Source organism: Hymenobacter puniceus (genome assembly GCF_014333525.1).
Lineage (GTDB): Bacteria > Bacteroidota > Bacteroidia > Cytophagales > Hymenobacteraceae > Hymenobacter.
The window spans coordinates 114586-172256 of record NZ_JACSCX010000001.1; the positions used below are offsets into that span (position 1 = coordinate 114586).

The 57671-nt window shown below is 60.0% G+C and carries 44 protein-coding genes and 1 tRNA gene (1 of these 45 running past the window's edge); 24 read left to right on the forward strand and 21 right to left on the reverse strand.

Features of this window, described 5'->3' with window-relative positions; genetic code table 11:
* Positions 1-166: 166 nt before the first annotated feature.
* Positions 167-832 carry a uracil-DNA glycosylase gene (locus H8B14_RS00490; protein WP_187313682.1) on the reverse strand — a complete coding sequence of 222 codons (666 nt, stop codon included), beginning with the start codon at positions 830-832 and terminating at the stop codon, positions 167-169.
* Between the two features lie 111 nt (positions 833-943).
* On the opposite strand from H8B14_RS00490, the gene apaG reads away from it, so the two are divergent.
* Together apaG and H8B14_RS00500 are read left to right on the forward strand one after the other, a co-directional pair.
* Entirely contained in the window at positions 944-1330 is a 387-nt protein-coding gene (apaG, locus tag H8B14_RS00495; RefSeq protein ID WP_187313683.1) for a Co2+/Mg2+ efflux protein ApaG, read from the forward strand.
* A gap of 211 nt (positions 1331-1541) precedes the next feature.
* Positions 1542-2297, forward strand: coding sequence for an O-methyltransferase (locus tag H8B14_RS00500; protein ID WP_315984787.1), 756 nt, complete (start codon positions 1542-1544; stop codon positions 2295-2297).
* A gap of 134 nt (positions 2298-2431) precedes the next feature.
* Here the strand turns inward: H8B14_RS00500 and kdsA are convergent, their stop codons facing one another.
* Both kdsA and H8B14_RS00510 read right to left on the reverse strand, forming a co-directional pair.
* On the reverse strand, positions 2432-3256 hold the full coding sequence (gene kdsA, locus H8B14_RS00505; protein WP_187313685.1) for a 3-deoxy-8-phosphooctulonate synthase: 825 nt from the start codon (positions 3254-3256) through the stop codon (positions 2432-2434).
* 137 nt (positions 3257-3393) lie between these two features.
* Positions 3394-4002: a methyltransferase domain-containing protein gene (locus tag H8B14_RS00510; protein WP_187313686.1), complete on the reverse strand. Its 609-nt coding sequence runs from the start codon at positions 4000-4002 to the stop codon at positions 3394-3396.
* Positions 4003-4131: 129 nt separating this feature from the next.
* Between H8B14_RS00510 and H8B14_RS00515 the strand changes: the two genes are divergently transcribed.
* On the forward strand, positions 4132-5079 hold the full coding sequence (locus tag H8B14_RS00515) for a hypothetical protein (RefSeq protein ID WP_187313687.1): 948 nt from the start codon (positions 4132-4134) through the stop codon (positions 5077-5079).
* Positions 5080-5243: 164 nt separating this feature from the next.
* Here the strand turns inward: H8B14_RS00515 and cphA are convergent, their stop codons facing one another.
* The 8 genes from cphA to H8B14_RS00555 form a co-directional block, all read right to left on the reverse strand.
* Positions 5244-7874 carry a cyanophycin synthetase gene (cphA, locus tag H8B14_RS00520; protein ID WP_187313688.1) on the reverse strand — a complete coding sequence of 877 codons (2631 nt, stop codon included), beginning with the start codon at positions 7872-7874 and terminating at the stop codon, positions 5244-5246.
* A gap of 248 nt (positions 7875-8122) precedes the next feature.
* Positions 8123-8563: an EamA family transporter gene (locus tag H8B14_RS00525; RefSeq protein ID WP_261989830.1), complete on the reverse strand. Its 441-nt coding sequence runs from the start codon at positions 8561-8563 to the stop codon at positions 8123-8125.
* A gap of 62 nt (positions 8564-8625) precedes the next feature.
* Positions 8626-9444, reverse strand: a complete 819-nt coding sequence (locus tag H8B14_RS20845) for a phosphatase PAP2 family protein (protein WP_222840521.1) — start codon at positions 9442-9444, stop codon at positions 8626-8628.
* 196 nt (positions 9445-9640) lie between these two features.
* Positions 9641-9711 (reverse strand) — tRNA-Cys (locus H8B14_RS00535).
* Between the two features lie 250 nt (positions 9712-9961).
* Positions 9962-12067 (reverse strand): 30S ribosomal protein S1, encoded by a 2106-nt coding sequence (gene rpsA / locus H8B14_RS00540; RefSeq protein WP_261989831.1) that lies wholly within the window; start codon positions 12065-12067, stop codon positions 9962-9964.
* Positions 12068-12222: 155 nt separating this feature from the next.
* Entirely contained in the window at positions 12223-12762 is a 540-nt protein-coding gene (locus H8B14_RS00545) for a fibroblast growth factor (protein WP_187313689.1), read from the reverse strand.
* A gap of 83 nt (positions 12763-12845) precedes the next feature.
* Complete coding sequence (locus H8B14_RS00550) at positions 12846-13910, reverse strand: fatty acid desaturase family protein (RefSeq protein WP_187313690.1); 1065 nt, start codon at positions 13908-13910, stop codon at positions 12846-12848.
* Between the two features lie 128 nt (positions 13911-14038).
* Complete coding sequence (locus H8B14_RS00555; protein WP_187313691.1) at positions 14039-15283, reverse strand: DUF3298 and DUF4163 domain-containing protein; 1245 nt, start codon at positions 15281-15283, stop codon at positions 14039-14041.
* Between the two features lie 123 nt (positions 15284-15406).
* On the opposite strand from H8B14_RS00555, the gene H8B14_RS00560 reads away from it, so the two are divergent.
* A complete protein-coding gene (locus H8B14_RS00560) occupies positions 15407-16270 on the forward strand; it encodes an alpha/beta fold hydrolase (RefSeq protein ID WP_187313692.1) in 864 nt (287 codons plus the stop codon).
* A gap of 75 nt (positions 16271-16345) precedes the next feature.
* On the opposite strand, the gene H8B14_RS00565 is transcribed toward H8B14_RS00560, so the two are convergent.
* The 5 genes from H8B14_RS00565 to tsaD form a co-directional block, all read right to left on the reverse strand.
* Positions 16346-16723, reverse strand: a complete 378-nt coding sequence (locus H8B14_RS00565) for a hypothetical protein (RefSeq protein ID WP_187313693.1) — start codon at positions 16721-16723, stop codon at positions 16346-16348.
* 127 nt (positions 16724-16850) lie between these two features.
* Entirely contained in the window at positions 16851-17348 is a 498-nt protein-coding gene (locus tag H8B14_RS00570) for an HNH endonuclease (protein WP_187313694.1), read from the reverse strand.
* Between the two features lie 577 nt (positions 17349-17925).
* On the reverse strand, positions 17926-18729 hold the full coding sequence (locus H8B14_RS00575; RefSeq protein WP_261989832.1) for a C40 family peptidase: 804 nt from the start codon (positions 18727-18729) through the stop codon (positions 17926-17928).
* A 170-nt stretch (positions 18730-18899) separates the two neighbouring features.
* Complete coding sequence (gene smpB / locus H8B14_RS00580) at positions 18900-19373, reverse strand: SsrA-binding protein SmpB (protein ID WP_187313695.1); 474 nt, start codon at positions 19371-19373, stop codon at positions 18900-18902.
* Between the two features lie 109 nt (positions 19374-19482).
* Positions 19483-20493 (reverse strand): tRNA (adenosine(37)-N6)-threonylcarbamoyltransferase complex transferase subunit TsaD, encoded by a 1011-nt coding sequence (gene tsaD / locus H8B14_RS00585; RefSeq protein WP_187313696.1) that lies wholly within the window; start codon positions 20491-20493, stop codon positions 19483-19485.
* Between the two features lie 283 nt (positions 20494-20776).
* On the opposite strand from tsaD, the gene H8B14_RS21255 reads away from it, so the two are divergent.
* The 8 genes from H8B14_RS21255 to H8B14_RS00625 all read left to right on the forward strand — a co-directional run bounded on the left by H8B14_RS21255 (position 20777) and on the right by H8B14_RS00625 (position 31193).
* The gene (locus tag H8B14_RS21255; RefSeq protein WP_187313697.1) at positions 20777-25354 is read left to right on the forward strand and encodes a translocation/assembly module TamB domain-containing protein; all 4578 of its coding nucleotides are present in this window, start codon (positions 20777-20779) and stop codon (positions 25352-25354) included.
* 224 nt (positions 25355-25578) lie between these two features.
* Positions 25579-26472, forward strand: a complete 894-nt coding sequence (locus H8B14_RS00595) for a cell division protein FtsX (RefSeq protein WP_187313698.1) — start codon at positions 25579-25581, stop codon at positions 26470-26472.
* 97 nt (positions 26473-26569) lie between these two features.
* Complete coding sequence (locus H8B14_RS00600) at positions 26570-26869, forward strand: DUF3098 domain-containing protein (RefSeq protein ID WP_261989833.1); 300 nt, start codon at positions 26570-26572, stop codon at positions 26867-26869.
* Positions 26870-26980: 111 nt separating this feature from the next.
* Entirely contained in the window at positions 26981-27769 is a 789-nt protein-coding gene (locus H8B14_RS00605) for an undecaprenyl-diphosphate phosphatase (protein ID WP_187313700.1), read from the forward strand.
* 5 nt (positions 27770-27774) lie between these two features.
* Positions 27775-28587 (forward strand): tRNA pseudouridine(55) synthase TruB, encoded by an 813-nt coding sequence (gene truB, locus H8B14_RS00610; RefSeq protein WP_187313701.1) that lies wholly within the window; start codon positions 27775-27777, stop codon positions 28585-28587.
* Positions 28588-28681: 94 nt separating this feature from the next.
* A complete protein-coding gene (locus tag H8B14_RS00615; RefSeq protein ID WP_187313702.1) occupies positions 28682-29635 on the forward strand; it encodes a bifunctional riboflavin kinase/FAD synthetase in 954 nt (317 codons plus the stop codon).
* 97 nt (positions 29636-29732) lie between these two features.
* Positions 29733-30431 carry a CoA transferase subunit A gene (locus tag H8B14_RS00620; protein WP_187313703.1) on the forward strand — a complete coding sequence of 233 codons (699 nt, stop codon included), beginning with the start codon at positions 29733-29735 and terminating at the stop codon, positions 30429-30431.
* Positions 30432-30536: 105 nt separating this feature from the next.
* Complete coding sequence (locus H8B14_RS00625) at positions 30537-31193, forward strand: 3-oxoacid CoA-transferase subunit B (protein ID WP_187313704.1); 657 nt, start codon at positions 30537-30539, stop codon at positions 31191-31193.
* Between the two features lie 167 nt (positions 31194-31360).
* Here H8B14_RS00625 and H8B14_RS00630 read toward each other — a convergent pair whose 3' ends face one another.
* Positions 31361-31837, reverse strand: a complete 477-nt coding sequence (locus H8B14_RS00630) for a hypothetical protein (protein WP_187313705.1) — start codon at positions 31835-31837, stop codon at positions 31361-31363.
* A gap of 85 nt (positions 31838-31922) precedes the next feature.
* On the opposite strand from H8B14_RS00630, the gene H8B14_RS00635 reads away from it, so the two are divergent.
* The 4 genes from H8B14_RS00635 (at position 31923) to H8B14_RS00650 (ending at position 38017) form a co-directional block, all read left to right on the forward strand.
* Positions 31923-33044, forward strand: a complete 1122-nt coding sequence (locus H8B14_RS00635; protein WP_187313706.1) for a hypothetical protein — start codon at positions 31923-31925, stop codon at positions 33042-33044.
* A gap of 333 nt (positions 33045-33377) precedes the next feature.
* Complete coding sequence (locus H8B14_RS00640; RefSeq protein ID WP_261989869.1) at positions 33378-34919, forward strand: bifunctional GNAT family N-acetyltransferase/carbon-nitrogen hydrolase family protein; 1542 nt, start codon at positions 33378-33380, stop codon at positions 34917-34919.
* A gap of 156 nt (positions 34920-35075) precedes the next feature.
* Entirely contained in the window at positions 35076-35798 is a 723-nt protein-coding gene (locus H8B14_RS00645) for an SDR family oxidoreductase (RefSeq protein ID WP_187313708.1), read from the forward strand.
* A gap of 239 nt (positions 35799-36037) precedes the next feature.
* The gene (locus tag H8B14_RS00650) at positions 36038-38017 is read left to right on the forward strand and encodes a DUF4394 domain-containing protein (protein ID WP_187313709.1); all 1980 of its coding nucleotides are present in this window, start codon (positions 36038-36040) and stop codon (positions 38015-38017) included.
* 106 nt (positions 38018-38123) lie between these two features.
* Here H8B14_RS00650 and H8B14_RS00655 read toward each other — a convergent pair whose 3' ends face one another.
* Entirely contained in the window at positions 38124-38846 is a 723-nt protein-coding gene (locus tag H8B14_RS00655; protein ID WP_187313710.1) for an RDD family protein, read from the reverse strand.
* Between the two features lie 191 nt (positions 38847-39037).
* On the opposite strand from H8B14_RS00655, the gene H8B14_RS00660 reads away from it, so the two are divergent.
* From H8B14_RS00660 to H8B14_RS00690, 7 genes are all read left to right on the forward strand, one after another.
* The gene (locus H8B14_RS00660) at positions 39038-39991 is read left to right on the forward strand and encodes a stage II sporulation protein M (protein WP_187313711.1); all 954 of its coding nucleotides are present in this window, start codon (positions 39038-39040) and stop codon (positions 39989-39991) included.
* A 31-nt stretch (positions 39992-40022) separates the two neighbouring features.
* The gene (locus H8B14_RS00665; RefSeq protein ID WP_187313712.1) at positions 40023-41012 is read left to right on the forward strand and encodes a hypothetical protein; all 990 of its coding nucleotides are present in this window, start codon (positions 40023-40025) and stop codon (positions 41010-41012) included.
* A gap of 44 nt (positions 41013-41056) precedes the next feature.
* Complete coding sequence (locus H8B14_RS00670; RefSeq protein ID WP_187313713.1) at positions 41057-41851, forward strand: DUF4129 domain-containing protein; 795 nt, start codon at positions 41057-41059, stop codon at positions 41849-41851.
* A 14-nt stretch (positions 41852-41865) separates the two neighbouring features.
* Positions 41866-43326 (forward strand): DUF4350 domain-containing protein, encoded by a 1461-nt coding sequence (locus tag H8B14_RS00675; protein WP_187313714.1) that lies wholly within the window; start codon positions 41866-41868, stop codon positions 43324-43326.
* A 165-nt stretch (positions 43327-43491) separates the two neighbouring features.
* A complete protein-coding gene (locus H8B14_RS00680; protein ID WP_261989834.1) occupies positions 43492-44568 on the forward strand; it encodes an AAA family ATPase in 1077 nt (358 codons plus the stop codon).
* 137 nt (positions 44569-44705) lie between these two features.
* Positions 44706-44996 (forward strand): GIY-YIG nuclease family protein, encoded by a 291-nt coding sequence (locus tag H8B14_RS00685; protein ID WP_187313715.1) that lies wholly within the window; start codon positions 44706-44708, stop codon positions 44994-44996.
* 93 nt (positions 44997-45089) lie between these two features.
* Complete coding sequence (locus H8B14_RS00690; RefSeq protein ID WP_261989835.1) at positions 45090-46445, forward strand: DUF58 domain-containing protein; 1356 nt, start codon at positions 45090-45092, stop codon at positions 46443-46445.
* Between the two features lie 442 nt (positions 46446-46887).
* Here the strand turns inward: H8B14_RS00690 and H8B14_RS00695 are convergent, their stop codons facing one another.
* Positions 46888-48690 carry a hypothetical protein gene (locus H8B14_RS00695; RefSeq protein ID WP_187313717.1) on the reverse strand — a complete coding sequence of 601 codons (1803 nt, stop codon included), beginning with the start codon at positions 48688-48690 and terminating at the stop codon, positions 46888-46890.
* Positions 48691-48910: 220 nt separating this feature from the next.
* On the opposite strand from H8B14_RS00695, the gene H8B14_RS00700 reads away from it, so the two are divergent.
* Positions 48911-50983 carry a beta-N-acetylhexosaminidase gene (locus H8B14_RS00700; RefSeq protein WP_187313718.1) on the forward strand — a complete coding sequence of 691 codons (2073 nt, stop codon included), beginning with the start codon at positions 48911-48913 and terminating at the stop codon, positions 50981-50983.
* Between the two features lie 81 nt (positions 50984-51064).
* Here H8B14_RS00700 and H8B14_RS00705 read toward each other — a convergent pair whose 3' ends face one another.
* Positions 51065-54844 carry a hypothetical protein gene (locus tag H8B14_RS00705; RefSeq protein WP_187313719.1) on the reverse strand — a complete coding sequence of 1260 codons (3780 nt, stop codon included), beginning with the start codon at positions 54842-54844 and terminating at the stop codon, positions 51065-51067.
* Positions 54845-54943: 99 nt separating this feature from the next.
* Positions 54944-57671 carry the 3' portion of a sensor histidine kinase gene (locus H8B14_RS00710; protein WP_187313720.1) on the reverse strand. The gene runs 995 nt beyond the window's last position, so the window shows 2728 of its 3723 coding nt (coding positions 996-3723); its start codon lies off the right edge, out of view; it ends in the stop codon at positions 54944-54946.

Sequence of the window (57671 nt, forward strand, 5' to 3'; positions counted from 1 at the left end):
CAATCCTTCCTCTCTTTTGAGCTAAGCAGCCCTAAGTAGAAAGCCCTCCGGCAATAGTGTAGCACACTAACGCCGGAGGGCTTTGTTGTAAGGCAAGTATCTGCCACGAGAGGAAGGATTGCTTCGACACTGGTTTGATGCGCCACATGCTCGCAATGACAGCAGCTTACCAGACTATCGGTTCCAAGCCATGTTGCTTGAGGTAGGCGTTAGTTTTGCTGAATGGGCGGGAGCCGAAGAAGCCCCGGTCGGCAGCGTAGGGCGACGGGTGCGCCGACTTGAGGATGAGGTGCTTGCGGGCGTCAATCAGCTCGGCCTTTTTCTGGGCATAGGCACCCCACAAAATGAACACGACGTGCTCCTTTTCTTCGGATACCTTCTGAATGACGGCATCGGTGAACTGCTCCCAGCCGCGCTTTTGGTGGCTGGCGGGTTCGGCGGCACGCACCGTGAGCGTGGCGTTGAGCAGCAGCACACCCTGCTCGGCCCACCGGTCGAGGTTGCCGTTGGGGGCCGGGGGCGTTTCCGGAATATCGGTTTGTAACTCCTTGAAGATATTCTGCAACGAGGGCGGCGTGCGGATGCCATCGGCTACCGAAAAGCTGAGGCCGTGGGCCTGGCCTTTGCCGTGGTAGGGGTCCTGCCCCAGAATCACCACCTTCACCTGCGGCAGCGGGCAGGCATCGAAAGCGTGGAAGATTTGCGGGCCGGGCGGGTACACGGTGGCCGTGGCGTACTCGCCTCGCACAAAGGCAATGAGATGCGGAAAATACGGTTTCTCAAATTCCGGCTGTAATACTTTGCGCCAGCTCTCTTCTATCTTTACATTCATCCTCTGGAAAAATTATTTTACGGGGTAAGTACGTCGTCTTGGCGGCCGGCTGCGTAAATAAACCAAATTCTGCCCTCGTCTGTTAGTCTCACCCACACCCGCACAGCAGCCATGAATACGACCACTACGCAGGGCGTCACCGTGAGCGTCACGACCAACTACCTGCCGGACTACTCCAGTCCCAGCCAGGAGCACTACGTATTTGCCTACAAGATTGATATCCGCAACAACAGCGAATACACAGTAAAGCTGTTGCGCCGCCACTGGTACATCTACGATGCCAACGGCGTAGTGCGCGAAGTGGAAGGCGAAGGCGTGGTAGGCCAGCAGCCCGTGCTGGAACCCGGCGAGTCGCACCAATATGTGTCAGGCTGCAACCTGAAGTCGGGACTGGGCAAGATGCGTGGCACCTACGACATGGAGCGGGTGGTGGATGGCAGCAACTTCGAGGTGGAAATACCGGAGTTCACGCTGGTTGTACCGTACCGGTTGAACTAAGCTTTCCGGCAAAAAACAAGAACGTCATGCAGAGCGGAGCGAAACATCTCGCTGGAGTAGTAAAATTACTATTCCGGCGAGATGCTTCGCTCCGCTCTGCATGACGTTCTTTGTGCATTCATTTAACCATTGTCCATTGGTCTTTCAGGCGCTCAGCTATCTTCGGTTTCTGGCTCGTTCGGGCAACACGCACGGTCTACATTCGCCTTTCGTGTTCGGGCTCTACGCCTATGTTATCAACCACGATGGGCAGTTTGCCGCGTTTGAGGCTATTGAGCAGCGGCGGCAGCGGCTGCAGCGCAGCACCCAAACCATTCAGGTGCGCGACTTTGGGGCCGGCTCGCACACGGGTGCGGGCCGGCAGCGCCGCCTGCAGGACATTGCCCGCACGGCCGCCAAGCCGCGCCCACTGGCACAGCTACTATTTCGGCTCGTCAATCATTTTCAGCCGCGTACTATTCTGGAGCTGGGTACTTCGCTGGGCCTCACTACCGCCTACCTGGCTGCGGCTGACTCGCGCAGCCGCGTCCTCACATTCGAAGGCTGCCCGGCTACCGCAGCTGTGGCCCGCGAAACTTTCGCGCAGCTGGATATAAGCAACATTGAGCTGGTGGAAGGCAACCTAGACGACACCCTCGCTCCTGCCCTGGCCGCGCTGCCCACACCGCTGGACTTCGCCTTTTTCGACGGCAACCACCGCTACGAGCCCACCCTGCGCTACTTTGAGCTGTGCCTGCCGCACCGCACCGAGCGAAGCGTATTCGTGCTCGACGACATCCATTGGTCGCGGGATATGGAGCGCGCCTGGAACGTCATTCGCCAACACCCCGAAGTGCGCCTGACCGTTGACCTGTTCTTTATCGGCCTCGTGTTCTTCCGCCGCAACCAGCCGCGCCAGCATTTCCGCCTACGCTTCAACAACGCGCTGGACAAGCTACTGGAGCGCACGCGCCGGCTGGGAGCATAATAAGTAGAACGGAATGGCAGAACGGAATGGCAGAATGGAATGGCACTCCGTTCGGCCGCGCGACGGCCAGTTGCGCCTCAGAATAAACCGGACGCCAATTGGCGCGTTGCGCCGGAACGGAGTACCACTCCGTTCTACCGAATGGCTTCCCGGACGCGGGTTAGCTTGATGAGCAGGTCCTCCAACTTATCGAGGGCCAGCATGTTGGCGCCGTCGGATTTGGCGGTGGCGGGTGTGGGGTGGGTTTCGATGAATAGACCGTCGGCGCCGACGGCAATGGCGGCTTTGGCAATGGTTTCGATGAGGGCCGGCTGGCCGCCCGTCACGCCGCTGCTTTGGTTGGGGCGCTGCAGCGAGTGGGTTACGTCCATCACCACGGGCACGCCAAATTCGCGCATGGCGGGCAGGTTGCGGAAGTCTACCACCAGATCGGAGTAGCCGAACGAGTTGCCGCGGTCCGTTAAGATTACGTGCTCATTGCCGGACTGACGCACTTTGTCCACGGCAAACTGCATGGCCTCGCCGTTCAGGAACTGCCCTTTTTTCACGTTCACCACCTTGCCGGTTTTGGCGGCCGCAATCAGCAGATCGGTCTGGCGGCACAGAAAAGCCGGAATCTGCAGCACATCCACGTACTCGGCCGCCAGCGCCGCCTCATCCGACTCGTGGATGTCCGTCACGGTCGGCACCCCGATTTCGCGACCCACTTTCTGCAAAATGCGCAGCGCTGTCTCGTCGCCGATACCGGTGAACGAGTCGAGGCGGCTGCGGTTGGCCTTGCGGTAGGAGCCTTTGAAGATGTAGGGAATGCCGAGCTTGTCGGTCATGTACTTCACCTTTTCGGCGATGCGCAGGGCCATATCCTCGCCTTCAATCACGCAGGGACCCGCCATCAGGAAAAACTGGCCGGAGTTGGTGTTGCGGAAATGCGGCAGGACGTTGGCGAGTTGGTCGATCATGAAGCAGGAATTATGGCCCAGGCCAGATGGCACCCAGGCAGGTGAAAGAGACACAAAGGTAGCGGAAGCCTCGTTTGCAGGCCGATTGTCAGCAAACTGCACGACTTTCGCCAGCGCACCTGTGGCAACAACATGCTCTACAGTTTGCGCCGCAAGCAAATAAATAGCTCCCGGCCCTGGCGGGGGGGCAGCGAGTTGGTAGCCGTATCGAAATGCACGAAGTCGAAATACGGCTCGAAATACGTCTGGTACTCTTTGCGCGTACCGCCAAAAGGTGGTTCGGTTGCCGGGCCAAAGTCGGTGTCAAAGAGCAGGCCGGCCAACGTGCCGCCGGGCCGGAGCAGCTGGGCACACTGATGGGCGTAAGCAGGCCGCAATTGAGGGTCGAGGGCGCAGAAAAAAGTTTGTTCTACTATCAGATCATAGGGCGGGGTGGCTGACAACCGGAAAAAATCCTGCTGCAGCAGATGCACCGCCGGGAAGCTGGGCACGCGCTGCTGCAGCGCTGCCAGCGGCTCCGGCGCCAGGTCGGCCACCCACACCTGCGAAAAGCCCAATTGGTGAAGGTACTCGGCCTCGTAGGCGTTGCCAGCGCCCGGAATAAGGATACGGCGCGCATCGGGCGGCCCCAGCTGGTTGAAATATTCCCGCAGTGGCGGCGTTACGGAGCCAGTATCCCAGCCAGTACGGCCGTTCATATAGCGGCCGCGCCAGTAGTTTTCGTCGAAGGAAACAGCAGATTCCATAGGCATTACTGGAAATTTCAGGCCTGGCTGGCTGGCTGAAAAACCGGTTTTGTTTTAAATTTTCGTTTGTTTGTGCGTAAAGGTAACGCACATACCGGCCCGCCCGGTCTTCATTTAACCCCGCTCGCAATGGAACCAACCCAAAGCCCCGAACCCCGCAACAACAGTCGCATCCTGCTCATTGCCGCCCTGTTTCTGGTATTGCTCGGTATCAACGGCGTATTGTACTGGATGAACCGGCAGAAAAGCGCGGAGAACGAGCAGCTCACCACGCAGGTAGCTGAGAAAGATGATCGGCTGAAAACTCAAATTGCCGAGTATGAAAAACTGAAGGCAGATTTCGAGCGCCAAAGCCAGGAAGTACAGAGCATGGGCCTCTCAAATGACTCGCTGGAAGCCAAGATTGCCTCTATTAATGCCGACCTGCTGAAGCTGCGCTCCTTTAAGTCGAGCAGCTTCTCGGTGGCCGAGCAGCGCCGCTTTAAGGTGCGCGCCCAGAACCTGGAGTCGCAGCTGCGCAAAAAGGACGACGAAATTGCCCAGCTAAAAGCCGACAACGAGGCGCTCTACACCGAAGCCACGACCCTGAAAGAGCGCCAGAACAAGCTTACGGACACCATCACGACCATTGCCCGCACCAACCAGGAGTTGACCGAGAAAGTGGCCGTGGCGTCGCGGCTGCAGGCCGAGAATATCCGGGTGGGCGTGGTCAACTCCCGCAACAAGGAAAAAGATGACGACGACAACGAGTTCAAGGCCAGACGCGTCGAGAAAATCAAAATCAGCTTCAACCTGGGCCGCAACGACGTTTCGCCGAAGGAAACCAAGCAGATTATGTTGCGCCTGATTGAGCCCGATGGCGCGGCGCTCTATAACCTGAGCACCGGCGGGGGCACCTTCATGATTGACGGCTCGGAGGCTTTCTACACCGCCAAACAGGACATTGTGTATGACAACACTCGCCAGCCCGTGCAGTTTCTGTACGCCAAAGGTGCAGCCTACAAAACCGGCCTGCATACCATCGAGCTGTACGAAGGCGGCGTGATGATCGGCAAGACGACCTTCACACTCAAGTAAATCACGGATTAACGCGAATTTTTCGCGGATTCCACGGATTTTGTAGTCGATTACAAACAGAAAGAGGCTTGCCAACCGGCAAGCCTCTTTCTGTTTGCGATAAGCTGGATTTCTACCCGGTTCGTACTGGCTACAAAATCCGTGGAATCCGCGGAAAATCCGTGTTAATCCGTGATCCGGCTTTCGAATTCATCGAGTTTCTTTAGCGTGGCTTTGATGTTTTCGGTGAACATGACAACGACGGAGCCCGGCTTGGCAGTAGCAAGTACGTGGTCGATGGCGTCCATTTCGTTTTCGATGTAGGTGATAGGCACCTCGGGAGCGTCAAGGCGCAGGCCGCGCTCCATGATTTCGCGGAGCTGCTCGGCCGTTTTACCACGCAGGTCGCGGTCCTGGCGCAGCACAATCTCATCGAAGATGCGGCCGGCAATGCGAGAAAAGCCTAATGTGTCTTCGTCGCGCCGGTCGCCGAGGCCTGAGATGACGCCCACTTTGTGCGTAGCTTCGGTGGCCTCCAGAAACTGAGCGAATTTTTCGATGCCGTGGGTGTTGTGCGCATAATCCACAATCACCTCGAACTGTGGAAACTTATACACGTTCATGCGGCCCGGCGTTTTGGTGGCCGACGGCACAAACGTGCGCAGCGCCTGCTTGATATCGTCCTTATCGAAGCCATAGCAGTAGCAAGCCAGCGCCGCTGCCAGCGAGTTTTCGATGTTGAATGTGGCGCGGCCACCCAGCGTAATTGGGAATTCCGCAGCCCGGTCGATACGCAGCTTATAGCTGTTTTTGTAGATGGTGATGTAGCCTTCCTCGTACACGGCCGCCAGCCCGCCGTTTTCGGCGTGCTCCCGGATGCGGGGGCTGTGCTCGTTCATGCTGAACAGCGCCACGCGGCACTCCAGCTTTTCGCGCATGGCATATACAAGGTCGTCGTCGGCGTTCAGCACGGCCCAACCATTTTTGCGCACGGTGCGGGGCAGCACGCCTTTCACGGCGGCCATTTCCTCTACCGTATAAATGTCGCGCATGCCCAGGTGGTCGGCGGCCACGTTGGTTACCACGGCCACGTCGCAGGTGTGGAAGCCCAAGCCCGAGCGGAGCATGCCGCCACGGGCCGTTTCCAGCACCGCGAAGTTCACGGTCGGGTCTTTCAACACAAACTCGGCGCTTTGGCCGCCGGTGCAGTCGCCGCTTTGCAGCTGCACGCCCTGGATGTAGATGCCGTTGGTGGTGGTGTGACCCACTTTATAGCCTTTGGAGGCCACAATGTGCGCCAGCAGCTGCGTGGTGGTCGTTTTACCGTTGGTACCCGTCACGGCAAAAATCGGAATGCGCGCCGTGCTGCCCTGCGGAAACAGCATGTCCACCACCGGGGCGGCCACGTTGCGGGGCAGGCCTTCAGTAGGCGAAATGTGCATCCGGAAGCCGGGTGCGGCATTCACCTCAATTACGGCGCCACGCGTTTCGTTGAGCGGAATAGCAATGTCAGAAGTCAGCAGGTCGATACCACAGATGTCGAGGCCTACGATGCCGGCTACGCGCTCGGCCAGCAGCAGATTATAGGGGTGTACCAAGTCCGTCACGTCGGTGGCCGTACCGCCGGTGCTGATGTTGGCGGTGCTTTTCAGATAGATTTCCTGGCCGGCCGGCAGCACGCTTTCCAGCGTCAGATCCTGGTTTTTCAGCAGGTCGACGGTGTGCTGGTCGGCCTTGATGCTGGTGAGCACCTTTTCGTGGCCGAAGCCGCGGCGCGGGTCTTCGTTTACTTTATCGATCAGCTGCTGAATGGTACTGCTGCCGTCGCCCTTCACGGCCGCTGGCGTGCGCTTGGCCACTGCAATCAGCTTGCCGGCTACCACTAGCATGCGGTAGTCGTCGCCCTGAATAAACTGCTCCACGATAACGGCGCGGGAATACTTCTGAGCAGCTTTAAAGCCTTCCACCGCGTCGTCCCAGTTCATGATGCGAATGGTGGCGCCCTTGCCGTGGTTGCCGTCGAGCGGCTTGGTCACGATGGGGAACCCTAGCTCTTCTATAGCGTCGCGCAGGCCATCTTCGGAGTAGACGGTGGTGCCGTTGGGTACCGGCACGCCCGAATCCTTGAGCATGGCCTTGGTACGGTTCTTATTGCCGGCCACCTCCACCCCGGCGTGTGAGGTGTAGCTGGTAGTAGTGGCCCAGATGCGCTTCTGATTAACACCGTAGCCGAGCTGAATAATGCTGCTGTTCTTAAGCTGGATGTACGGAATGTTGCGCGAGGCGGCCTCCGACACAATGCTCCAGGTGCTGGGCCCAAAAAATTCTTCCTCCCGGATTTCGTGCAATTCGTCTACAATAGCCTTCACATTTACGCTACGGCCTTCGCACAGATCTTCTACCAGCTGCACAGCTGCTTCGGCCGCCATGCGGCCGGCGCGCTCTTCCTGGTAGCTGAACACGACAAACTCCACTCCTTCCTGATGCGCCGGATACGACTTGCCCCAGTACACCGGCATACCCGCCATGCGCTGCAATGCCAAGGCTACATGCTGAATTACGTGGCCCAATGGCTCGCCATCCTGTAGCTGCTCAGCCGTGAGGGGCGGATGCTTGAGAACTGACTTGCCTGCCTCATTCGGTTGGGGCTGCCCCAACTCGGGCAGCAATAACGGCAGGTGTTCTGCCAGAGCCGGAAAATTGTTCGACCAGGAATCAGCCAGATCCTGCATATCTACTTTCAGTACAATCAGCTTGTAGTGCTTGACGGACCAAAAGCTGGGCCCGCGCATGGTGCGGAGGTCAATAATCTTCATAGAAAGAAAGAGAGTGGAAACGTAGTCAAGCGGAGTGTACGCCGGAGTTAAATGTAGGGATTTGAGCCTGCAATGCCAGCACCTGCCCATTTTTACTCATCGGAAGCCGCCGCGGGCAGTACATGCAGACTATCAATTATTTGGCGAACCGTAATAGGGTTTACGTCAGATGAAAAAATACCGTAATTGGCCTGATTGCGCCTAGCCGACGAAAACACAAATCAAGCCAGCCAACAGCCTTCTCGGGGTCAGCGCATAATCAGTACCAGCGTACCAGCCACAATCAGCCCCGCTCCCAGCCCGGTCTGCCACGTCAGCTTTTCGCCCAGAAACAGCACCGACAGCCCAATGGCCAGCGCCACACTCAGCTTATCTACAGGGGCCACCTGCGACACGGTACCGAGTTGTAGCGCCCGGAAATAAAAGATCCACGACAGCCCGGTAGCCAGCCCCGACAGCACCAGAAACACCAGATTGGTGCGCGTGAGCGAGTGCACCTCAGCCAAGCCGCCACGAAAATATACGATGCCCCAGGCCAGCACCAGCACCACAGCCGTGCGCACCGCCGTAGCCAGGTTGGAGTCGACGCCCCGAATGCCAATTTTGGCCAGCACAGCCGTCAGGGCCGCGAAGAAGGCGGAAAGCAACGCGTATATCCACCACATGGCATCAAAAGAAAGAGTAATCATTATACCCAGATAGCCGCCAACCGCTGGTTTCTACACAATGAAACGGAAGCGCCAGCCTCGCGCTACTGCAGCTTCCAGATCATGCCCATCCCCATGCCACCACCGGGCTGCCAGGTGGGCGTGAAGCTCATGCCTTTGGGCAGGCCAGGCTTGCGGCCCCAGCGGTTGCGGTGCGTGAGGTAGCCAACGTGCGCAGCCAGGATGCCGAAGCCCGCGCCCGCCACCACGTCGCTTTGCCAGTGCTTGTTGTTGATCATGCGTAGGGCTGCTACGCTGGTAGCAATAGTGTAGGCGCCTACACCGTACCACTGGCTTTTGTCGCGGAACTCGGTGTGCACAATGCTGGCGGCCAGAAACGCCTGCGCCGTGTGCCCCGACGGAAACGACTGGTTGTCGGAGCCATCAGGACGAGGATTGCGGGTGATGTTTTTCACGGCGAAGACCGTACTGAGCATGAACAGCTCACTTTTGAGCACCACCAACCCCACATTCAGCCGGTCGTTTCTGGACTCCACGCCAGCCAGCGCCACCACACCCAGTTCCACATACGGCATCAGAATAAGGATATCGTCAAGACGCGTGCGGTAGGTCGGGAACAGGCGATGAATGTCGCGGTTGGCCTGCTGGTTGGTGTAGAACCCGCCGCCATTGGCCGTATACGCACCGTAGCCAATCAGCACTGCCGGCACAATCGTGGCTTTTACCAGCTTGCCTTTGTACCAGGGCTGTTTCACGGTAGCCGACACACCTTCGGGGTTCTCAAACTTGCGGATGGTATCGGCCGCAAGTGCTGGCGCTGGCGTTACCTGGGCTACCGTTTGGGTGAGTGGCGCCGTGGCCAGAGTTAGCAGTAGCGTGATGCGTGAAAAGCTGGATTTCATAGAGCGAGGACCGGTATAAACAGACGATTTCGGGGTACGTGCTTCGGGGCCGATAGGATCTACGAAAATTCCCGTTTGCAGCAGAACGCCGCCGCAGTTACCCAGCGTATCCAACCTAGCTTCATCCTGAAACTCAGTAAACAAAACAACCCCCGCTACCAGCCGGAAAAGGCAATAGCGGGGGTTGCTGAACTAGAGGTGACGAGCGGATTCGAACCGCTGTACGAGGTTTTGCAGACCTCTACCTAGCCGCTCGGTCACGTCACCAGGGCTTTGAGGATGCAAACATACGGCATATTCCGGCTTTTGCCAACGCAAACAGCCAGGTTTTCGCGTCAAGGCTGGTAAGTGGCTGGCATCGTGCGGCAAATTTTCTGCAGCCGCCCGTGCCGCTACGCTGCTTGATCCTGCAACTATCCGCTCTGGCTCCCTGCCAGCAAAAAAGCGTGTAGGCCAACCGCACAAAAAAGGGCCCCGACTTACGCCGGGGCCCCTCTTGTACTAACGAACAGGAAGATTAGGCTTTCTCTTCGTCTTTCTTGTCAGCAGCGTCGTCGTTCGACAGGGCGTTTTTCACCGAGTCAACTACGTCACCAGCTACACCTTTGGCTTTCTCGAAAGCTTCGGAGTGCGAGGCAGCCTCTACGGCGTCGCCTACCACTTCCTTGGCTTTGTCGAAGGCGGCCGAAGCAGCACCCGTTACAGCAGCCAGAATACCGCCTTCGGCCGGAGCCTCAGTAGCATCGGCAGCCGGAGCAGCTTCAGCCTTTGCAGCAGACTTGCCCGAAAGCTTCTGCTCACCAGCGGTACGCTCGTTGCCCATCATCTTGTCACGCAGTGCGCTCAGAGCGTCCAGGTCACCGAGGGTAGACTTCTCAGCCGTGGCAGGCTTCTTCAGGTCGCTCAGTTTGCCTTCGCCCTGGGCGGCAGCACCGGCAGCACCGGCTGGCTTCTTCTTCGTGAACTTCGAAGCGCGGCCTTCTTCCTCAGCCTGCTGGTTGTACACAGCGTTGTGCGACAGCACGATGCGGCGATCCTCTTTCGAGAATTCCACTACGCGGAAGTCCAGCGATTCGCCGTTTTCAGCCTGCGAGCCATCTTCTTTCTGCAGCGACTTCGGATACGCGAAGCCTTCGATGCCGTACGGCAGCTCGAGCACGGCACCACGGTCGGTTTTCTCGGTGATGGTGGCTTTGTGAACCGAGCCGGGAGTGAACACCGTCTGGAACGTATCCCATGGGTTTTCTTCCAGCTGCTTGTGGCCCAGGGCCAGACGACGGTTGTTCACGTCGAGCTCCAGTACCACTACGTCCAGACGGTCGCCCACTTTCACGACTTCCGAAGGATGCTTCACTTTCTTGGTCCACGACAGGTCCGACACGTGCACCAGGCCGTCTACACCCTCTTCCAGTTCTACGAACAGGCCGAAGTTGGTCAGGTTGCGCACCAAGCCGTTGTGCTTGCTGCCGATGGCATACTTCTCGGAGAAGTCGCCACGAGTCCATGGGTCTTCGCTGAGCTGCTTGATGCCGAGGCTCATCTTGCGGTCTTCGCGGTCGAGGGTCAGGATCTGAGCCTCTACTACGTCGCCCTGCTTGATGAAGTCCTGCGGGTTGCGCAGGTGCTGGCTCCAGGACATTTCCGAAACGTGGATCAGGCCTTCTACGCCAGGAATGATTTCCATGAACGCGCCATAGTCAGCTACGTTCACGATACGGCCCTTCACTTTCGAGCCTACGCCCATGTCGGCGCCGAGCGAATCCCACGGATGCGGGGTTAGCTGCTTCAGGCCGAGGCTGATACGCTTCTTGGCTTCGTCGAAGTCGAGAACTACGATGTTCAGCTTCTGATCGAGCTGCAGTACTTCGCTCGGGTGAGCGATACGGCCCCACGAAATGTCGGTGATGTGCAGCAGGCCGTCTACGCCGCCGAGGTCGATGAACACACCGAAGTTGGTCATGTTCTTGATAACGCCCTCCAGGATCTGGCCTTTCTCCAGGTTGTTGAGGATGGCTTCACGCTGCTTCTCGAGGTCTTTCTCGATCAGGACTTTGTGCGAAACTACCACGTTGTCGAAAGCGGCGTTGATTTTCACCACTTTCACTTCCATGCGACGACCAACGTAGATGTCGAAGTCACGGATAGGCTTCACGTCGATCTGCGAGCCGGGCAGGAAGGCTTCTACGCCGTCCAGGTCCATAATCAGGCCGCCTTTCGTGCGACGCTTTACTACGCCTTCCAGAACGGTGTCGTTCTCCAGGGCGTCGTAGATGGACTTCCAGGCCTGCTTGATTTTGGCTTTCTTACGGCTCAGGATCAGCTGGCCGTTGGCATCCTCCTGGTCTTCGATGAATACCTCCACCTCGTCACCGATTTTGAGGTCGGTCAGGTCGCGGAATTCCGACAGGGGCACCAAACCATCGGATTTGAAGCCGATGTTCAGGATTACGTCGCGGTCGGTGATGCCTACCACGGTGCCTTTGATTACTTCTTCCTCCTGGACAGTGGTCAGCGTGTCGCTGTACATCTGCTCCATTTCGGCGCGCTGCTCAGCGGTATAGTTACCACCGAAGCCGCTGGCTCCAACGTTGTCCCAGTCGAAATTGTCTACTACTTCTGCCATAGTGTTGTGCAGTTACCCTCATATACACGTCCGGCGCAGGGCTGGCCTCCGGAGCGCGTTTTTGTTTGATACACAGCGCAAACGCGCCGGCCCACCACCCTGGCGGGGCGGCAAAGATACGGAGTTTGGGGCAGGAATGCGAGAGGATTGATCAGCTACAATTTTGCTGTATTCAAAAACGCCGGATTGATGTGCACTGACTTCTGAATTTCTGCTACCGTTTCCCGAAAGTCGTTTGTGTCTTTTCCACCGAAATGAGCCACCACTGTTCTGTAACGCCCCGACCACTTAGTTAACACGTGATATTGGTTCGTTGAATTGCTACCTTGCCTGTAAGATATGCTGGTGTACTTGTAAACCTGTTTATTTTCAGAAATAGTATCCCTTACAATGCAACCAGGGTTCTTTTCTTTTACCCCCAAAACCTCATCCTTACTGGAAGGAACTCTTCCTATTCCTTCTGGGAAGATCATCACCGTAAGCTTAATGCTGGCATTATTATAATTGAAAGACTCTTGGTATTCGCTTCCGGAGCACGACTCACAATCAGGTGGAAAGACAGACCACACTTTGTGAGTTGACCAGCTTTGAGGTACCTGCAGCTTGACTTGACCAGAAGCTATTTCGACTATAATTGTTGGCTTCTCATTGTGACGACAACTTGCTAAACCAATTAAGCTACTCCATAAAGGCATATACAAGACTGAAAATCTCTTTCGCATAAAAAGAGCCGCGACTAATGCCGCGGCTCTTCAAATATATAAGGCTGTTTGATACTCTACGCCCGGCCCATCTCGCGCAAGTGTGCGACGTGGGAGGCTACGGCGTAGCGCATCTTGGGGTACTCGTTGTACTCCACGCCGAACTCCAGGCAGGCCTGGCGGATGATTTTGTTGAGGGCGGGATAGTGCACGTGCGAGATGGTGGGGAACAGGTGGTGCTCTACCTGGAAGTTGAGGCCGCCGACCAGCCAACTGATGACTTTGCTATCGGTAGCGAAGTTAGCGGTGGTTTTGATCTGGTGGATGGCCCACTCGTCTTCCAGCTTGTTGGTGATTTCGTGGGGCATGGGGAAGGCCGTGTGCTCTACGGTGTGCGCCAATTGGAACACGATGCTCATGGTGAAACCGACTACCGTAGCAAACACCAGGAAACCCAGAATCCAGGCCACGAAACCAACGGTATAGATGGGCAGGGCCACGAACAGGAAAAGGTGCAGCGCCTTAAAGCCCCAGAATACGCCCTGGTCGGTGGCCGTCATTTTTTTGATGGGCATCTCCCCGATTTTGCCTTTGAAGTACTTCTGGTAGTCCATGAAGAAAATCCAGGCAATGAAGAGCAAGGCGTAGAAAAACCAGAAGTACAGGTGCTGGAAACGGTGGAAGCGGTGGCGCGTCTGGGTGCTGCTCAGGCGAAGCCAGGGCTGGGCGTCGAGGTCGTCATCCACGCCGTCCACGTTGGTGTACATGTGGTGAATAAGGTTGTGCTTTACGTTCCACATGAAGCTGTTGCCGCCCAGCACGTTCAGGGTGAAGGACGCAAACTGGTTGATCCACCGGGATTTGCTGAACGAGCCGTGGGCGCCATCGTGCATGACGTTGAAGCCGATGGCCGAGCCGATGAGGCCCAGCAGGGCGCATTCCGCCAGCGCCAGCCACGTGGGCGGCGTCAGGAAAACTAGGTGCAGGTACACGGCCACGAAGGCCACCGTGAGGATAATGGCTTTGGCGAACAGACGCGAGTCGCCGGTGGTGTCTTTGCCGGCTTCGGCGAAGTAGGCATTGGTGCGGAGCTTTAGCTCCTTATGGAAGGAGCGCGAGGCCGCGAATTTGGGTGCTTGCATGAAGGGCATGTAAAGAGGAACTCGGCAAAGATACCGCTTCATAACCCGGCGTTGCTCAGGAACGGTCCATAACCCGGTATTTTGCACACCGCAGCCCGCTGGATTGGTACGTGCGATACGGAAGTATATCAGGGCTTGGCCACTTCGCCCCCTCCCGCTACTGGCAAGCCTGGCCGAAGCAATGGCCGCAACTCAGAAAAAGGCACAAACACCCAGATTTCACCTTGAGCGTAGGATGCCACCTCGTAGGGCGAGTAAATGAATACAGCTCCACCACTGGTCAGGAATACATTACGCGTAGCCGGCAAGTGCTTCTCAAACAACACCTTATCTAATGGTTCATTGGGTGCCAGCTTAAACAGGCGGCGCGCAGCCTGATCCAGTAGGACTTCTATCTGCGAGCTAACGCCAGCCCGAAAAATGTCGTCGTAGCGGAGGCGGCGGCCGGTGCGGGTATCGAAGGTGGCAGCGCTGGTGCCGTACATGCCGCGCGCACCGCCGGTGTAGCTGTAGCTGAAATAGCCGACACTCAGCAATGGAGCCTGGTTCCAGAACACGTGCATGGACTGCTGCTCGTCGTAGCGAAGCCCGATGCCGAAGGCCGGCAAGGAAGTGTCGCCGGGCTCGGGGCGGCTGCCGGCAGCATCTTGGCGGTAGTCCTGGGTGTACTGCTTAAGGCGCTGCTGCCAAAGCTTCTGCAGCGTTGGGGCAGGCTGCGTGTCCACGGTATCGTCGCGCAGACCGCGTAGCAGGTTGTCCTGAAGGATACGGTTTGGTGATCTGGAAACAGCGGGCAGCAGTGCCAGCAGCTGCTGCCGGGCGTAAGGTGTGCCGGGCGTTTGAGGAAAGGCAGCCACGGAATCCCGGAAAAAGCGTGACACCAATTGGAGGCTACCTGCGGGCTGCGTTTGCCGAAACTGCACGGCGCGGCCGCCTACAGTACCGGTGAGGAGGTTGCTCTGCCGGCGTAGCCGCCACGCTATCGGCTGGCTGCCACTGCAGCCGTGCCCGGGCGTGTAGTCCTGGAGGGTGAGGCTGTCGGCGGGGCCGGCCGAACCACCCAGGCCGAATGGGTGGCCGTCGGGGCCGGCATAGCTGGCAGTCAGACCACCGAATTCGGTATTGGCGGCACGGGGCCACACTTGCAGGTGCAGCGTAATGGTGTCAGTGGAACCAGGCAGCACACCGCGGTATTGCCGGTACCAGGCGCCCGGCGAGTCGGATGGCCCTTCAGAGGTAGCGGAGCTAGTGGCAGTGGGTTGGGTGACCGTGGCCGCCTTATCGGAGTTGGACTGACAGGCAGCCAGGCTGGCGCCGAGTAACAGGCCCGCCAAACGAGCGGCAGGCTGGACAGAGGAAGGAAAGTAGCGCATCGAGCCAAAGAAAACGTATTCGGCTGCAGCGTACAAAATATTGGCTGCTCACTATCGAACCGTTGAGTTTGGCGTATGTACAGACATTAATGTCTTATCCTCTGACACCTTTTCCTCCTTCCTATGAGCTACATCAAAGCCGGCCAGGACGCCAATGGCAACGACATCAAACTGCACTACACTGACCAAGGCACCGGCCAGCCGGTAGTACTGATTCATGGCTGGCCCCAAAACCACGAGGCCTGGAACTACCAGTTGGGTGAGCTGCCCAAACATGGCTTACGCGTGGTAGCCTACACGCGCCGGGGCTTCGGAAATTCCACCAAACCCTTCGAAGGCTACGACTATGATACACTGGCTGACGATTTGAAAGCCGTGCTCGACGAGTTGGATCTGCAAAACGTAATGCTGGTTGGCTTCTCGATGGGTGGTGGCGAAGTAGCCCGCTACATGAGCCGCCACGGTGGGGCCCGCGTAGCCAAGGTGGTATTCGTGTCGGCCGTAACGCCTTATCTGCTCAAAACCGACGATAACCCCGATGGCGTTGATAAATCGGTGTTTGAGGACATGACCAAGCAGATTAAAGACGACCGTTTTGGTTTCCTACAGGGCTTCGGCAAGGATTTTTATGGCGTGAGTGCCCTCAGCCACCCGGTAAGCCAAGCCGTGCTCGACTGGTCGTTTGGTATGGCCGTGCTGGGCTCGCAGCAGGCTACACTGGGCTGTGCTAAAGCTTTTGCCGAAACCGACTTCCGCCGCGACCTGGAAACCATTACGGTGCCCGCGCTGGTAATTCATGGTGACGACGACAAGACGGTGCCCATCAAAAACAGTGGCGACCGGATGAACCAGCATCTCAAGCATGCCACGTATGTAACCTACAACGGTGCGCCCCATGGCCTATTCATCACCGAGAAAGACAAGCTGAATCGTGACCTGGTAGACTTTGCCACTGGCGGCACAGTGCGCAACGGCGAGAACAGCTAGCGTTTGTTCGATACACGCATTGGCAACAGAAAGGCCCGGTTTCCAAAGAAACCGGGCCTTTCTGTTGCCAATGCGCTACTCTTTCTCAAGCCGGAAGCTGATGCGCTGGTTTGCCAGGTCTTCAATGCCCAGCACGTAGGTGTACTTGCCGTCTTCCAGCTTTTTCTCCCCTACATAGTCAATTGGTTGCCAAACCACCGCCTGTCCGTTGATCATCACTTTCACATAGGCGTAGCTGTAGGCGCTGGCAAAGGGCTTGTATTGGGTGCTCTGCCCGATGGCTAGTGCGCCGTAAGAATTTTCGCCGTCGGAAGTATTGACAAGCACACTTTCGAAAGCATAAGGGCTGGCATTGCGCACCCGAATGGCTACGCCGTCGGGACTGGCATCGTCGTCTTTCTTACAGGCCACGCAGCCCAGCATCAGGCATAGAAACAGCAACAGGTTTTTCATATCAGCTAGTAATGCAGGTACTCTCAGAAGAGCCTACACGCTGAAAAACGGTTGCAAGTGCCCGGGCCATTGGTGGCCGGGTGGCTGGCACTGGCGCACAAAAAAGCCGGTAGCAACTGCTACCGGCTTAGTGAGTGAGATAGGCGTGCCAGTTCTGGTCGATGGTACCGGCACTGAGCCTAAGGAACCCGGATAAGGTAGGTTTCTTGGGCTGCTGCCTGATGGTGAGTCCGGCTTCCTGCGGCGTGCGGTGTCCTTTGGCGTGGTTGCAGCGCGAGCAGGCCGTAAGCAGGTTGCCCCAGCTGCTGTCGCCGCCACGCGAACGGGGCAGTACATGGTCGAGGGTGAGGTTTTTGGTGGCGCCGCAATATTGGCATTCGAAATGGTCGCGCTTCATAATGTTGTGCCGGCTCAAGGCAATGCCTTTGTAGGGCACCCGCACGTAGCGTTGCAACCGAATGATACTGGGCTTGGGATAAGCTGTGTTGACGGTGCGCAAAACCCCATTTTCCGAACGGGCTATCATCTCGGCTTTATCGAGGAATAGCAGAACGAAGGCTTTTTGCACGCTGCACAGCGTTATGGCAGTGTAGTCGCCATTCAGGACTAAGACTTTTTGATCCATACGCGCTTGGGGTGGAATCATCGGGTACAGCGAAAGCTAGATGATTCTTAGCGTATTAACAACACCTCGGAAGTTTAGTTTCCAACACCCAAAGCTGGTTTCCGAAGCAAACTACCTGTGGAACATACACGGCAGATGAGCTTGCCGCCGGACAGCTCAGCACAGTAATCCTCTCGTAGTTGAATCGTGCGTTTACTTTACGGAAAGCCCCTCTCTGAAAGCAGTAAAAGCCAAGATAATCACAGTACACTTATACTTGCTATCTGCAAGCCGTGATTCCAACGCCTTCCTGTCTGCTGCTGTATGCTTGCGGCTGCTTGTGCTGCGCTTTCGGCTTTGACGGCTTCAGTTCAACTGATTCACCACATAAGGTATCTGCAGCCGGCTGTCGATGCTCAACACGACTATCTGTACGCCTGCTGCCTTGACGAAATCAGCCACAACGAGCTGTGCACAACAGTGAGCCTCATTGCGCAAGCAGTGCAGCCATCGAGCACACCGCCTGGCCCCTAACGCTCACCTTCAAGGAATACGATATAGTTCTGGACTGGCTCCAGAACGTCGGGTAGCCCTGCGGCTACTCTGCCAGCAAGCGTTTGATGAGGCGCAGCTTGTGTGTGTACTTCTGCCGGTCGCGGTGGAAGATACCGTTGTGGTCGAGCGGGTCGATGCGGACCTCGCCGCTGGCGTGCAGGATCTGCTGATCCTCCAGCAGCAGCCCCACGTGCACGATGTTGCCGTCGGCGTTATCGAAAAAGGCCAGGTCGCCGGGCTGGGTCTGGGCCACGAAGTGCACGGGTTGCCCCAGGTCGATTTGCTGGCGGGCGTCGCGCGGGAGCTGCACCCCAATCAGGCCATAGAGCTGCTGCATCAGCCCCGAGCAGTCGATGCCAAACAGGCTCTTTCCGCCCCACAGGTAAGGCGCTTTCAGATACGTGAGGGCCATTTTCTGGAGCAGGCGCAGGCGCTGATCCACGGGGCCGTGCGGGCCGTGGCCGTTCTGGGGGTTGGTGGCCGCACCATTGTAAAACATCTGCTGCTCGCCCACACGCAGCGTCATGCCATCGAAAAACGGCAGGCGTGAGCCCAGCTGCACCGGTATTCGGGTGTTGGGGCAGCTCACCATCTGCACCACATCCAGCGTGCGCGGGTGGTCCTGTGCCTGCCACGCCGCCAGATACTCACTGCTTACGGGTGTGTGCTGCTTGAAATCCATCCAGCCCACGTACTGGTCGGCAGCGGTCCGGATCTGAATCCACATGCCCTGGGTGAGCAAAATGGAATAGCACTCCCCGAAAATAAGCTGGGTGACGATTTCGGCTTTATCGGTGGGCTCCGTGCGCACCGGCACAACGCTCAGAGCGCAGATTCCGTGTTCCAAGACAGTGAGTTATTGGATTGTGGAGTGGTGAGTTAATAGTACAAAGAACGTCATGCCTAATCTGATGTCCGCGAAGTCAAAGCATCTCTCCCGCCAAAGTAATCTGAATACTACTCGGTAGAGATGCTTCGGCAAGCTCAGCATGACGTTCTGTATAAAACCGTTCAATGCTAATAGTCCCGGGCGCGGTCCATTTCGCGCTTCTGGTCTTTGGCTTTGAGGTCGTCGCGCTTATCGTAAAGCTTCTTGCCTTTGGCCAACGCAATTTCCACCTTGGCAAAGCCCCGGTCGCTGACGTACATGCGCAACGGAATGATGGTGAGGCCCTGCTCCTGGTTTTTGTTGGCCAGCTGCTTCAGTTCGCGCTTGTTAAGCAGCAGCTTGCGGGCGCGCATGGGCTCGTGGTTGTTGTAGGTGCCCTCGGTGTATTTGGCAATCGTGACTTGGTTGAGCCACAGGCTGCCGTCGGTGTGGAAGGTGCAGAAGCCGTCCTGCAGTTGCACACTGCCCTCGCGGATGCTCTTGATTTCGGTGCCCTGCAGCATAATGCCGGCGTCGTACTTCACCAGAAAGGCGTATTCGTGGCTGGCACGGCGGTTCTGGATATTGATGCGCTTGGGTGCGTCGTCTTTTTTGGAAGCCATAAGAAAAGTGGCTGCTTGTAGAAGCAGCGTAAGCAGGTTCGCAAATGCGGCCGGCAAGGTTGCGAAATATTCTCTTGGAGTAATTTCAGACATGTTGAGGCGGCCGCCTCTACCCCAGTTTCAGGCGCGGGTCGGAGCTGACGAGCTGGTCGGCGAAGTCGCCGGCGTGGTACTGGAACTCGGCAGTTTTGGCCACCATGCCGGCGTTGTCGGTGCAAAACTGGAAGGCCGGGATGAACACCTGCCAGCCCTGGGCCGCGGCCTCGTCCTGCAAGGCCTGCCGCAAGCCGGAGTTGGCGGCCACGCCGCCCGCCAGCGCAATCTGGGTGAGGCCTTGGTCGGCGGCGGCACGGCGCAGCTGGCGCAGCAGCGTCTGGATGATGGTGTGCTGAATACTGGCGCAGAGGTCGGGCAGGTTCTGCTGCACGAAGTCGGGATTCTGGGCGGTTTCCTTGCGCAAAAAGTACAGCACCGAGGTTTTCAGGCCGCTAAAGCTGAAATCGTAGCCGGGCATGGCGCCCACCGGAAACGGGAAGCGCGTAGGGTTGCCTTCACGCGCCAGCTTATCGAGGTGCGGGCCGCCCGGATACGGCAGCCCCAGCAGCTTGGCGGTTTTGTCGAAAGCCTCGCCGGCAGCATCGTCGATGGTCTGGCCGATGATGTCCATTTCCAGCGCCGACTTCACCACCACCAGCTGCGTGTGGCCGCCACTCACGGTGAGGCACAGAAACGGAAACACCGGCCGCGGCTCCTCGATGAAGTGCGCCAGAATATGGGCCCGCATATGATTAACGGCAATCAGCGGCTTGCCCAAGGCCAGGGCCAGGGTTTTGGCGAACATGCCACCTACCAATAAAGACCCCAGTAGGCCCGGCCCCTGGGTGAAGGCCACGGCGTCGAGGTCCTGCTTGCGGATGCCGGCCTTTTGCAGCGCGGCATTCACTACCGGAATGAGGTGCTGCTGGTGGGCGCGCGAGGCCAGCTCGGGCACCACGCCGCCGTATTGCTCGTGTACCTGCTGAGTGGCCACCACATTGGCCCGGATTTCGCCGGCCACCAATACGGCCGCCGAGGTGTCGTCGCAGGAAGATTCGATGGCGAGGATGGTGGGCTGCTCCATAGTATATGCTGCGAAGCGGCGCTTCGCTCGTTGAACGGTGAGAGTTTTTCTGAAAACAATGCATCGGCTGGCTGGCACGGTTTTGCGAGGCTCCGGCTATGTAGCCCCATGAACCGCTTCAAGCCATGCAGGACACTGCTTTGGTTGCAAAGTTCGTTAAAACTGCTAACCTGCACCCGCGCTGCTTCGTTGTTGCGGCAACGGTTGCCCGGCCGCCGGCGTCTGTCGGGCAACTGCCAACCCTGTATCTTCGCTCGAATATTCTCTTTCCCCCCTGCCCGCCGTGCCCCGTTTCGTCTCCGTTCTGCTGAAAGTGCTGCTGGGCCTCGTGCTGGTGGTGGTGCTAGCCGTGGTGGGGGCGCTAGTGGCCCTGCGCGTGCCCAGCGTACAAACGCGCCTCGCCCAGAAGGCCGCCCAGGTGCTCACCGACAAGCTGGGCCAGCGCGTGACCGTGGGCCGGGTGGACATCCGCCCGTTTTCGCGGGTGCTGCTGGAAGGCATCCGGGTGCTGGACCGCCGCGGCGACGAGCTGTTCAGCGTGGGTCGCGCCGACGCCGACATTACGCTGTTCAGCGTGCTGAGCCCCGACCGCCTACACATCGGCAAGCTGACACTGGAGGAGCCCCGCTTTGCGCTGGTCACCTACAAAGACCGGCCCGACACCACCAACCTCGCCGAGTTTCTGGCGGCCATCAAGCGTCTCGTGGGCCCTTCCGACACCACCAAAGTCAGCAAGCCCTTCGACTTCAAGATTGAGGCCATCAGTCTGCGCAACGGGCGCTTCATTCTGGAGCGCCAGGATGAGCCCCGCGAGCCGTATTATGGCCGCTCGCTGGACTACGGCCACATGCGCGTAGACAGTATATACGGCGACTTTTCGCAGATCTGGCTGCGCGGCGACACCATTCACTCTCAAATCGACGGGCTGCGGGCTGTGGATCTGCCGTCGAAAACCCGCCTGCGCGAACTGACGTCCAACATGACCTACGCCGGCAAATTCTGGGAGTTTGGGGGCCTAAATCTGCGCGTGGGCAACAGCCAGTTGCACGATTACCTGCGCTTCGAGTACCCACGCTTTCTGGCCTTCACCAGCTTCAACGACTCGGTGAGGGTGGTGGCCCGCCTGAAGCCCTCCCGCCTTTACTCTGACGACATTGCCCAGTTTGCGCCCCAGCCATTCATGCGCGAGCTAAAAGAGACGGTCCTGATTGCAGGCGAGGCCAAAGGCTACGTGCGCAACTTCACCACCAAAAACCTCGACATCACCTACGGCCGCAACACGCGCGTAGTGGGCAACATCAACGTGGAAGGCCTGCCCAACCTCAAGGAAAGCTTCGTGGAAATGCGCCTGCAGCCTTCGGTGGTCGATGGGCGCGACATCCGCAAGTTCATTCCGGCCTCGGGCTGGCCCTACGTGCAGCGACTGGGCGTGGTGAAGCTGAAAGGGCAGTTTCTGGGCTTCTACAACGACTTCGTGGCCAACGGCTCGTTCCAGACCGCGCTGGGCTCGGTGGTGTCCGACGTGAACCTGAAATTCAAGAACGACCCGCGCTTCTCTTCTTATGAAGGCGACATTCGCACCACCGGCTTCCAGTTGGGCAAGCTGCTGGGCCAGGAAAAAGTGGTGCGCGACGTGACCTTTAGCGGCCGGGTGGAAGGCATAGGCTTCACGCCCGAAGGTGCCCGCCTCACGGCCAACGCCACCGTGCAAAGCATCTGGCTGAACGGCTACCGCTACCGCAACATCACCACCAACGGGCGGTTCAGCCGCGAGTCGTTTACGGGCAAGATTGCCGCCAACGACCCCAACCTGCAGTTCGACGCCGACGGCAGCATCGACCTCAACCGGCAGCGCCAAGCCTTTGATGTGCGGGCCCGCGTGCGCCGCGCCGATTTGCGCGCCCTGGGCCTCACCAAGCAAAGCGTGGTGGTAGCCACCACCGCCGACGTGAAGTTCCGGGGCCTGCGCCTCGACGAGTTGATTGGGCGGATTCAGCTGCGCAAGTCGCGGGTGAGCTATGCCGGCCGCACCGTGGCCGTGGATACGCTGGACGTGGTGAGTGCCCGCACGGCCGGCCAGCGCCGGCTGGCCGTGCGCTCGGAAGTGCTGAACCTGACGGCTAACGGCAACTTCGATTTCACGGAAGTAATCCGGAGCACTGAGGTACTGCTGACCGAGTACCGCCTGAACTTCGAGAGCAACGACGCGGCCATTGCCGACTACTATCGCCGCAAGCGCCAGCGTCCGATTCCGGAGTACGCCATCGACCTGGATTTGTACCTGAAAAAGCCGAACCCGCTGCTGCGCCTGTTTATGCCGGGGCTGCAGGTGTCCAACTACTCGCGCATCGACGGCTCGTTCCGCAACGGCCAGACGTCGATTCTGGAGTTGGGCGGCAGTTTTGATACTCTTATTGTGGACAGCGTGCGCACCTACCGCACGGCGTTTGAATTCAACACCTCCAAGCTGCCCTACCGGCCGGAGGTGCTGGCGCAGGCCAACGTAACGTCGGAGCGGCAGGTGCTGCCGGGACTGGGCCGCACCCAGGGCTTCTATATAGAAGGCGTCTGGGACCAGGAGCGCATCAACTTCTCCACGGCGCTGGCCCAGACTAACACCACCAACAAAGCCCAGATCAACGGCGCCCTCAGCTTCCTGCCCAACGCCGTGCAGGTGGTATTCCGGCAGTCGGGCGTGAATCTGCTGGGCAAAGACTGGACGATTGCGCAGGATAACTCGGTTATTATTTCGCAGCAAGGCAAGGAGTTTGATATCCAGAACCTGAGCCTCAGCAACGGCGCGCAGAGCGTAAGCGCGCAGGGCTTCCTCTCGCAAAACCCCGCTAAGCAGCTCAAGCTGACGGTGCGCGACCTGGAGCTGGCCACCCTCACGGCCCTGACTTCGCAAAACATGACCGGCCGCGTGAATGCCGAAGGTACCGTGAGCGGCGTGTACGGCCCGCTGGCCATCAGCTCCACGCTCACCGTAGACTCGCTGAAGCTGGATAAGGTGCTGATTGGCAACGTAACGGGCAAAAGCAACTGGGACAACCGCGCCAAGCAGGCCTTGGTGGATCTGGACGTGCTGCGCGACGGCAGCCGCGTGGTGCGCGTGGCGGGCAGTATTGCGCCCTCGCGCGAAAACGAGCAGCTGAACCTTACCGCCACCCTCGATAAAGCCCCCGTGAAGCTGGCCGAGCCATTCCTAAAAACGCTGTTCAAGGATTTGGGCGGCACGGCCGTGGGCACGCTGCGGCTGGCCGGCCGGTTCAGCCAGCCCCGCCTGACGGGCACGCTCGACGTGAGCGACGGGCAGCTGACGTTTATCTACCTGGGCACCACCTACACCTTCGCCGACCGAATCCGGTTCACCGAAGACCGGATTGCGTTGCGCGACATCCGCATGAAGGACCCGTTGGGCAACTCGGGCGTGATTACGGGCGACATTTTCCACGACGGATTCCAGAACATGCGGCTGGCGCTGGAGGCCTCGTTTCGGAAACTACTGGTGCTCAATACCACCCGCAAAGACAACGAGCTATACTTCGGCACAGCCTACGCCACCGGCTCGGCCCGCGTGAACGGGCCGGCCAACAACTTGGTGGTGAACGTACAGGCCAAGTCGGAGCCGGGCACGCGCCTTTCGCTGCCGCTCGACAATGCCGCCCGCGCCGAAAAGGCCAGCTACATCCGCTTCGTCAACCGCAACCTCACTGACACGGCCCGCACGCCGATTCCCATTGGGGCCCAGGAAAAAGTGGATTTGTCGGGCATCCGGCTGAACATGAACCTGGAGGTGACGCCCGACGCCTACGTGGAGATTTTGCTGGATGAAAGCACCGGCGACGTAATTCGGGGCACGGCGGCCGGGCGGCTGCGCCTCAACATCGACACCCGCGGCGACTTTAACATGTTCGGGCAGATTGAGATTGTGCGCGGGGCCTACAATTTCACGCTGCAGGGTTTGGTCAACAAAGAGTTTGTGGTGCGGCCGGGCGGCACCATTTCCTGGAACGGCGACCCGCTGGCCGGCGAAATGAACGTGACGGCCGCCTACACCCAGCGCACCTCGCTGGCCCCGATTCTGGCCAGCAACAGCGCCGTAGTGCCCGTGACGGCCGTGATGAACCTGACCGGGCCGCTGCTGCTGCCGGTCATCAAGCTGAATCTGGAGTTCAACGATATTCCGTCGTCGCTGGAAAGCGACTTGGTGCCGTTCCTGTCGTCGTTGCGCAACGATGAGCAGGAGCTGAGCCGGCAAGTGTTTAGTCTGGTGGTGTTCCGGCAGCTGGCCCCGGCGGCTTCACTGTCGTCGATTACGTCATTTCAGGGCCAGAATAACGCTTTTGGCAATAGCTTGGGCCAGATCATCAGCACCCAGTTGGGCGCCCTCACCTCGCAGCTCGACCCCAACCTGGAAATCAGCTTCAACTTCAACGGTATTTCGGCCGAGCAGCTGCAGGCCCTGCAGGTGCGCCTCAGCTACTCGTTCCTGAACGGGCGGCTGCGCGTGACCCGGGAAGGCGGCTTCAACAACGGCGTGGTGACGGATGCCAACACTGGCGCCACTACCAACGTGGGCAACAATGCGTCCATCATCGGCGACCTGACGCTGGAATACTACCTGCGCGCCGACGGCAAGTTCCGGGCGAAGCTGCGCTACGAAACCACCCCGCGCGACCTGAGTGCCCTGAGCAACGGCCAAAACCAGGCCCGCGCCGGCATTTCGCTGCTCCACACCGAGCAGTTCGACTCGCTCACGGAGCTATTTGCCCGCAAACACCTCACGCGCAAGCAGCAAAACGCCCGCAAAGCCCGCGAAGTGCTGAACGTGGACGACGACCCGCGGACGAGTTTGTAAGTAGTTGAGGAAACAAAAGGTCGTCATTCCGAGCCTGCGAGGAATCTCGCGTGCTGACGTGGGGAATCACTACCACCCATAGTTCAGGTTTGAACTCTAGGCTAATGAATCGTTTAACGAAGCAGTGCAGATGCTTCGGCCAGCAGACGCCAGATGAAGCATGGCGTTGCTTTCCTCCTTCGTTATCCTTTCATCCTTACTCCCCTTTGCTACCTTTGCCCTCTATGGCCCAACCCCGCCCAACCCGTAAGAAGAAGCTAGGCAGCTACCCGCACACGATGGTAGTGTTCAGCATCACGCTGGCGTTGCTGGTGGTTGGGCTGTTTGGGCTGCTGCTGATTCATGCGCACAAGCTCTCCAACTTGGTGAAGGAGAACATTGAGATGCAGGTGTACCTGGACCGCGACCTGCCGCCCACTGAGCTGCTGCGGCTGCAGCAGGATTTCGCCCGCAAGCCTTACATCGCGCAGCGCGACGGCCAGGCGCAGGTGCGGTTTCTGTCTAAAGAAGAAGGCGCCAAGCAGTTCGTGGAGCAAACCGGCGAAGACTTCCAGCAATTCCTCGGCGACAACCCCTTGCGCGACGCCTACATTCTGAAAATTAACGCTGAGTATTCCGATTCGCTGCAGATGGGCCGCATTGAGCGGGAGCTGAAGGCCGAGCCGGGCGTGCACGAGGTGCAGTACGTGCAAAGCCTGATCAGTTCCATCAACCAGAATGTGCGCAAGCTGAGTTTGGTGCTGCTGGGCTTTGCGGTGGTGCTTACGTTCGTCGTGACGGTACTCATCAACAATACCATCAAGCTGGCCCTGTTCTCGCAGCGCTTCCTGATCCGGAGCATGCAGCTGGTGGGCGCTACCTCGTTTTTCATTCAGCGGCCCTTCCTGAACCGGGCCACCTGGCAGGGCCTCGTGAGCGGCATTCTGGCCAGCTTGCTGCTGCTGGCGCTGCTGCAATATGCCTACCTGCAGGTGGCCGACCTACGCACCCTCCGCGACGACCGCCTGATTGGGGCGCTGCTGCTGGTGATGGTGGCGCTGGGCTGTGGCATCGGCTTTTTGAGTTCTTACCGCGCCGTGCGCAAATACCTGGGCATGTCGCTGGATGATCTGTATTAACAGAATACACAAAGCAGAACGTCATGCTGAGCTTGCCGAAGCATGACCGCCCTCTTATTCATAGACAACAAAATTCATGGAACCTACTTCCTCCCAAATGCCCCGCTTCGCTTTCGGGCCGCGCAACTACCGCCTGATGTTCGTGGGCCTGGCCGTGCTGGCGGCCGGCTTCATCACCATGACGCTGGACACGGCCGACTACGGCGAAGGATTTCTGGGCATCACGCTCGGTCCGATTCTGCTGGTTATCGGCTTCCTGATTGAATTCTGGGCCATCATGGCCAAGCCCGGCGGCACTACGCCGGTAGCGCAGGACCCTGCCACCCGCGAAACGCTGGCCCAGCAGCCTGCCCCAGCCGCCCCGGCGGCGCCGGTCGTCCCTACTTACAAGGGATAGCAGCGCGGCAAAGCCTCTGCTTTGCCCTTCACCGAACGGCCTTATCCGGGTCGGTTCTATTTACCTCGTGCAACCAGGCGCGAAGCTGCTGCTTCGCGCTACTTTCTGCCCATGAACTACTGGTACGCCCTGATTCTGGCTATCGTCGAAGGCCTGACGGAGTTTCTGCCCGTGAGCAGCACCGGCCACATGATTATCGTAGCCAACCTGCTCGGTATCGGGCAGTTGCCGTTCACCGAAACGTTTATCACCTCCATTCAGCTTGGTGCCATCCTGTCGGTGGTGGTGCTGTACTGGCGGCGGTTTCTGCAAAGCTTCGATTTCTACGTGAAGCTGTTTGTGGCCTTTCTGCCGTTTGGCGTGCTGGGGTTTCTGCTCAAAGATGTAATTGAGGAACTCCTGAAAAGCGTGACGGTAGTGGCCGTGTCGCTGGTGGTAGGCGGCGTGATTCTGCTGTTCGTAGACCGTTGGTTTTCTGGTCCGCGCAAAGAAGTAACCACGCCCAGTCTGGCGCAGGCGTTGCGCATTGGCTTGTTTCAGTGTCTGGCCTTGGTGCCGGGCGTGAGCCGCTCGGCCGCCACCATCGTGGGCGGCCTTGCCCAGGGCTTCGACCGTCGCTCGGCTGCCGACTTTTCGTTTCTGCTGGCCGTGCCGACCATGGTTGTCATCACGGCGTATCAGCTCTACAAGACCTATAAAGTAGACGCGCCCGGCATCGAGGACCTTAAGCTGCTGTTGTTCGGCAACGCGGTGGCCTTTGTCGTGGGCTTGCTGGCCGTGAAGTCGTTCGTGAATTTTGTGTCGCGCTTCGGCTTCCGGGCGTTCGGCTTCTACCGCATCATTGTGGGCGTTATCATCTTGGTGATGATTGCGCTGGGCATTCCGATGCAGCTGATATAAGCGTAATGGAAAATCTCCACTCATTTGATTTCGAAGCCGGCGAAGTGCTGCTGATGGACAAGCCGCTCACCTGGTCGTCGTTTGATGTGGTGCGCAAGGTGAAGAACACGCTGCGCATCAAGAAAATCGGCCACGCTGGCACCCTCGACCCATTGGCCACCGGTTTGCTGATTTTGTGCACCGGCAAGAAAACCAAGGAAATCGACCAGATTCAGGCGCAGGAAAAGGAGTACACCGGCACCTTCCGCCTCGGCCAAACCACGCCCAGCTTCGACCTGGAAACGCCCGTGGATGCCGAGTGGCCCTACGCTCACCTGACCGAAGACGCCATCCGGGCAGCTACGGCGCAGTTTACGGGCCTGATTACGCAGACACCGCCACTGTTTTCGGCCGTGAAAGTGAACGGCGAGCGGGCCTATGAAGTAGCGCGGCGCGGCGAGGAAGCGGAAATCAAGAGCAAGCAGGTAACCATCCGGGAATTTGAAATCACGCGCATAGCCCTGCCCGACGTAGACTTCCGCGTGACCTGCTCGAAAGGCACCTACATCCGCAGCCTCGCCCGCGACTTTGGCGTGGCCCTGAACTGCGGCGCCCACCTCACCAAGCTGGTGCGCACCCGCATCGGCGAGTACCGTGTGCAGGACGCCCTGACCATGGAAGCCGTGGAGGCGTTGCGCCCGCCGCGCCCCGAAGGCGAAGTGGAACGGCCGCGCCGCCAGCGCCAGCCACGCCCCGAGCGCCGCGCCGGTCTGGAGTATTTCAATGCCAACCAAACCGATCCGGCCCCGACCACTGCCGCGCCAGACGCTACCGAGTAACAGCATGGTGCGCCGATTGCCTGAGCCGCGGCCCACGCTGCATCCGTAGAACCTGATTTTCTTTAGCGCGCTATTTTGCGCCAATTCATCTCTCATGCACGTCATCCACGATCCGGCGCAATTCCCCCACCTCGGCAATGCCGTCGTGACCAGCGGCACGTTCGACGGCGTGCACATCGGGCACCAGCAAATTCTGCGACGGCTGTGCGAGGTGGCCCAGCTCAGTGGCGGCCCGGCCGTGGTCATCACCTACTGGCCGCACCCGCGGCTGGTGCTGGGGCCGCCGCCCTCCCACCCCGAGCTGCTGGAGCTACGCCTGCTGAGCACCTTGGAAGAACGGGCCGCCAAGCTGGCCGAGTTTGGTGTGGACTACCTGTTGGTGGTGCCCTTCACCCGCGAGTTTGCGCAATGGACCTCGGAAGATTACATCCAGAACATCCTGCTGCACACCGTGGGCACGAGCAAATTAGTGATTGGCTACGACCACCGTTTTGGTAAGAATCGGGAAGGCGGCTTCGACTACCTCAATCAGCATGCCGACCGCTACGGCATGAGTGTGGAGGAAATTCCGCGCGAAGACGTGGACGCCGTGGGCGTGAGCAGCACCCGCATCCGCCGCGCCCTGGAAACCGGCGACGTAGCCACCGCCAACCGCTACCTCGGCTACTCCTATCCGCTGACTGGTATGGTGGTAAAAGGCCGGCAGCTGGGCCGCACCATTGGCTGGCCCACAGCCAATATCGTGTGTGAGGAGCCCCTAAAGCTGATTCCGGCGCGCGGTGTGTATGCCGTACTAGCCACTACGGCCGCCGGCACCCACCACCCGGCCATGCTCAATATCGGCGTGCGCCCTACCATCGGCGGCGACCTGGCCCAAACCGTGGAAGCCCACCTGCTGGACTTCGATGGCGACCTATACGAGCAGCCACTGACAGTGCAGTTCGTAGCGCGCCTGCGCGACGAGCAGAAGTTCAACGGCCTCGATGAACTGAAGGCCCAGCTGGCCCTGGATGCCGAAGACGCCCGCCAGCACCTGATAGGTGGATGATTTTTCTCGTAGTTTCTCGCAGTGTGCTGACGACTGAACGCTGCGAGACACTGCGAGAAATTCTACCTTGCTGCCCCAAACATCCCACCCACTTCCTATGATCAATAAAGTAGTAGCCGGCCCGGAAGAAGCCCTGCAGGGCCTGACGGACGGCATGACCCTGATGCTCGGCGGCTTCGGCCTGTGCGGCATCCCCGAAAACAGCATCCGCGAAATTCTGCGCCTGGGTGTGCGCAACCTTACGTGCATCAGCAACAACGCCGGCGTCGATGATTTTGGCATCGGGCTGCTGCTGCAAACCAAGCAGGTGCGCAAGATGATTTCCAGCTACGTAGGCGAAAACGCCGAGTTTGAGCGGCAATTGCTGAGCGGCGAGCTAGAAGTGGAGCTGATTCCGCAAGGCACGCTGGCCGAGCGGTGCCGGGCCGGTGGCGCAGGCATCCCGGCCTTTTACACGCCGGCCGGCTACGGCACCGAGGTAGGCGAAGGCAAGGAAAGCCGCGAGTTCAACGGCAAGATGTACCTGCTGGAAACTGCCCTGCACGCCGATTACGCCTTCGTGAAAGCCTGGCGTGGCGACACGGCCGGCAACTTGATTTTCAAGGGTACGGCCCGCAACTTCAACCCGATGATGGCCACGGCCGGCAAAATCACGGTGGCGGAGGTGGAAGAGCTGGTACCCGCCGGCGAGCTGGACCCCAACCAGATTCATACGCCCGGCATCTTCGTGCAGCGCATCTATCAGGGCAAAAACTACGAGAAGCGCATTGAGCAGCGCACGGTGCGGCAGGGGTAATGAGGTGATGAAGGGAAACATAATGAGGTGACAAAATCCATCCTCAGCTTTCCCCAAACGTCCTTTTCAACCTCATCACTTCATCACCTTTTACCTCATTATCCCATGTTAGATAAACACGGCATTGCGAAGCGCATTGCACAGGAAGTCCAGAACAACTCCTACGTCAACCTCGGCATTGGCATCCCGACGCTGGTGGCCAACTACATTCCCGACGGCATCAATGTAGAGCTGCAAAGCGAAAACGGCCTGCTGGGCATGGGCCCCTTCCCCACCGACGACCAGGTAGACCCCGACCTCATCAATGCCGGCAAGCAGACCGTCACGACGCTGCCCGGCTCCAGTTTGTTCAGCTCCGCTGATTCGTTCGGTATGATCCGGGGCGAGCATGTGGACCTGACGATTCTGGGCGCTATGGAGGTTTCCGAAAACGGCGACATTGCCAACTGGAAGATTCCGGGCAAGATGGTGAAGGGCATGGGCGGCGCCATGGACCTAGTGGCTTCGGCCAAAAACATCATCGTGGCCATGCAGCACGTAGCACGCGACGGCAGCAGCAAGCTGCTGCCCGCCTGCACGCTGCCCATCACCGGTTTGCGCTGCGTGAAAAAAATCGTGACCGAGCTGGCCGTCATCGACGTGACGCCCGACGGCTTTGTGCTGCGCGAGCGGGCGCCCGGCGTGACCGTGGAACAGATTCAGGCCGCCACGGCCGGCAAGCTGGTAGTGCGCGGCGAAATCCCGGAAATGACGGGTGTGTAAATTCGTGAAGAGGCGAATAGTGATGAGGTGATGAAGTAAGCGTGTCAAGCAGAGGCGCAGCCGAAGCATCTCGCATGCTGAGGTTGAGACGACCCGAAATACGACGCTCCGCTCGGGACCGACGTTCTTACTTCGTCACCTTATCACCATTTACTTCTTCACCGCTCTCATTTCAGCCGACGGTAAGCTTGGGCCATGATGCGCTCGGCGGCTTCGGCGGTGAAGTGAGCGAAGTAGCGCCGCAGGTGGGTTAGGGCGGCAGCGGCACTGAGGCCGCCGGCCCGCACGGCATCGGCAAGATGGTCGGCCAGGTCGTCGGGATGACTGGTGAGGGCCGGAAACTCGTGCTGCAGCTTGTAGCCGGCCAGCACGTTCACGCGTAGCTCGGGGGAAGCGCCCGGCACCTGCGTCAATAGGCGCTCCATCACCAACTGCACTTCATCCATGAACAGCGTGCGCACCAGGCCGGGCGGCGTGGGCACCAGCTGGCCGGGGGCCGCTACCAGCAGCACGGCCGCAGGCATATCGGGCTGCCAGCGGCTGGGGTCGGATGGGGCGCATAGCCAGGCTGTGGGCGGAAACCCATCGGGCTGAGCGAGCAGGCGGCCCAGCGTCTGGAGGCGGCGTTCTTCGGGCGGAAGCATGGCTGCAAGGTACAACAGCGCACCCGAATGCCTTTCAGAACGGCGTTGGCGCTATATTGAGGTTTCGCCGTTTACTTCTGCTCTTATGCGCTACTGCTACCCGTTGCTCCTGCTCGCCGTGTCGGCGCTGTCAGCCCAGGCCCAAACTGCCACTTCCCCCACCATCACCCGCACCGACATGCCGGTGCCGAGCGACACGCTGCGCCAAAGTACGGCGGCTGTGCAGCTGCCGGCCAGCGCTCCGCCCCTCAGCCGCCGCGGGCCCAACCAGACCTGGAACTACAGCGGGCTGACTGCTACCGCGCAGAATGTGGCGCGCTTCACTACCGTGCCCAACCAGCCGCTCTACACGTTCACGTTCAACTCGGCCCTGAGCGGCGCCAACCGCGCCACGGTAGCCTCGCCGCAAGCGGTGCCGGTGCCGCCCGGCTTCGCGCTGCCCGTCACCGACCCGTATCAGTTTTTCAACGCCTCCGTTGCTGATTTCCGCTCGGTGGGCTACGGCGGCACGCTGGCCGGCACGGCTGTGCCCGTCACGTATGCCAGCGCCAGCCAGCAGGACATCATTTATCGGTTTCCGCTCAGCTACGCCAGTCCGGCTGATTCCAGCAACTCGTTTTTCAGCATCAGTGTGCCTGGCACCGGCTACCTCAGCCAGCGCCGCAAGCGGGTGAACAAGGCCGATGCCTGGGGCATGCTCACCACGCCCTTCGGCACATTTCAGACGGTGCGCGTCGTGACGCGCCTCGAAGACCACGACAGCGTTTCGGTGGGCACTACCAGCCAGGGGTTTGATTTGCCGGTACGGCGCGAATACAAATGGCTGGCTACCGGCCAGCGCGTGCCGCTGCTCACCATCACCACGGCACAAGTAGGCGGGCAGGAAGTGGTGTCGAACGTAGAGTACCGCGACATATACCGCCGCATCGTGCTAAAAAACGGCCCAAGCCTGGCCGAAACCGCGCTGCAGCTCTATCCGAATCCAGGCAATGCACAGGCGGCGCTACACCTCGCGCGCACCACAGGCGGCGCGGCCACCATTACGGCCACCGACCTGGCCGGGCGGCGGCTGTTTCAGTATGCGCTGCCTCCGGCGGTGCGGCAAATAGAGTTACCAGCGACGCTGTTTGGGAGCTTTCGGGGTGTGGCCGTGCTGCACATACAAACCCCGGATGGGGTGGCCGTACGGCGCGTGGTGCGGCAGTAATGCTTCAGTCAGTGTTGTTGGACTTGGCATAGGAGCTTCGCCCTGTTGGCAGCCTGTGGCGAAGAGTAGAACTGAGTCTTTTTGCCGCCGAATTTGTTGTTCTGCCCGTAAGACAGAGCCGTCCCCAACTGAGGCCGGTATCTTTGTGCTTTCCTCTGACACTCTCCGCTACCTGATATGGCCACAAACTCGAGCAACAAGGCTGCCGGTGGCAGCCACGCCAAAAAACAATCTACCGCCGCCACCGAGCGGCTCACCCCTACGGCCGTACCCGCCCACAAACTAGTACTGCGCACCCTGAAACGCTCTGATTTCAAGGTGGTGCAAGAAATCATGGACAAGGTGTACTCCAACATGGAGGGCGCCTGGTCGCAGGAAGAGTACAACAACCTGCTCAAGAAATTCCCCGAGGGCCAGATCTGCATCGAGGACAACGGGCAGGTGGTGGCGGCCGCGCTGGCCATCATTGTGCAGTATTCCGACTTCGGCGACCGGCACACCTACGCCAAAATCACGGGCCACGGCAAGTTTGATACCCACAACTCCGACGGTGACACCTTGTATGGCGTGGACGTATTCGTGGACCCCGAGTACCGCAGCCTGCGCCTGGGCCGCCGCTTGTATGACGCCCGCAAGGAGCTGTGTGAGAACCTGAATTTGCGCGCCATGGTGGCCGGCGGCCGGATTCCCGGCTACAATCAGTACGCCGAGGAAATGACGCCCGCCAAGTACGTGGAGATGGTACGCAATAAGGAGCTGGTTGACCCCATCCTTACCTTCCAGCTCTCCAACGACTTCTACGTCCGCAAAATCATCCGCGGGTACCTGCCCTACGACTCCGAAAGCAAGGCCTATGCCACGCTGCTGGAGTGGATCAACGTGTACTACGACGAGGAATTCGACAAGCTGATCGGTAACCAGAAGTCCAACGTGCGCATCGGCATCGTGCAGTGGCAGATGCGCGCGACCAAAAACCTGGAGGACTTTTTCCAGCAGATTGAGTTCTTCGTGGACACCGTTTCGGGCTACAAGGCCGACTGCGTGCTGTTCCCCGAGTTCTTCAACGCGCCCATGATGGCCCTCACCAACGAGGAGTCACCCTCGGTAGCTATCCGCTCGATGGCGGCCTTCACCGAGCCCATCAAAACCAAGATGATGGAACTGGCCGTGAGCTATAACATCAACGTCATTGCCGGCTCGATGCCGCTTTACGAGGATGGCAAACTCTATAACGTGAGCTACCTCTGCCGCCGCGACGGCACCGTGGACGAGCAATACAAGCTGCACGTAACGCCCGACGAGGCCAGCTACTGGGGCATGCGCGGCGGCGACAAGCTGCGCTGCTTCGACACCGACTTCGGCAAAATCGGCATCCTGATCTGCTACGACGTGGAGTTTCCGGAGCTGAGCCGCATGCTGAGCGACGAAGGCATGAAAATCCTGTTCGTGCCCTTCTGGACCGATACCAAGAACGCCTACCAGCGCGTGCGCCTCTGCGCCCAGGCCCGAGCCATCGAAAATGAGTGCTACGTGGCCATTACCGGCTCGGTGGGCAACCTACCCCGCGTGGAAAACATGGACATTCAGTACTCGCAGAGCGCCGTGTTCAGCCCTAGTGATTTTGCCTTCCCCCACGACGCCATTGTGGCCGAGGCTACGCCGAACACGGAAATGACCCTGATTGCCGACCTCGACCTGGATTTGCTCAAAGACCTGAACACCAGCGGTGCCGTGCGCAACCTGCGCGACCGGCGCAAGGACCTGTACTCGCTGAGCTGGTCGAAGAAAACGGAGCGCGACGACGAGTTGCTGGCCCAAGGCGAGGAGCGCGCCCCCAAAACCGCCAGCCGCCGCAAGGCCGTGTCGGCGGGGTAGTCCTGCTCCTAAACAACACACTGTTTTAAACGGCCTGTCAGTTTCTGATGGGCCGTTTTGCATTGTGCAGAATTCGGGGTTAGCGCGCTGGGTTGGCGGTTTTTCATTAAACTGCGGGCCCCTCCCCATAATGCCACCTTTCATTTTTCCCTACTTATGAAACGCGTCCTTATTACTGGGGCAAACCGCGGCCTGGGCCTAGAGCTCACCCGGCAGGCACTGGAGCGCGGCGACACGGTGTTTGCCACCTGCCGCCGGCCCGAATCCGCTACCGACCTGCACGAGCTGGCCAGCCAATATCCGGCCGGCCGCCTCACGCTCGTCGCCCTCGATGTCACCAATGAAGCCAGCATCGAAGCCGCCCGCGCCACCGTGCAGGCGGCTACCGCCAGCCTCGACCTGCTCATCAATAACGCCGGCGTGTACCCGGGTGCCGGGCCCGAAGACCCGGAAAACCAGCGCCTGGGGCAGTTCACGGCCGATGTGGCGCTGCAGGTGCTGCGCGTGAATGCCGTGGGCCCGCTGCTGGTTGCGCAGGCCTTTCTGAATCTGTTGCGCGCCGGCACCAAGCCGCGCATTCTGAGCCTATCGTCGGGGCAGGGCTCCATTACCTGGAAAGCGTCCGGCGACCCGTACCACTACAGCGCCAGCAAAGCCACCCTGAATATGTACATGCGCGCTTTGGCCGCCGAAATCGGGCAGTACGGCGTGCTGTCGATGCTGGTGGATCCGGGCTGGGTGCGCACCGGCATGGGTGGCACGGCCGCCGCCCAGGACCCGGCCGTAGCAGCCAAGGGTATTCTGCGCCTCGCCGAGCAGCTGCACGACGAGGAAAACGGCAGCTTCGTGACCTGGCAGAATGAGTTTGTGCCTTGGTAGACTGTTTGTTGCCGTCTAGCGCATCACAAGGATGACCTTTGAAAAAAGGTCATCCTTTTTTGTTTTTGAAGCACTACAGTACGCCTTGCCAGAGCCACACGCTTTCGTGCCACCTTACGTATCTCATTAAAAATGTAATAAAAGCAGTCCAAGTAGTTTATCTGTCCGTAAGGAAAATAAGCAGGCAGCCATTGGCACCTGATTTTACTTTCTCTTTAACCCCTTTTTCATTTCTCGTTATGCGTCAAAAAGCTACTTCGCGCACTTCTTCCTGGCGTTCTGCCTTTCTAGGTTTAGCCGCACTCGGCTTGTCGGCCGGCGCTGCCCAGGCCCAAACGGCCTACGGCATAACCGCAGACCTGTTAGGTGATTATCGGCTGGTTACTTTCCAGCTGACCGCTCCCGGTACTTTTACGGCTACAGCACCGATTACTGGTTTAGCTACCGGCCAGCGGGTGGTAGGCATCGACACGCGCCCAAACACCGGCCAGCTGTTTGCGCTGGGCTATAATGCTGGGGCCACTACCAATAACGCGCAGCTTTACACGCTCGCTACGACCGGTGTTCTTACGCCCGTAGGAAGCCCAGTGACGCTGGCATTAGGTACTGATTTTACGCGTATTGGATTCGACTTCAACCCTACCGTGGACCGTATCCGGGTGACGGCCGGCAACCGAGCTAACGTTCGCCTCAATCCTGTAACGGGTGGCATTGCCGCTACTGATGGCAACCTGACCTACGCCACTACCGACCCTAACGCATCCCAGACGCCTGGCGTCGGCTCGTCGGCCTACACCAACAGCTACATTGGGGCTACCGGCACCACGCTCTACAATCTCGACGAAGCCAACAGCCGCCTCGTCACCCAGATTCCGCCGAACGACGGCACGCTCAATACGGTGGGACCACTAGGGGTAACCACCAACAGCAACCTGCAGATTTCAGATCTGGATGTTTATTTCAACCCGACCACCGGGCAGAACGTTGCCTATATGTCGCTGTCTACGGTGTCGCCGACTTTCACCATCAGCAACCAGCTGTATACCATCAACCTGGCTTCTGGCGCGGCTACGGTTGCCGGTACACTAGGCAACGCCAACAATTTCACATTTATTGACTTGACGGTAGCCATCTCCCGCCCGGCTTCGCTGCCAGCCATCACGGGCCAGCTGGTATACGCGCTGGGTGGCACCAACCTGCTCACGTTTGACTCTGCTAACCCCAGCCTGATCCGCACTTCGGTAGGTATTTCGGGCGTGGATGCCACTCAGACCTTGGTAGGTATGGACGTGCGGCCGGCCACCAACTCGCTGTATGCTCTGGGCTACAATGCCACGGCCCAGACGGCTACAGTATACACCATCAATGCCGCGACGGGAGCAGCCCGCGCCATCAATGCCACGCCGGTAGCGATGGCCCTGGGCACCGGCAGCATCGGCTTCGATTTCAACCCCACCGTTGACCGGATTCGGGTGGTAGGTGCCAACCGCGCTAATTTCCGCCTCAACCCCAACGACGGTGCCGTGGCCTTCACCGATGGCCAGCTCACGTATGCCACCGGCGACGTTAACGCTGCCAACACGCCCTCAATCGGTGCGGCAGCATACACCAATAGCGTGGCCAACGCCACTGCTACCCAGCTTTTCGTTTACGATGAAGCCCGCAACGTGCTGGCGCTCCAGAACCCACCAAACGACGGTACGCTGAACACGCTGGGCACTACGGGACTCACCGCTACCGTGGCCCGCGACGTGGATATGGACATTTTCACTGCTGGCGCCACCAACACGGCGTATCTGGTGGCGAATGCCGCTACTAATGGCAACAGCACTTTCTACACCCTCAACACGACAACCGGTGCCACCACGGCAGTAGGCACGGTGGGCAACGGCAGCGCCATCCGCGACATTGCGGTGGCTGGGGCCGCCGGCGTGACGGGTGTGCGCCAAGCCGAGCTGGCTACCAACCTTTCTCTCTACCCCAACCCGCTGCGCGGCGTTGCCAGTGTCAGCTTCGGGCTGCCCCGCGCCGCCCGTGTTACGCTGGTCGTGACGGACGCCTTGGGCCGCACCGTGGACACGGTAGATGCAGGCCTGCGCCCGGCTGGCTCGCAAGTGGTAAAATGGGAAAGCAAAGGCCAGGCCGCCGGCACCTATTTCCTGAATCTGCGCTTCGACAACCAGCCAGCCGGCACGCGCCAGGTTATCGTGACGGAATAATTTTCGCCTAAAGTAAAAAGCCTCCGAAACGGGCATCTCGCGGTGAGATGTCTGTTTCGGAGGCTTTTTTTGTGCCTATAATGCACCTAATTGATAGTGCGTTGGGCTAGCCCTGCACGGCGGCCAGGTGGGCGTGGTCGCGCAGTACGGTGCGCAGAAAGGCTTCGTCGGGAAGTTGGGTCTGGATGCCGGTGAGGGTTTTCACTTTGTTGGCCACTTCGTTGAGCAGCTCGTAGTTTTCGCGCTCCAGCCCCTTGAAAAGCAGCTGTCGGATGGTGGCTACATCGTGGTCCTGGAGCTGGGCGGCCTGCGGAAATACCACCATATAGTCAGCATCGGTGAAGGCGGGGGCCAGCGAACCACCCTGCTGGCGGGCGCGCGTGCTCACCACGGAGGTTCCGGCCGCCAAGTCGCCGATGCGCTGCCCGCGGCCGTTGGCCAGAATCACCACCACGGCAATCAGGCCGCTCAGGATGCCCGTATCCACGATGCGCAGAATCCAGCGCAGCAGGTAGTCGCCGAAGCCGGGCCGGGTACCATCGAGCCGGATTACCTTGATGTGGCGTGCCTTTTTGCCCAGGCTCTGGCCGTTGAAGAACAGCTCGCACAGCAGGTGGTAGAACACGGCCGGCACGCCCGCCACCAGTATGACTAGGCCCACCAGAACGTTATTGTCGGAGCCCAGCGCGCTTACCAGCAGCGCCCACAGCACTATCCAGGCCAGCAGAATCAGGTCGTCGATGATGGCTGCCACGATTCGTTCGCCCACGCTGGCAACTTCGTATTCGAGGGTGACGTTCTGGGCGGTCTGGACGCGGATGGTACTCATGGGGCAGCAGATGCCGGGCCGGGGGCCGGCTGGAATTTTTAAGGCGGAAAGAATAGCGGCGGGGTCGGAAAAATTGGCAATCTTCGCCCTGTCCGGCGGGCCGCAAATTACGGGTTCTGTCCGCATTCCGGCCGCTCCGGCGCCGCTTATTCTATCCTGGCCGTCGCGTCCTCTTTTCAGTAGCTATCCTTATGCGCGAAGCCGTATTTCTTCGGATCAACGAGGCCAAGTGGAAGCAGTATGAGCTGCAGCCACCCGCCGGCCCCGACGAGCTGGCGGCCCGCTTCGTGGAGCTGACCGACGACCTGGCCTACGCCCAGACCTTCTACCCCACGTCGCCTACCACCCGCTACCTCAACGACCTGGCCGCCAAACAGCACCAGACAATCTATCAGAACAAGCCTGAAACCACCAACCGCTTCGCGTACTTCTGGCGGCAGGAGCTGCCGCTGCTGGTAGCTCGCCACCACCGCCCGCTGGCGGTTTCACTGGTACTGTTCACGGTATTCACGCTGCTCGGGGCCTTGTCGGCGGCCTACGACGACACGTTTGTGCGCGTGGTGCTCGGCGACGCCTACGTCAACAAAACACTGGAAAACATTGAGCGCGGCGACCCAATGGCTGTGTACAAGGGCATGAGTGAAACGCCCATGTTTCTGGCCATCACCGCCAACAACATCTATGTGGCCCTGACGGCCTACGCGCTGGGCGCCACGCTGGGGCTGGGCACGGTGTGGGCGCTGTTCCGGAATGGCATGATGCTGGGCTCGTTTCAGTACTTTTTCTACCAGAAAGGCGTGCTGCTGCCCTCATTGCTCACCATTTGGATTCACGGTACGCTGGAAATATCGGCTATTGTGCTGGCCGGGGGCGCGGGCTTCGTGATGGCGCGCGGCCTGCTGTTTCCGGGCACCTATTCCCGCACCGACGCCTTCCGCCAAGCCGCCCGCGACGGCCTGAAGCTGGCCCTGGGGCTGGTTCCCATCTTTATTGTGGCCGGCTTCCTCGAAGGCTTCGTGACGCGGCATACCGGCATGCCGCTGTGGCTGAGTCTGGGCATTATCGGCTCGTCGGCGGCCTTTATTGTCTGGTACTTCATTCTGTACCCCTTGCGCCTGCAGCGGGCCGGCCACTCTCCCGCCTGATTCTTTCCTCTTCGTTATCAACTACTGCATCATGCAAGCAAGATTTACTCAGGAAGCCGATTTTCGTCAGGAGCGGGATTTCGGAGCCAAAATTGGGGCCACGTTTGAGTTTCTGGGCGCGCATTGGCGGCCGCTAGGCAAGTGCCTGCTGTATTTCGTGCTGCCTGTGTCGCTGGTGATGGGTATCGGCATGGGGTTAATTATGAACAGCATGTTCAATCTGATGGGACGGGTACAAACCAACCCACGAGCTATGCAGGACCCTTCCTCTGTTTTCGGAGCTTCGTACTTTTCCGGCATGGGCCTCGTGATGATCGGCGGGATGCTGGCCTTCGTGGCCGTGATGAGCACCGTTTACAGCTACGTGCACCTGCTACTCACCGCCGAGCCCCAGGCGCCGCCTACGCCCGCGCAGGTCTGGGCCGTGATGAAGCGTCGTTTCGGCCGTATCCTGCTGTCCTTTGCACTGCTGTTTGGCTTGTATATCGCCTTTGCCGGCCTGTTTGTGGGGCTGATAGCCGTATTAGGTGATGGGGGTATGGCGGGCCTGCTGACTTTTCTGCTATTTCCGGTGATGGTTTACCTGGGCGTGCCACTGATGCTGTACTTCCCGGTGCTACTGCTGGAGGAAGGCGGCGTGGTGGCCGCACTACGGCGCTGCTACGTGCTGGTGCGCGGCAAGTGGTGGTCGACGCTGGGCTTGGTTGTGGTAGCCGGCATGATTCAGGGCATGCTAACCATAGTATTTGCGCTGCCGCAGTACGCCGTGATGTTCGGCAAAATGCTGAAGATACCCGTACTGGGCTCCGATGTGGTGGGGATGGCCGCCCAGTGCCTGTACGTGGCGGGTGCCATGTTCACGTATCCAGTGCTGCTGCTGGCGCTGGCGTTCCAGTATTTCAACTTAGTAGAACGCAAAGAAGGTGTGGGCTTGCGCGGCCTGGTAGACAGCCTGGGGGCCACACCGGCACCGGTGGCCTACAGCCAGACCTACCGCCCCGACGACGACGGCGAATACTAAGTCCACGCTTCCCAAACCATCTACTCCGTTTTTCTGTCCCGTTTGTGGCTGCTGCCAACCTCTTTTACTCGCTGATGATAGGCCGCTGCCGCCGGTGGCTGCTACTGGTGATGCTGGTGTTGTCCTGGGCCGTCGGGCCCGTTGCGGCCCGGACGCCGGTACGCAATGCCGCCGCCGTGCGCCAGCTCTCACCCGACCGTGCGCCGGCACCCACCCTGCGCCCGCCCGCTCCGGCGCGGCTGCGCGACTTCCGGAAGCAGCGCGAATTTCAGTACGTGGAAGTGAAAAGCGAGCAAAGCGCCTGGGACTTGTTTTGGGCGCGTTTCTGGCGTTGGCTGGCAGAGCTGCTGAACACCCGTTCCGGACAGGTAGTCTGGAAATACGGCATCTACGCCGGGCTGGTGGTGGCGCTGGTATTTGTGGTGCTCAAGCTGCTTCAGATTGATTTCACCCGCGCCTTCGGCCGCGCACCACGCGCCGCCGCGCTACCCTACGACGTGGAGGGCGAGGATATTCACGGCCTGCAGTTTGAAGAGTTGATAACCTCGGCCGAAACCGCCGGCAACTACCGCCTGGCCGTGCGCTTGGGCTACCTGCAGACCCTCAAGCAGCTCACCGACCAGGGCCTGATCCGGTGGCAGCCCGACAAAACCAACCACGACTATTTGTTCGAGCTGCCCCCCGGCCCGCTGCCCGACGCTTTCCGGGAGCTGACCCGGCAGTTCGATTATGTGTGGTACGGCGAGCAGGACGACCTCGCACCAGCCCAATACGCCCAGGCACGTGCCACGCGGCTAGCTTTCCAGCAACTCCTTTCCGCCGGCCGCCGCGCCGCCTGACCTGTCCCGCACCCATGACCACTTTCCGCTGGTATATGCTGGGGTTGGCGCTGCTCTTCGGGGCCTACGTGGCTGTGGAATACTACCGCCCCAAGCCCCTCGACTGGACGCCCACCTTCCAGAACAAAGACAAGATTCCGTACGGCGCCTACGTGCTCTACGATGTGCTGCCCGAAATAATGGGCGTGGCCAAGCGCGACGTGAAAGCCGTGCGCGTGCCCATCTACAACCAGATTGAAGGCGAAGACGAGACGACCGTATCCACTGATTCAGTGGCTCAGGCGGAGGAAAAGCAGAACTTCAACGAGGAAGCCACCGATTCCGCAGCCGCAGCTATAGATTCTGCTCATACGGCTGCTGCAGTTGCCTCCGTTGAAGCCGCCAGGCGTGCAACTGATAAAGCTGCTGACGATTCATCGTCGGTGCCCAGCGTGGAAACCGGCGACGCCGACTACATGGCGGGCCTTGCCGAATCGGGCTTTCCCAAAGCCACCTACGTGTTCGTGGATGATAATTTCACGCTTAGTAGCTCCGACTGCCGCTCGTTGCTGCGCCACGTAGCCCGCGGCAACGACGTATTCATTGCCGCCGAACAGTTCGATGCCCACTTTGCCGATACGCTGGGCTTCCGCAGTACACCTTTTGTGCAGCGCCCACGCCTGAAAAAGGCCACCCCAGAGGCACTGCTCAATGATTCGGTGCAGCTACAGTTCACCAACGCCAAGCTGGCCCGCCAGACCCGCCGCCCCCACTTCCGCCTGCCGGCGTTGGGCGCCTCCTACCGTCTGCTGCCCGACAGCGGCATGCGCGCCACCCAGCTCGCCGCCGACACTGCCGGGCGGGCCGTACTGGTGCGCGTGCCACACGGCCGGGGCCACCTTTACCTGTGCACGGTGCCGCTGGCTTTCACCAACTATTTCGTGCTGCAGCCCGCCACCGGCAACTTCGCGTTTGCGGCGCTGTCGTATCTGCCCACGGGCCGGCCGGTGTGGTGGGATGAGTACCAGAAGCAGGGCCGACTGGAAGAGCAGTCATTGCTGCGGGTGCTGCTGGCGCACGATGCCCTGCGCTGGGCGCTGTACCTGAGTTTGGTGGGCGCTTTGCTGTTTGTGGGCGTGGAAGCCCGCCGCCGCCAGCGCATCATCCCAGTCCTGCGGCCGCTGCCCAACACTACGCTGCTGTTTACGCGCACCGTGGCCAGCCTCTACCGCCAGGGCAACAGCCACGCCCTCATTGCCGAGAAAAAGATCCAGCTGTTTTTGGAGCATCTGCGCACCCGGTTCCACGAGCCCGGCCTCGACCTCAACGACGAAGCCGCCCGCGAGCGGCTGGCCCAGAAGTCCGGCCTGCCCCGCGCCGAGGTGGACGCCCTGGTACGCCGCATCAACTTCCTGCTCACCGCACCCCGCGTTTCCGATGCTGAATTATTAGCCTTAAATAAGGCGCTCAACGAATTCAGAAAGTCCGCTGCTTAAAATTGCACTATGCCTCTCAATTTAATTTTACCGTTTATAATTATTCCAATAAATCTCATTTTAGGCACAAAACAGCCCTTTATAACAAGTATACGATAAACTCTATAAGATTATCCCGCTACTTCATTTTACTTTTTTCGCTTCTTCCTGCTTTTGATTGCCAAGATGGAAAATAATCTGACACCCGAAAACGAATTGCCGCAACCCCAGCAGCCCACGCCAGAGCTTGCCGACGAAGCTGCTACTATTACCAGCCCAGATACAACTGCCCCGGCCCCTTTCGCTACGCGCACTGACCTTAGCGCCCTCAGCCGCCACGCCGCCGCTATCCGACAGGAGCTGGGCAAGGTGATTGTGGGGCAGCAGGCGCTGGCCGAGTTGCTGCTGACCGCCATCCTGGCCGATGGCCACATTCTGCTGGAAGGCGTACCGGGCGTAGCCAAAACCCTCACGGCCAAGTTGCTGGCCCGCACGCTGGCCGTGCCCTTCAGCCGCCTGCAGTTCACCCCCGACCTGATGCCTTCCGACGTGTTGGGCACCTCTATTTTCCGGCCTAATAAGGCGGAGTTTGAGTTCCGGCCTGGTCCCATCTTCGCCAGCATCGTGCTGATTGACGAGATTAACCGGGCGCCAGCCAAAACGCAGTCGGCGCTGTTTGAGGTGATGGAGGAGCGGCAGGTGACGCAGGATGGCACCCGCTACGCCGTGCCGGAGCCGTTCGTGGTGCTGGCCACCCAAAACCCTATCGAGCAGGAGGGCACCTACCGCCTGCCTGAAGCCCAGCTCGACCGATTCCTGTTCAAGCTGCACGTCGGCTACCCGACGATGGAAGAGGAAATAGCCATTCTGCAGGGCCACCACACCGGTTTCGGTGGCACGCCGCTGGAAGCAGTGCAGGCCGTACTCAGCGCCGACGACTTGCACAGTCTGCGCGAGCAGGTGCGCCGCCAGCACGTCGAGCCCAAGCTGCTGGAATACATTGCCCGCGTGGTGGGCCAGACCCGCGCCCACAAAGGCCTGTACCTCGGCGCCTCGCCGCGGGCTTCGCTGGCCTTGCTCAACGGCGCCAAAGCCTTGGCTGCCCTGCGCGGCCGCGACTTCGTGACGCCTGAGGACGTGCAGTATCTGGCCGCGCCGGTGCTGCGCCACCGTATCCAGCTCACACCCGAGCGCGAAATGGAAGGAAGTACCCCCGACGACATCGTGAAGCAGATTCTGCAGCAGATCGAAGTTCCTCGCTAAGTCAGCACTGTCATTGCGAGGACGAAGGACGAAGCAATCCTTCCTCTCTGTGCTCTAAACTTCCCTTAGAGCGAAGTTCTCTGTCGTCAGAGTACTAACTCAATTTCTTCAGCAACTGCCTACCAAAAATTATGCTGATGCGTGAGCACAATTACCACGTCTACATTCTCACTAACGCCAATCACACCACCTTATATATCGGCATCACCAACGACTTGTACCGCCGCATTTCCGAGCACAAAGCCGGGAAGCAGCCGGGGTTTACGCAGACATACAACCTGAACAAGCTAGTCTACTTTGAGCATCATCAGGATGTAAACGCGGCTATTGCGCGGGAAAAGCAGTTGAAAGCGGGTTCTAGGGCCAAGAAAACAGCCTTGATTGAAACGGAGAATATCGAATGGCTGGACCTGTTTGATAAGATTTGAATAGTATGCTTTCGTCCAGAGGCTTCTCAACTTAGGGGCGGTTAGAGCTTAGAGAGGAAGGATTGCTTCGCTCTGCTCGCAATGACAGAAAATATGAAATCCTTCTTCCTCACCCGTCGCTTCTTCTTACTTCTTGCCGTGCTGGTGGTGGGGCTGGTGGTGGCGTTTTTTCTGCCGGGCTGGCTGGCGCCGGTGCAGCTGGCGCTGGGCCTGCTGCTGGTGCTGCTGGCGCTGGATGTGCTGCTGCTCTACGCGCCGGCTCAGTGCGGCGCGGGGCACCTGTTCGGACGGCGCGTGCTGGGCGACAAGCTGGCCAACGGTTCCGACAACGATATCAGCCTCTACCTCGAAAACCACTACCGCTTCTCGGTCAGCACCGAAACCATCGACGAGATTCCGCACCAGTTTCAGCGCCGCGACGTGCTGTTTAAGGCGGCTATCCGGCCAGGCGAAACGCAGGTCATCCGGTATCAGCTGCGGCCGGTGAAGCGCGGCGAGTATGAGTTTGGAGCCCTGAACGTGTACGTGGCCTCGCCGTTGGGGCTGGTGCGGCGGCGGTTTCAGTTCGATGAGAAACGAGTGGTGCCGGTGTATCCGTCGTTTCTGCAGATGCGGCAGTATGAGCTGCTGGCTATCAGCAACCGCCTAACGGAAGTAGGTGTGAAACGCATCCGGCGGGTGGGACACAGCCTGGAGTTCGAGCAGATCCGGCCTTACGTGCCCGGCGACGACCCACGCTCCATCAACTGGAAAGCCACCGCCCGCCGCACCACCACCGGCCACGCCGCCGACTCGTTGGTGGTGAACCATTTTCAGGACGAACGCGCCCAGCAGGTATACTGCCTGATTGACAAGGGCCGCGTGATGCGCATGCCGTTTGAGGGCCTAAGTCTGCTGGACTACGCCATCAACGCAACGCTGGTGGTCAGCAACATTGCCATCCTCAAGCATGACAAGGCCGGCCTGATTACCTTCTCGCACCAGCCCGGCGCAGTGCTGCCCGCCGACCGGCGCGGCGGCCATATACGCAAGCTGCTAGAAGTGCTGTACCGGCAGCGTACTAAGTATCTTGAAACCGACTACGAGCGGCTGTACATCAGCGTCAGGAACAACATTCGGCAGCGCAGCCTGCTGATTTTATTCACCAATTTCGAGACGCTGAGCGGCATGCAGCGCCAGTTGCCCTACCTGCGCCGCCTCGCCAAAGACCATCTGCTGCTGGTGGTATTCTTTGAAAACACCGAACTACGCGAGTTTCTGGACACACAGGCTGCCACGCCGCAGGACGTCTACAACCAAACCATTGCCGAGAAATTCGCGCAGGAAAAACGCCAGATCGTGCGTGAGCTGAACCGCTACGGCATCCACGCCCTGCTCACAGCCCCGCAAAACCTGACGGTAAATACCATCAACAAGTATCTGGAGTTCAAGTCGAGAGGACTGATATAGACTAAACTTTTATACTGGTAATGCAATATTCAGACATAGTAGTCACTAAAATTCCTCTCGATTCTATTTGGTTAGACGAAGGAGGAATTTCTGCGAAGCGAATTCGGTACCTTAATCAAGAGGCAGTACGGGATATCATTGCTCAACATCCTATTGTATTTGTGGTAGCTGACATCGGCGAAAAATTAGAGGGGATAGCTGCTGCACAGTGTTATTCCTTTTGGAAATCAGAGGTTAAACATCACTTAGTAGACCCGTCTGTCACAATCCATCTAGACCACTATTTAGGTGGATATGCCTACCTAGCCAGTGAATGGGTCAGGACTAACTCGGCACGTCTAATCTTACTAGAGAAGCTGCATTGACGGCTCCCGTTTCTAGGCTTTAAGCTTAAAAGGAAGGATTGCTACGTATATACCTCGCAATGATAATTCCTCATTCTTCAGTCAAAAGCCTCCAGCCGAGCATCATCCAGGAGCAGGTTAGCGCTGGTGCCGTAGTAGAGGAAGGTGATGGAGACGTTGTCGAAATCGGCGTTGGGCGGGCGCATGTCGAAGTGCAGCTCGCGGGGCCAGCCGCCTTCCAGGGCCCGTTGTAGACGCACGGTACGCTCCTTCACCACCTCCTGGCCGCGGCGGAAGCGTACTACGTATTGCGTCATGCGGTTCATGTCCCATTCGGTTTGGTCGGCGCGGGCCTGGGCGTAGGCGCGGACCCAAGTGAACTGGCCGGGTTTCACTGGCACCGTCCACTCGGTGCTATACGGGTGTTCGGCATCGAGGGCGAGAGAACAGGCGCCCTGCAGCGCCGGCGTGCCGCACAGGCCCGGCGCGGGCTGCTCGAAATCCTGCTGCCACAGCACGCGCGTGTTGCGGGCTTCACCCGTGAATTCGGAGTTGCTGTCGAGCAGCAGGCGGGTTTCGGGGGGCACTTCGTAGCGGAACAGGATGTGGCGCAGGTAGGAGCGGTTCATGTCGCCGGCCGCCAGCAGGCCCTGGCCGCCGGGAATGGCCATCTGCGTCAGCCAGTAGCCGTAGGCACAGCCCAGCAGCAGCAGCGGCGCCGCGGCCACCGCCCAGCGCGGCCGGGCCAGCAGCCAGCGCAACGCGGCCGCCAGCGGCCAGGCCAGTACGGCGTAGCAGTCAATCATGGCGCGTGCACCCAGCCCCCCGCCGTATAGCCACTCGTTCCAGGCAAACGTGACGTAGGTGAACAGCACCGTAAACACCAGCAGCGGCCAGAACGCCGCCGGTTGCTGCCGCCGCAGTGGCCCGAAACCCAGCAGCGCCACCACCAACAGCGGCGAATACATCAGCCAGCCCGTGCGGAAGCTGAAAATCCCCTCGAACAGATGCGGCTTCAGCCAGTTGAAGCCCTGCTCCTGATAGCTGTACACAATCCAGCGGCCGGTGGCATAGTGCCAGTACAGCGGCTGCAGACTCAGCAGCGCGCCACCAGCCACCGCCGCCGCCAGCAGCAACGGCCAGTGCTGCCGCCAGAACGTGAGCCGCTCCCGTAGCGCAACCCGCGAAGTCAGGCCCCAGAGCAGCGGCAGCACCACGGCCAGCAGCGCCGTAGGCCGCGTGAGCGTCATCAGCCCGATAATGGCACCGATGCCTACGGCCCTGGCCAAGCTGGACCGCGCGTAGAAAGCGGGCGTGAGCAGCAGCAGCGCGGCGTACCAGGTCAGCAGCCAGCTGTGCGTCATGCCGGCGTGGCCGGCGCCGCTGTAGGTGAGGTAATTGGTGCCGAGCAGCAGCACCAGCAGCGCACTCGCCGTGGGCCACTCGCCAAACCGCGGCAGCAGCGCCCGCCGAATCAGCCAGAACCCCAGCACCGACACCAGCAAGCTACCCAGCTTCACGGCCAGCTGATACGGGGCCGAAAAGCCGTCGGGCAGGTAACCGAGCGGGGCTGCCACGGCATGGGCCGCCAGGAAAAACGGCAGTTGCTGCAGTGCTAGGCCGGCCGGGTATTTCAGCACGAAGTTTCCGCTAGTGGAGTCTCGGTAGGCCTGGTAGAAATCGGGCGTGGGCTGATACTCGCGCAGGTAGGCGTCGCGGAAGTTCAGCTCGCGCAGGTCGTGGTAGATGAAGGTGGCCGGCAGGTAGAGGTAGTAGCCGGAAGCATCCCAGTTCAGCACCGGCGACTTATTGCCACTCTGCGGAGCCGGATAATACCACCAGGCCAGCACCAGCAGCATCGCCGTGCAGGCCCAGGCCGCCCATCGGGAAGGAGAAGTCATTAGTAGGGACAATAGGAATACGCTAGCGCAAATTGCGGAAAAGCCCGCGCTACGCCAATTCTGCGAATGACCTACCGAAAGAAGCTGTTCGCCGGTCCGACGGCGTGGATGGTATTCGACTCTGCCTTCCTCAACACAACCGGCACGAATGGTGCAGAGCAACACTTGTCGATTCGGCGGGTGCCGTATCTTTCGCCCCCACCCTGCTCTTTTGCTGCTTATGCTTTTTCGCTTTTTCGCTGTGCTGCTGCTGGCGGCGCTGGTACCGGTTTCGTCGCTGTGGGCGCAGCCGGTTACTTTGGCCAATACTACCCGCAATCTGCTACCGGTGCCCACGTCGGTGCGCTGGGGAACGGGTAGCCTGGGCGCCAAGCTGGCGCTGCGGCCGCTACTCACCGGCCCCGCTGACCCATTGCTGACGGCCGCCGTCGGGCGCACGCTGGACCGGCTGCACCGCAATGGCAGCGCTTTGCCGGCCGGCAGCCCGGCTGCCGCGCCTCTGCAGATTCGCTACGGCCGTGTGGGTTTGCCCGAGTTGCAGGACGAGGAGCGCTACAGCCTCCGCGTGACGCCCACCGGCGTGCTGATTGACGCGCCCACCACGCTGGGCGTGCTGCGGGCCCTGACCACGCTGGAGCAGCTTCCGCAGCCCGACGGCCGCCGCACGGTGCTGCCTGAAGTGGATATTCAGGACCAACCACGTTTCGTGTGGCGGGGCTTACTGATTGACGCGGCGCGCCACTTCATGCCGGTTTCGGTCATTAAGCGCAACCTCGACGCTATGGCCGCGGTGAAGCTGAACGTGCTGCATTGGCACCTCGCCGACGACCAGGGTTTCCGGGTGGAAAGCAAGGTACTACCGCGCCTGCACGAGGTCAGCGGGCAACACTACAGCCAGGCGCAGGTGCGCGAGGTGCTGCGCTACGCCGCCGCCCGCGGCATTCGGGTGTTGCCCGAGTTCGACGTGCCCAGCCACACCATTGCCTGGATGGCGGCCTATCCGCAGTTGGCTTCCAACGACTCCATCTACGGTGTGTACCAGAGCTGGCGCACCGCCAACCTCGCCATCGACCCCACCAAGGAAACCACCTACGCTTTGCTCGACACGCTGTTCCGGGAAATGACGGCGCTGTTTCCGGACCCGTATTTCCACATCGGCGGCGACGAAAACGACGGGCGGCAGTGGCGCAAAAGTGCGCGCATCATGGAGTTTGCCCGCGTCAACGGCATGCTGAAAGCCGATAAGACGCTCGACAAGCACGCCCTGCAGACTTACTTCAACCGCCGGGTGCTGGCCATCGTCACGAAGTACAACAAGAGGATGGTGGGCTGGGACGAAATCCTGGGCCCCGGCCTGCCGCAGAATGCCGTGATACAAAGCTGGCGCGGCAAAAAGGGCTTGTACGATGCCGCCAAAGCCGGCAACCCGGCCTTGCTTTCCAGTGGCTACTACCTCGACCTCTACCTGACGGCCGCCAGCAGCTACAACACCGATCCACTCCCGGCCGATGCGCCCCTGACGCCTGCGCAGCAAGCCCTGATTCTGGGCGGCGAGGCCACCATGTGGGCCGAGTTTGCCGACAGCGTCGTTATCGATTCGCGCATCTGGCCCCGCGGCGCGGCCGTGGCCGAGCGGCTGTGGTCGGCGCGCACGGTGCAGGACGTGCCGGATATGTACCGCCGGCTCGAGGTTGTTTCGGGGCAACTGGAGAAGTTGGGGCTGCAGCACCGTCGCGCGCCGCTGCAGCTGCTGCAACAACTCGCCGGCCCCGATCCAGCCGCTCTGGCACCATTACGCACTTTTGCCGCCGTGCTGGAGCCGGTGAAGGAATACAAGCGCCACTTCCAGGGCTTCACCTACACCCCCAGCACGCCGCTCACCCGCCTCGTAGATGCCGCCCCCGCCGAATCGGACGTGGCGCGGCGGTTTAACTGGCGCGTGGATTCGCTGCTGGCGTTGCGCCCCGCCAAAACGGCCTTGGTGCCCCGCACCGCTGCTTCGCGCAACCTCCAGAAGAGCCTGCGCGAGCAATTAGAACTCTGGCAAACCAACGACACGCGCCTGCAGCCGCTGCTGCTCACCTCCCCCACCCTCGCCGAGTACGCCCCGCTTTCCGGGCAGTTGCGCCAGCTGGCCGCGCTGGGCCTGGAGCGCCTCACGCAGATGGAGCGCGGCACCGCGCCGTCGGCAGCGTGGCTAGCCGCCGCTCAGAAGCAGCTAGACGCCGCCAAAGCTCCCGCCGGCCAGACAGAGCTGGCGGTAGTGGCCGGGTTCCGGAAGCTGCTGCTATAGCGCTGTTTTTTATATCACACAAAGAAGCCGCCGTACTCATACAGCGGCTTCTTTCATTTTCTACACACAGCCATTGCATCCCTAGAACAGCACCGACACCTGCATGCGGCCGGTGTGCACCGCTCCTATGCCGTTGGCTTTGCGGCCATCATACGCTACGCTCAGGTTGAGGCCGTTGCTCAGGCGCTGCTCGGCGTTTAGGTTCCAGGTGAAGTTGCTGCCGGGGCGCAGGGCGTTCAGGATTTCCAGGCCTACTACCGAGTCCTGGGTGCCGTCGAAGTTGATGCGCACGTAGCGCGTGGTGGCCGTGATGGTGCGCTTGCTGACCTGGCTGATGCGGGTTTCGATACCCAGCTCGTCGAAGATGCCGCGGGCTTTGTTGGCGTCGTTGATGGGCGCGACGTTGTTTTTGTCGGTGCGCAGGTAGGTGCCGGTGAAGCGGAACGTGCCGTTGGGCTGGTAGCTGATTTCGGGGGCCAGCTCGTAGGCCAGCACCCGAAAATTGCGGGTTTCCAGGTAGGTGGAGCTGTTTTGCCGGATGGTGCGGCTCAGGTTCAGGCGGCCCGTAAACGACTGCGCCAGCGTGCGACGCAGCAGCAGACTTTGCGCCGCCAGGTTGCGGATGTCGGAGCCCTGCGTGAGCAGCACCTTCTGCTGGGTTTGCTGCACAGTCATTTCGGCCCCGAAAATGGGATTGGACCGATTGAAATACAGCGTATTGCGCAGCAGCTTATTAAGGCTCAGCAGTAAGGAATCTTCAGTCTGAAACGCAAACGGGTTCAGGCGCGACGACAGGCTGTTATCCGTCGTACGGCGGTCCAGCGTGACGGTGCTGATGGCCGAGAAGCGGGCTGCGGCCGCGCGCCAGCCGCCGGCGTCGCGCCAGGTGCGCGGGGCGCTGGTAGTGAGGCGGTAGCTGAAGCGGTTGGTGAAGGCCAGAATATAGTCGTCGGTGGGCAGGTACACCTTGATGTGGGTGCGGTAGACGGCATCCGAGGTTTGGGCTTCCAGAAATTCGTCGCGGTCCTCCGTGTTGTTGCCGTTGGTGTCGCCGCCGTAGTAGTGCGTGCCCTGGCCGTTGGGCACGGCCACGAAGGCGTAGTCGCGCTTCAGCTCGCGGCCGGTGGCCACTTGGTAGCTCAGCTCCGAACGGATCTGGTTTTGCAGAAAGCTGGCATTCCAGTCGATTTTGGCCAATACGTTGCGCTGCCGGGCACTGTCGCGCACGGCTAGGTCGCGGTAGGTAGCCAGCACGGCCAGGTCCTGGCTTTTGCCGAGGCGCGTGGCCATGGTGCCCTGCCAGGTTTGGGCGGTGCTGCGCGGTTGAATGGCAGTTTGCTCCAGGTTGGGCGTTTGGTCGCGTCGGAAAGTATAGTCGGCGCGGAAGCGGGTGCGGGCCGAATCCTGGCTTTGCAGAAACACATTGTGCTCGTCGAAGTAGTTGGCCGACGTAACGGAGTCGCCGGTGGGCAGCACCACCCGGTTTTTATCGAACCGATACGCGTAGCCGGGCACGATGGGCGCGCCCACGTAGCGCGCCGCGGCCTCGCCCCGCGCCCACCGGGAATCCTTACGTCCGGCTTGCGAATTGAGCAGAAACAAGCTGCCGCGCAGCTGCACATCCCCGATCTGACGGGCAGCATCCAGCCAGTGCTGCAGCCCGCTCACTTCCCCCGACCGAAACCGGCGGCTGAGGCGGTAATTGACAGCGTTGTTTCCGTCTTTGGCCGCGCCCACCGCAAAGTTCAGGATGTTGTCGGCGTGGGCCTCGCGGCGGGTGGCGTTGCCCTGCACGGTGCTGGCGGTGCTCCAGTTGCGGTCAAACTCGATGTCGCGGAACCGATCCACGGGCGCAAACCGGCTGCTGGTGTATTCGTAATCGAGGGCGCTGCGGAAGCGGTAGTCGCGCAGGAAGCCCATGTTGGGCAGGCGGCGGTCCTGCACGGCGTAGCCCACGCGCATGGCCTGGCCTTTATCGGAGGCCGGCGAAAATCGGTTCAGGTCCAGCTCCGACACGGCCAGATCGACAAACACGGTGGCCGTGGAATCCAGCTGAAAGCTGGCCCCGCTGGACACAATCTGCTTGAGCAGCGGCGCCGGCAGCAGCCGGATGGGCGCGTAGCGGCCCTGCCGCACGCCCGCCACCGGCGCCACAAACTCGAACACCCGCCCATTGGCGCCCGGAAAGCGGGTGCTCAGGTTGTAGTCGCCGTTGCCAACTCCGACTTCCGTGAAGCGCACGTTGTACACGTCGCGCGTGGAATCGGCCGGGTACGTGAATACCTCCACGGGCAGGTTGTTAATGGTGCGGGTTTCGCGGTTGTAAAGCACCTGCGTGCGGGTGTAGGCTACGGGGCTCCCGCCGCCGGGCGTGCTGGCCTGGGCCACGTTGTCGGGCAGGTCGCGCAGGCGCTGTCGGTCCACGCTGTCGAGCTGCAGGTTGGGCGAATTGTCGGGGTTGTCGGCTTCGCGGTAGAAGTTGGCGTGCACGTTCAGGCGGCCCACTTGCTGGTAGTGGCTGGCGTGGTAGAGCGAGCGGGCGTAGTTGAAATCGGAATACTCGAAGTCAATCTTGATGCGCGAATTGCGGGTGATGAGATGCTGGGGCGAGAACGTGACTTCGGCCTGGTTGTAGTCGATGATATAGTCGTTGTCGAAGCCACGCGTCAGCAGGCGGCCGTCCAGGTACACCCGCTCGGAGTTGGCCAGCACGATGATGAACTGCTCGCCGTTGGGCCCGCGCAAACGGTACGGCCCCTGCACGTTCTCAATTGGAGCCACGTCGATACTGGCAAATTTGCCCTTAGCCACGCCACCCGCTACCGTAGTCGACGACCGAATGGGCCCGAACCGGCTGCGCGTTTCGTTTGCCACGGTGGTGCCGGCCGCCTGCGGCACGCCAAGCCCCACCGGCGGCAATGTGGCGCTGGGCGCTGTAGTAGCACCCTGCTGCCCGCCGTTGGTGATAGTGGTGGTGGTGTACGAACCGGAGCCAACGCCCGGATAGCTACTCAGCGGTGTAAGCTGCGGTGTGCTGAAACCGCTGAGGCCGCCCGCATTCTGCCCCAGATTCACTTCCAGGGCCGCTCCCTGCACGTTTTTGTAAAAGCGCAGGAAGTAGTCGGGCTTGTTGCGCATCACCACGTCGCCGGCCGTCAGGTTCCAGCGCGGGCTGGTGAGCGTAATGAAAATCCGGTCGAATTCCTGCAACTGCTGGGTGTTGCCTTCGGGCTGGAAGGGCACGTTCTGGTCGCTGATAGCGGCCGTCAGGTTGATGTTGTCGGTGAGGCGGCCCTCAAGCTGTAGGTTCAGTGAGGAGTTGACAAACACATTCTGGGCGTTTCCGAAGCTGATGCCGCGCGCCAGGTTGCCGGTTTTGTTGATGCCCGGCGTGCTCAGAATCTGCTCTTTCACCGTGAAATCTTCCTGCCCGAACGTGCGGCGCGGGAAGTTCAGGCTATCCAGCAAACTGCGCGGCCGCCGAAACGCCGGCGCCGCCAGCCGCAGCGGCAGCACCCGGTAGCACACCAGCACCGAGTCGAGGCCGGGCACCGTAATATCCGGCTGGCCGGGCTCGGGACTGGGAAGCCGGCGGCCGGGCTCCACGTAGCGGTACCGGTCCTGGTGGGCATCATAGGCCACAGCTCGGCCTTTGATGCTCACGGAAGTAGGCACCACGGTCAGCGTATCAATCAGCGTGAAATCCGTGGTGTCGCGGCCCGGCAACAGGCGCACCCATACGCAGCGGCGCGTGTTGGGCGGTGTTTCCGGCCGCTGCTGGGCCCACGCGCTACTCCCGGCCAGCCCACACGCCAGCAGCAGGCAAAGGCGCAGGAAACAGAGCGGAAAGCTGCTACTCATAGAGGGGATATACACGCCGGCGGGTCGCCGGTAGCTCAACGTAAAAACCGGGCGGATTCGTGCGGGTTACCGGGATGCTCTGTTTTGTTGCGCGCTACCTCAACCGGCCAGCGGCAACTCAATATAAAATGTGGTGCCGGTGCCTTCTTCAGTTTCAAACCAGACGCTGCCGCCGGCGCTTTCGATGCCACGGCGCGCCACGGCCAGCCCGATGCCGGAGCCCGTAGCCTTGGTGGTAAAATTGGGAATGAAGATTTTTTCGCGCACCTCGTCGGAAATGCCGGCGCCGTTGTCTTGAATGCTAATCTGCACCCGTTTGCCGGTGGGCACGCTCAGCCGGGCCGAAATCTGCGCGGGGCGACCTTCCGGCACTGCCTGCAGGGCATTGATGAGCAGGTTGTTGAACGTGCGCACCAGCAAGTTTTCGTCGGCAAATACCAGCACCGGCGCGTCCTCGGCGGGCAATTCCAGCTTTATGTGGGCATCGGGGCGGCTGCCTTGGTGCAGCTCCACGCAGCGGCGCAGAATAGACGCTACATCGAGTCGCTCGGGCCGCATGGCGGGCAGGTTGGTGAAATTGCTGAACGAGGTGGCAATGTCCGTCAGCACGTCAATCTGGGTGATGAGCGTCTGTGAAACCTTGGCAATGAGCTCGTCGAGGTTGGGGCGCTGGTCTTGGATGGCGCGCTGCAGAAACTGCAGGCTCAGCTTCATGGGCGTGAGCGGGTTTTTGATTTCGTGAGCCACTTGCCGGGCCATTTCGCGCCAGGCGGCTTCTTTTTCCTGAGTGGCCAGCTCCAGCTTGCTTTCCTCCAGCTTGAGCAGCATGGCATTGTACTCGCGCACCAGCAGCCCAATTTCGTCGTCCGACTGATAGTCGAGCATCTCATTCCGGTTGGTGAGCGTGGTTTGCCGGAGCTTCTGCGTGAGCAGCTTTAGCGGGTTGGTGAGCATGCGCGAGGCCACAAACGTGAGGACCAGAAACACGATGAACATGCCCGTGAAAATGTTGAGCAGCGTCGAAATCAGCTCTATCAGCTTGTTGTCCAGCTCTTTTTCAGAATCGAAGAACGGAATACCCACGTAGCCCAGCACCCGCCCAGCCTGCCCGGCCTCGGTTTCGGCGGCCCGCAGCGGCAGATACAGCGAGTTGAACGACAACGAGCCAGCACGCTCCAGCAGCAGCACCCGCGGCTGGGTGCGTTCTTTGAGCGAAGCCACGGCTTGCGGGTTCATGAGCGGCCCCAGTATCCCCGACTCGAACATGATGGGCTGGCTGCTGACGATAAGCTGGCCAGCGGCATCGTAGAGATTGAGGTCGGTTTCAGTAAGTGAGGCCACGTTGTCGGCCAGGGCCAGCAACGCGGGCCGGCCCATTGAATCGGTGAGCAGGGCGCGGTTTTGCAGCAGGTTGTCCTGCACGGTGCGGCCGCGCCGCTCATACGTGCGGCGCAGGTCGCGCTTATACGACGACGTTACCTGGCTGGCCGTGGCAATGCTCACCAGCACCAGCGGCACCAGAATCCCGAAGTTGAGGAACAGCTGAATTTTGGTGCTGAAGTTGGTGCGCAGCACGGCCAGGTACTGGCCGCGCGCCAGCAGATACAGCGCCATACCCAGCAACCAGTAGAATGTGTGCAGCAAAAACAGGAACGAGAAGTTGGCCAGCCAATCAGAAAAACTGTAGGTGGCGGTAGTTACCACCACGGTGCGGTGCTGAGTTTCGTCGCGCACGGCCAAGTGGTGGAAGCGGCCAACTACCAGGCCCGTGCGGTAGAGGCGCGGGTCGTTGTATTGCTGGCGGCGCAGGCGGTTCACGTAGTCGAAATCCCCTTCACTGTACACCAGCCGATCCTGCTCGTAGCCGGCGTAGCTCAGTTCGGCACCCAACCCGGGCTGAAAGAAATTCTGGTCGACCAGCAGCTCAGGCACCACGCTGTAGGTGGTCAGCTTCTTAAGCATAAGCTCCAGCAGCACCGTATTCGTGCCACGCCCTGTACTCGGCACGGCCACGAAATCAACGTAGCGCCGGGTGCTGAATGAGTTGCTGCCGCGCACCAGAAACAGGTTCATCTGGTCGGTGCGGGTGGAGTTCTGCAGCAGCCGGCGCCGTACCTGCGAGAGAGTTTCGGCGCCCTGCCCCGCCCCAATGGGTCGGCCGGCGGCATCAAAAAACGACACGGCCACTTCGTATTTATCAAAATAGTCGCCGAGATAGTGCTTCAGGATTTTCTGGCGCACCACTTCCGGACTGGCGAACGGGCTGGCCAGCACCTTGCGAATCAGCGGGTCGGCCGCAATTTCGCGGGCCCGCTCGGTGAGCAGAAACTCGCCCTGCAGATCGTTGTCGGTCATCAGGTTGCCGGCCAGGTTCTGCTTGTTCTGCACCAGCTGCCGGTCGAAATGCTCGAACAGCGCCAGCGCCCCAATGGCGGCACTGATGCTGAGCATCAGGAAAATGAATAGGTACACTTGGTAGGTGACCATGGCGGCCACACGCCGCAGCCCGGTCAGGCGCAGCAGCAGGAAAAACCACAGCGTAATGCCCACCAGTATCACCTGCACCTGCCCCAGCGCAATACCCACCGGCAGAAACAGCAGCGCCCCCAGCCCCAGCCCGAACACGCCTTCGCGCCCCTTGCTGGTGCCCAGCGTGGCACTAAACAGCTGCGACACCAGATAGAAGCCCACCAGATACGCGCTGGTGTGCAAGGCAATGGCCAGCGTCAGGAGTAACTTAAACCAAGACACCGAAATATCCTGGGTGACATCGAGAATGACCTGCGAGTTATTGAAGCTGTTGGAGTAGAATTGGAACTGCAGCTCC

Excerpts from the sequence above, each read along its gene's own strand:
- H8B14_RS00490 (WP_187313682.1), bottom strand. The coding sequence starts at position 832 with ATGAATGTAAAGATAGAAGAGAGCTGGCGCAAAGTATTACAGCCGGAA.
- apaG (WP_187313683.1), top strand. The coding sequence starts at position 944 with ATGAATACGACCACTACGCAGGGCGTCACCGTGAGCGTCACGACCAAC.
- kdsA (WP_187313685.1), bottom strand. The coding sequence starts at position 3,256 with ATGATCGACCAACTCGCCAACGTCCTGCCGCATTTCCGCAACACCAAC.
- H8B14_RS00510 (WP_187313686.1), bottom strand. The coding sequence starts at position 4,002 with ATGGAATCTGCTGTTTCCTTCGACGAAAACTACTGGCGCGGCCGCTAT.
- H8B14_RS00515 (WP_187313687.1), top strand. The coding sequence starts at position 4,132 with ATGGAACCAACCCAAAGCCCCGAACCCCGCAACAACAGTCGCATCCTG.
- cphA (WP_187313688.1), bottom strand. The coding sequence starts at position 7,874 with ATGAAGATTATTGACCTCCGCACCATGCGCGGGCCCAGCTTTTGGTCC.
- H8B14_RS00525 (WP_261989830.1), bottom strand. The coding sequence starts at position 8,563 with ATGATTACTCTTTCTTTTGATGCCATGTGGTGGATATACGCGTTGCTT.
- H8B14_RS20845 (WP_222840521.1), bottom strand. The coding sequence starts at position 9,444 with ATGAAATCCAGCTTTTCACGCATCACGCTACTGCTAACTCTGGCCACG.
- rpsA (WP_261989831.1), bottom strand. The coding sequence starts at position 12,067 with ATGGCAGAAGTAGTAGACAATTTCGACTGGGACAACGTTGGAGCCAGC.
- H8B14_RS00545 (WP_187313689.1), bottom strand. The coding sequence starts at position 12,762 with ATGCCTTTATGGAGTAGCTTAATTGGTTTAGCAAGTTGTCGTCACAAT.
- H8B14_RS00550 (WP_187313690.1), bottom strand. The coding sequence starts at position 13,910 with ATGCAAGCACCCAAATTCGCGGCCTCGCGCTCCTTCCATAAGGAGCTA.
- H8B14_RS00555 (WP_187313691.1), bottom strand. The coding sequence starts at position 15,283 with ATGCGCTACTTTCCTTCCTCTGTCCAGCCTGCCGCTCGTTTGGCGGGC.
- H8B14_RS00560 (WP_187313692.1), top strand. The coding sequence starts at position 15,407 with ATGAGCTACATCAAAGCCGGCCAGGACGCCAATGGCAACGACATCAAA.
- H8B14_RS00565 (WP_187313693.1), bottom strand. The coding sequence starts at position 16,723 with ATGAAAAACCTGTTGCTGTTTCTATGCCTGATGCTGGGCTGCGTGGCC.
- H8B14_RS00570 (WP_187313694.1), bottom strand. The coding sequence starts at position 17,348 with ATGGATCAAAAAGTCTTAGTCCTGAATGGCGACTACACTGCCATAACG.
- smpB (WP_187313695.1), bottom strand. The coding sequence starts at position 19,373 with ATGGCTTCCAAAAAAGACGACGCACCCAAGCGCATCAATATCCAGAAC.
- tsaD (WP_187313696.1), bottom strand. The coding sequence starts at position 20,493 with ATGGAGCAGCCCACCATCCTCGCCATCGAATCTTCCTGCGACGACACC.
- H8B14_RS00595 (WP_187313698.1), top strand. The coding sequence starts at position 25,579 with ATGGCCCAACCCCGCCCAACCCGTAAGAAGAAGCTAGGCAGCTACCCG.
- H8B14_RS00600 (WP_261989833.1), top strand. The coding sequence starts at position 26,570 with ATGCCCCGCTTCGCTTTCGGGCCGCGCAACTACCGCCTGATGTTCGTG.
- H8B14_RS00605 (WP_187313700.1), top strand. The coding sequence starts at position 26,981 with ATGAACTACTGGTACGCCCTGATTCTGGCTATCGTCGAAGGCCTGACG.
- truB (WP_187313701.1), top strand. The coding sequence starts at position 27,775 with ATGGAAAATCTCCACTCATTTGATTTCGAAGCCGGCGAAGTGCTGCTG.
- H8B14_RS00615 (WP_187313702.1), top strand. The coding sequence starts at position 28,682 with ATGCACGTCATCCACGATCCGGCGCAATTCCCCCACCTCGGCAATGCC.
- H8B14_RS00620 (WP_187313703.1), top strand. The coding sequence starts at position 29,733 with ATGATCAATAAAGTAGTAGCCGGCCCGGAAGAAGCCCTGCAGGGCCTG.
- H8B14_RS00625 (WP_187313704.1), top strand. The coding sequence starts at position 30,537 with ATGTTAGATAAACACGGCATTGCGAAGCGCATTGCACAGGAAGTCCAG.
- H8B14_RS00630 (WP_187313705.1), bottom strand. The coding sequence starts at position 31,837 with ATGCTTCCGCCCGAAGAACGCCGCCTCCAGACGCTGGGCCGCCTGCTC.
- H8B14_RS00635 (WP_187313706.1), top strand. The coding sequence starts at position 31,923 with ATGCGCTACTGCTACCCGTTGCTCCTGCTCGCCGTGTCGGCGCTGTCA.
- H8B14_RS00640 (WP_261989869.1), top strand. The coding sequence starts at position 33,378 with ATGGACAAGGTGTACTCCAACATGGAGGGCGCCTGGTCGCAGGAAGAG.
- H8B14_RS00645 (WP_187313708.1), top strand. The coding sequence starts at position 35,076 with ATGAAACGCGTCCTTATTACTGGGGCAAACCGCGGCCTGGGCCTAGAG.
- H8B14_RS00650 (WP_187313709.1), top strand. The coding sequence starts at position 36,038 with ATGCGTCAAAAAGCTACTTCGCGCACTTCTTCCTGGCGTTCTGCCTTT.
- H8B14_RS00655 (WP_187313710.1), bottom strand. The coding sequence starts at position 38,846 with ATGAGTACCATCCGCGTCCAGACCGCCCAGAACGTCACCCTCGAATAC.
- H8B14_RS00660 (WP_187313711.1), top strand. The coding sequence starts at position 39,038 with ATGCGCGAAGCCGTATTTCTTCGGATCAACGAGGCCAAGTGGAAGCAG.
- H8B14_RS00665 (WP_187313712.1), top strand. The coding sequence starts at position 40,023 with ATGCAAGCAAGATTTACTCAGGAAGCCGATTTTCGTCAGGAGCGGGAT.
- H8B14_RS00675 (WP_187313714.1), top strand. The coding sequence starts at position 41,866 with ATGACCACTTTCCGCTGGTATATGCTGGGGTTGGCGCTGCTCTTCGGG.
- H8B14_RS00680 (WP_261989834.1), top strand. The coding sequence starts at position 43,492 with ATGGAAAATAATCTGACACCCGAAAACGAATTGCCGCAACCCCAGCAG.
- H8B14_RS00685 (WP_187313715.1), top strand. The coding sequence starts at position 44,706 with ATGCGTGAGCACAATTACCACGTCTACATTCTCACTAACGCCAATCAC.
- H8B14_RS00690 (WP_261989835.1), top strand. The coding sequence starts at position 45,090 with ATGAAATCCTTCTTCCTCACCCGTCGCTTCTTCTTACTTCTTGCCGTG.
- H8B14_RS00695 (WP_187313717.1), bottom strand. The coding sequence starts at position 48,690 with ATGACTTCTCCTTCCCGATGGGCGGCCTGGGCCTGCACGGCGATGCTG.
- H8B14_RS00700 (WP_187313718.1), top strand. The coding sequence starts at position 48,911 with ATGCTTTTTCGCTTTTTCGCTGTGCTGCTGCTGGCGGCGCTGGTACCG.
- H8B14_RS00705 (WP_187313719.1), bottom strand. The coding sequence starts at position 54,844 with ATGAGTAGCAGCTTTCCGCTCTGTTTCCTGCGCCTTTGCCTGCTGCTG.